51 protein-coding genes, 2 tRNA genes and 1 pseudogene (2 of these 54 running past the window's edge) are annotated in these 57671 nt (G+C 35.3%); 29 read left to right on the forward strand and 25 right to left on the reverse strand.

Going from position 1 to position 57671, the window contains the following annotated elements; all coding sequences use genetic code 11:
- Positions 1 to 453, reverse strand: partial view of a hotdog fold domain-containing protein gene (locus tag ASC84_RS17970; protein ID WP_056517210.1) — the 5' portion only. The gene continues 12 nt to the left of window position 1, outside the view; 453 of the gene's 465 nt are visible here — the first part of the coding sequence; its start codon is at positions 451 to 453; the stop codon falls past the left edge of the window.
- 150 nt (positions 454 to 603) lie between these two features.
- On the opposite strand from ASC84_RS17970, the gene ASC84_RS17975 reads away from it, so the two are divergent.
- The gene (locus tag ASC84_RS17975) at positions 604 to 1227 is read left to right on the forward strand and encodes a TetR/AcrR family transcriptional regulator (protein WP_056517213.1); all 624 of its coding nucleotides are present in this window, start codon (positions 604 to 606) and stop codon (positions 1225 to 1227) included.
- 45 nt (positions 1228 to 1272) lie between these two features.
- On the opposite strand, the gene ASC84_RS17980 is transcribed toward ASC84_RS17975, so the two are convergent.
- Complete coding sequence (locus ASC84_RS17980; RefSeq protein WP_056517215.1) at positions 1273 to 1608, reverse strand: hypothetical protein; 336 nt, start codon at positions 1606 to 1608, stop codon at positions 1273 to 1275.
- Positions 1609 to 1828: 220 nt separating this feature from the next.
- Between ASC84_RS17980 and ahpC the strand changes: the two genes are divergently transcribed.
- Positions 1829 to 2392, forward strand: coding sequence for an alkyl hydroperoxide reductase subunit C (gene ahpC / locus ASC84_RS17985; protein WP_004718560.1), 564 nt, complete (start codon positions 1829 to 1831; stop codon positions 2390 to 2392).
- Between the two features lie 70 nt (positions 2393 to 2462).
- Here ahpC and ASC84_RS17990 read toward each other — a convergent pair whose 3' ends face one another.
- Positions 2463 to 3386 carry a LysR substrate-binding domain-containing protein gene (locus ASC84_RS17990; RefSeq protein ID WP_056517217.1) on the reverse strand — a complete coding sequence of 308 codons (924 nt, stop codon included), beginning with the start codon at positions 3384 to 3386 and terminating at the stop codon, positions 2463 to 2465.
- 131 nt (positions 3387 to 3517) lie between these two features.
- Entirely contained in the window at positions 3518 to 4144 is a 627-nt protein-coding gene (ycaC, locus tag ASC84_RS17995) for an isochorismate family cysteine hydrolase YcaC (RefSeq protein WP_056517221.1), read from the reverse strand.
- A 277-nt stretch (positions 4145 to 4421) separates the two neighbouring features.
- Between ycaC and ASC84_RS18000 the strand changes: the two genes are divergently transcribed.
- The 3 genes from ASC84_RS18000 to ASC84_RS18010 all read left to right on the forward strand — a co-directional run bounded on the left by ASC84_RS18000 (position 4422) and on the right by ASC84_RS18010 (position 8289).
- Positions 4422 to 5297 carry a pirin family protein gene (locus ASC84_RS18000; protein WP_056517224.1) on the forward strand — a complete coding sequence of 292 codons (876 nt, stop codon included), beginning with the start codon at positions 4422 to 4424 and terminating at the stop codon, positions 5295 to 5297.
- An 814-nt stretch (positions 5298 to 6111) separates the two neighbouring features.
- Positions 6112 to 7410 (forward strand): FAD-dependent oxidoreductase, encoded by a 1299-nt coding sequence (locus ASC84_RS18005; RefSeq protein ID WP_056517227.1) that lies wholly within the window; start codon positions 6112 to 6114, stop codon positions 7408 to 7410.
- A 60-nt stretch (positions 7411 to 7470) separates the two neighbouring features.
- Positions 7471 to 8289: a cyclopropane-fatty-acyl-phospholipid synthase family protein gene (locus tag ASC84_RS18010; protein WP_056517230.1), complete on the forward strand. Its 819-nt coding sequence runs from the start codon at positions 7471 to 7473 to the stop codon at positions 8287 to 8289.
- A gap of 102 nt (positions 8290 to 8391) precedes the next feature.
- Here ASC84_RS18010 and ASC84_RS18015 read toward each other — a convergent pair.
- Both ASC84_RS18015 and ASC84_RS18020 read right to left on the reverse strand, forming a co-directional pair.
- Positions 8392 to 8467, reverse strand: a tRNA-Thr gene (locus tag ASC84_RS18015).
- A gap of 346 nt (positions 8468 to 8813) precedes the next feature.
- The gene (locus ASC84_RS18020) at positions 8814 to 9041 is read right to left on the reverse strand and encodes a hypothetical protein (protein ID WP_004718547.1); all 228 of its coding nucleotides are present in this window, start codon (positions 9039 to 9041) and stop codon (positions 8814 to 8816) included.
- Positions 9042 to 9323: 282 nt separating this feature from the next.
- On the opposite strand from ASC84_RS18020, the gene ASC84_RS18025 reads away from it, so the two are divergent.
- Entirely contained in the window at positions 9324 to 9644 is a 321-nt protein-coding gene (locus ASC84_RS18025; RefSeq protein ID WP_056517233.1) for a hypothetical protein, read from the forward strand.
- 179 nt (positions 9645 to 9823) lie between these two features.
- Here the strand turns inward: ASC84_RS18025 and ASC84_RS18030 are convergent, their stop codons facing one another.
- Positions 9824 to 10351: a hypothetical protein gene (locus ASC84_RS18030; RefSeq protein ID WP_056517236.1), complete on the reverse strand. Its 528-nt coding sequence runs from the start codon at positions 10349 to 10351 to the stop codon at positions 9824 to 9826.
- Between the two features lie 1235 nt (positions 10352 to 11586).
- Here ASC84_RS18030 and ASC84_RS18045 point away from each other — a divergent pair.
- Together ASC84_RS18045 and ASC84_RS18050 are read left to right on the forward strand one after the other, a co-directional pair.
- A pseudogene (locus ASC84_RS18045) lies at positions 11587 to 11880 on the forward strand (SAM-dependent methyltransferase); the annotation flags it as partial.
- Positions 11880 to 12887, forward strand: a complete 1008-nt coding sequence (locus tag ASC84_RS18050; protein WP_056517244.1) for an HNH endonuclease — start codon at positions 11880 to 11882, stop codon at positions 12885 to 12887. The pseudogene ASC84_RS18045 and the gene ASC84_RS18050, both read left to right, overlap by 1 nt.
- 11 nt (positions 12888 to 12898) lie before the next feature.
- On the opposite strand, the gene ASC84_RS18055 is transcribed toward ASC84_RS18050, so the two are convergent.
- Positions 12899 to 14809 carry a hypothetical protein gene (locus tag ASC84_RS18055; RefSeq protein ID WP_056517247.1) on the reverse strand — a complete coding sequence of 637 codons (1911 nt, stop codon included), beginning with the start codon at positions 14807 to 14809 and terminating at the stop codon, positions 12899 to 12901.
- A gap of 469 nt (positions 14810 to 15278) precedes the next feature.
- On the opposite strand from ASC84_RS18055, the gene ASC84_RS18060 reads away from it, so the two are divergent.
- The 4 genes from ASC84_RS18060 to ASC84_RS18075 all read left to right on the forward strand — a co-directional run bounded on the left by ASC84_RS18060 (position 15279) and on the right by ASC84_RS18075 (position 23285).
- On the forward strand, positions 15279 to 17165 hold the full coding sequence (locus tag ASC84_RS18060) for a DEAD/DEAH box helicase (protein ID WP_264753254.1): 1887 nt from the start codon (positions 15279 to 15281) through the stop codon (positions 17163 to 17165).
- Positions 17158 to 17580, forward strand: coding sequence for a hypothetical protein (locus tag ASC84_RS18065; protein WP_056517249.1), 423 nt, complete (start codon positions 17158 to 17160; stop codon positions 17578 to 17580). Before ASC84_RS18060 ends, ASC84_RS18065 begins: the two co-directional genes overlap by 8 nt.
- 1919 nt (positions 17581 to 19499) lie before the next feature.
- Positions 19500 to 21941: a hypothetical protein gene (locus ASC84_RS18070; protein ID WP_056517251.1), complete on the forward strand. Its 2442-nt coding sequence runs from the start codon at positions 19500 to 19502 to the stop codon at positions 21939 to 21941.
- A gap of 372 nt (positions 21942 to 22313) precedes the next feature.
- Positions 22314 to 23285: an inovirus-type Gp2 protein gene (locus tag ASC84_RS18075; protein WP_056517254.1), complete on the forward strand. Its 972-nt coding sequence runs from the start codon at positions 22314 to 22316 to the stop codon at positions 23283 to 23285.
- A 395-nt stretch (positions 23286 to 23680) separates the two neighbouring features.
- Here the strand turns inward: ASC84_RS18075 and ASC84_RS18080 are convergent, their stop codons facing one another.
- The 9 genes from ASC84_RS18080 to ASC84_RS22970 all read right to left on the reverse strand — a co-directional run bounded on the left by ASC84_RS18080 (position 23681) and on the right by ASC84_RS22970 (position 28728).
- Positions 23681 to 24817, reverse strand: a complete 1137-nt coding sequence (locus ASC84_RS18080; protein ID WP_056517256.1) for a reverse transcriptase family protein — start codon at positions 24815 to 24817, stop codon at positions 23681 to 23683.
- 220 nt (positions 24818 to 25037) lie between these two features.
- A complete protein-coding gene (locus tag ASC84_RS18085; RefSeq protein ID WP_155860358.1) occupies positions 25038 to 26219 on the reverse strand; it encodes a hypothetical protein in 1182 nt (393 codons plus the stop codon).
- 134 nt (positions 26220 to 26353) lie between these two features.
- Positions 26354 to 26767: a hypothetical protein gene (locus ASC84_RS18090; RefSeq protein ID WP_056517261.1), complete on the reverse strand. Its 414-nt coding sequence runs from the start codon at positions 26765 to 26767 to the stop codon at positions 26354 to 26356.
- Between the two features lie 3 nt (positions 26768 to 26770).
- Positions 26771 to 26902, reverse strand: a complete 132-nt coding sequence (locus tag ASC84_RS23515) for a hypothetical protein (protein WP_264753255.1) — start codon at positions 26900 to 26902, stop codon at positions 26771 to 26773.
- 128 nt (positions 26903 to 27030) lie between these two features.
- On the reverse strand, positions 27031 to 27609 hold the full coding sequence (locus ASC84_RS18095; RefSeq protein WP_056517264.1) for a hypothetical protein: 579 nt from the start codon (positions 27607 to 27609) through the stop codon (positions 27031 to 27033).
- Positions 27610 to 27621: 12 nt separating this feature from the next.
- Positions 27622 to 28038 carry a hypothetical protein gene (locus ASC84_RS18100; protein ID WP_056517267.1) on the reverse strand — a complete coding sequence of 139 codons (417 nt, stop codon included), beginning with the start codon at positions 28036 to 28038 and terminating at the stop codon, positions 27622 to 27624.
- Positions 28039 to 28086: 48 nt separating this feature from the next.
- Positions 28087 to 28236, reverse strand: coding sequence for a hypothetical protein (locus tag ASC84_RS22965; protein WP_171252554.1), 150 nt, complete (start codon positions 28234 to 28236; stop codon positions 28087 to 28089).
- A gap of 10 nt (positions 28237 to 28246) precedes the next feature.
- Entirely contained in the window at positions 28247 to 28525 is a 279-nt protein-coding gene (locus tag ASC84_RS18105; protein ID WP_056517268.1) for a hypothetical protein, read from the reverse strand.
- Positions 28526 to 28587: 62 nt separating this feature from the next.
- Positions 28588 to 28728, reverse strand: coding sequence for a hypothetical protein (locus tag ASC84_RS22970; protein ID WP_171252555.1), 141 nt, complete (start codon positions 28726 to 28728; stop codon positions 28588 to 28590).
- 547 nt (positions 28729 to 29275) lie between these two features.
- On the opposite strand from ASC84_RS22970, the gene ASC84_RS18110 reads away from it, so the two are divergent.
- The 8 genes from ASC84_RS18110 to ASC84_RS18145 all read left to right on the forward strand — a co-directional run bounded on the left by ASC84_RS18110 (position 29276) and on the right by ASC84_RS18145 (position 38754).
- Positions 29276 to 29479 (forward strand): hypothetical protein, encoded by a 204-nt coding sequence (locus tag ASC84_RS18110; protein WP_227515174.1) that lies wholly within the window; start codon positions 29276 to 29278, stop codon positions 29477 to 29479.
- Between the two features lie 89 nt (positions 29480 to 29568).
- Complete coding sequence (locus ASC84_RS18115) at positions 29569 to 30600, forward strand: DUF932 domain-containing protein (RefSeq protein ID WP_056517274.1); 1032 nt, start codon at positions 29569 to 29571, stop codon at positions 30598 to 30600.
- 134 nt (positions 30601 to 30734) lie between these two features.
- The gene (locus tag ASC84_RS18120) at positions 30735 to 31796 is read left to right on the forward strand and encodes a YqaJ viral recombinase family protein (protein WP_056517277.1); all 1062 of its coding nucleotides are present in this window, start codon (positions 30735 to 30737) and stop codon (positions 31794 to 31796) included.
- 170 nt (positions 31797 to 31966) lie between these two features.
- Complete coding sequence (locus tag ASC84_RS18125) at positions 31967 to 32896, forward strand: hypothetical protein (protein WP_056517279.1); 930 nt, start codon at positions 31967 to 31969, stop codon at positions 32894 to 32896.
- Positions 32897 to 32984: 88 nt separating this feature from the next.
- Positions 32985 to 33212, forward strand: a complete 228-nt coding sequence (locus tag ASC84_RS18130) for an AlpA family transcriptional regulator (protein WP_056517283.1) — start codon at positions 32985 to 32987, stop codon at positions 33210 to 33212.
- 461 nt (positions 33213 to 33673) lie between these two features.
- Entirely contained in the window at positions 33674 to 34621 is a 948-nt protein-coding gene (locus tag ASC84_RS18135) for a DUF4007 family protein (RefSeq protein WP_056517284.1), read from the forward strand.
- Positions 34614 to 37910, forward strand: a complete 3297-nt coding sequence (locus ASC84_RS18140) for a hypothetical protein (protein ID WP_155860359.1) — start codon at positions 34614 to 34616, stop codon at positions 37908 to 37910. The genes ASC84_RS18135 and ASC84_RS18140 overlap by 8 nt, the downstream gene beginning before the upstream one ends.
- 1 nt (position 37911) lies before the next feature.
- Positions 37912 to 38754, forward strand: coding sequence for a phosphoadenosine phosphosulfate reductase family protein (locus ASC84_RS18145; RefSeq protein WP_056517291.1), 843 nt, complete (start codon positions 37912 to 37914; stop codon positions 38752 to 38754).
- Here ASC84_RS18145 and ASC84_RS18150 read toward each other — a convergent pair.
- The 4 genes from ASC84_RS18150 to ASC84_RS18165 all read right to left on the reverse strand — a co-directional run bounded on the left by ASC84_RS18150 (position 38745) and on the right by ASC84_RS18165 (position 44661).
- Positions 38745 to 40676, reverse strand: a complete 1932-nt coding sequence (locus ASC84_RS18150; RefSeq protein WP_056517293.1) for a hypothetical protein — start codon at positions 40674 to 40676, stop codon at positions 38745 to 38747. The two genes, ASC84_RS18145 and ASC84_RS18150, sit on opposite strands and share 10 nt — an antisense overlap.
- A 3-nt stretch (positions 40677 to 40679) precedes the next feature.
- Positions 40680 to 43109 carry a sensor histidine kinase gene (locus ASC84_RS18155; RefSeq protein WP_056517295.1) on the reverse strand — a complete coding sequence of 810 codons (2430 nt, stop codon included), beginning with the start codon at positions 43107 to 43109 and terminating at the stop codon, positions 40680 to 40682.
- A gap of 98 nt (positions 43110 to 43207) precedes the next feature.
- Positions 43208 to 44389: an integrase arm-type DNA-binding domain-containing protein gene (locus tag ASC84_RS18160; protein ID WP_056517298.1), complete on the reverse strand. Its 1182-nt coding sequence runs from the start codon at positions 44387 to 44389 to the stop codon at positions 43208 to 43210.
- Between the two features lie 181 nt (positions 44390 to 44570).
- Positions 44571 to 44661: transfer RNA gene (locus ASC84_RS18165), tRNA-Ser, on the reverse strand.
- Positions 44662 to 44782: 121 nt separating this feature from the next.
- Here ASC84_RS18165 and ASC84_RS18170 point away from each other — a divergent pair.
- The 3 genes from ASC84_RS18170 (at position 44783) to ASC84_RS18180 (ending at position 48607) form a co-directional block, all read left to right on the forward strand.
- Complete coding sequence (locus tag ASC84_RS18170; protein WP_004718533.1) at positions 44783 to 46663, forward strand: potassium transporter Kup; 1881 nt, start codon at positions 44783 to 44785, stop codon at positions 46661 to 46663.
- Positions 46664 to 47259: 596 nt separating this feature from the next.
- The gene (locus ASC84_RS18175; protein ID WP_227515175.1) at positions 47260 to 48282 is read left to right on the forward strand and encodes a DNA/RNA non-specific endonuclease; all 1023 of its coding nucleotides are present in this window, start codon (positions 47260 to 47262) and stop codon (positions 48280 to 48282) included.
- 79 nt (positions 48283 to 48361) lie between these two features.
- Positions 48362 to 48607 (forward strand): hypothetical protein, encoded by a 246-nt coding sequence (locus ASC84_RS18180; protein WP_004818484.1) that lies wholly within the window; start codon positions 48362 to 48364, stop codon positions 48605 to 48607.
- A 108-nt stretch (positions 48608 to 48715) separates the two neighbouring features.
- On the opposite strand, the gene aqpZ is transcribed toward ASC84_RS18180, so the two are convergent.
- Complete coding sequence (aqpZ, locus tag ASC84_RS18185; RefSeq protein ID WP_056517304.1) at positions 48716 to 49408, reverse strand: aquaporin Z; 693 nt, start codon at positions 49406 to 49408, stop codon at positions 48716 to 48718.
- Between the two features lie 275 nt (positions 49409 to 49683).
- Complete coding sequence (locus tag ASC84_RS18190; protein WP_056517317.1) at positions 49684 to 50691, reverse strand: AraC family transcriptional regulator; 1008 nt, start codon at positions 50689 to 50691, stop codon at positions 49684 to 49686.
- Between the two features lie 152 nt (positions 50692 to 50843).
- On the opposite strand from ASC84_RS18190, the gene ASC84_RS18195 reads away from it, so the two are divergent.
- Positions 50844 to 51482: a sterol desaturase family protein gene (locus tag ASC84_RS18195; protein WP_034618016.1), complete on the forward strand. Its 639-nt coding sequence runs from the start codon at positions 50844 to 50846 to the stop codon at positions 51480 to 51482.
- Positions 51483 to 51859: 377 nt separating this feature from the next.
- Here the strand turns inward: ASC84_RS18195 and ASC84_RS18200 are convergent, their stop codons facing one another.
- Complete coding sequence (locus ASC84_RS18200; protein ID WP_004818487.1) at positions 51860 to 52129, reverse strand: oxidative damage protection protein; 270 nt, start codon at positions 52127 to 52129, stop codon at positions 51860 to 51862.
- A gap of 11 nt (positions 52130 to 52140) precedes the next feature.
- On the reverse strand, positions 52141 to 53571 hold the full coding sequence (gene argH, locus ASC84_RS18205) for an argininosuccinate lyase (RefSeq protein WP_171252556.1): 1431 nt from the start codon (positions 53569 to 53571) through the stop codon (positions 52141 to 52143).
- A gap of 134 nt (positions 53572 to 53705) precedes the next feature.
- Here argH and ASC84_RS18210 point away from each other — a divergent pair, with 134 nt between their 5' ends.
- The 5 genes from ASC84_RS18210 to ASC84_RS18230 all read left to right on the forward strand — a co-directional run.
- Positions 53706 to 54722, forward strand: coding sequence for a sensor histidine kinase (locus ASC84_RS18210; protein ID WP_004718518.1), 1017 nt, complete (start codon positions 53706 to 53708; stop codon positions 54720 to 54722).
- Positions 54723 to 54771: 49 nt separating this feature from the next.
- Positions 54772 to 55509: a LytTR family DNA-binding domain-containing protein gene (locus tag ASC84_RS18215; protein ID WP_004818489.1), complete on the forward strand. Its 738-nt coding sequence runs from the start codon at positions 54772 to 54774 to the stop codon at positions 55507 to 55509.
- 96 nt (positions 55510 to 55605) lie between these two features.
- Positions 55606 to 56529, forward strand: a complete 924-nt coding sequence (gene hemC, locus ASC84_RS18220; RefSeq protein WP_056517319.1) for a hydroxymethylbilane synthase — start codon at positions 55606 to 55608, stop codon at positions 56527 to 56529.
- A 13-nt stretch (positions 56530 to 56542) separates the two neighbouring features.
- Complete coding sequence (locus tag ASC84_RS18225) at positions 56543 to 57325, forward strand: uroporphyrinogen-III synthase (RefSeq protein WP_056517322.1); 783 nt, start codon at positions 56543 to 56545, stop codon at positions 57323 to 57325.
- A protein-coding gene (locus ASC84_RS18230; protein WP_034617644.1) for a hypothetical protein crosses the window boundary here: on the forward strand, positions 57322 to 57671 show its start. 481 nt of this gene lie beyond the right edge of the window; only the first 350 of its 831 coding nucleotides appear in the window; it begins with the start codon at positions 57322 to 57324; its stop codon lies beyond the right edge, outside the window. Before ASC84_RS18225 ends, ASC84_RS18230 begins: the two co-directional genes overlap by 4 nt.

Genomic DNA, 57671 nt, shown 5'->3' on the forward strand with positions numbered 1-57671 from the left:
TGAAACCCACATGGTAATCACAGCTTTAAATACCAGATCATTGTGCGTGTCTTTGACCTCCACATTGACCAAATAATCACTACCTTGATTCCACTGAAAATTGCTTTCAACAGGTGTGGCAATCGCAATTAAATCAGTTTCAGCCTTCTTTAAATATTCAACCGTCATCCCTTTGGGAATCCAACGATGCGTGGAAGGCACGGTTACGTCGGTCATGGTTCCACCAGCAAGTTCAGCCATATTACACATGGCAATTGCATGGACTGTGCCAATATGATTGAGTACAGCACGGTGTTTTTTGATTTTAATTTCAGCATAATTCGTTTCGAGTCGTTCAAAAACAGGTGAAATACTGCTGAAATAAGGCGCTTTTAAGCATAATAATTTTGAAAATGTCCATTTGCCAGCAGGCTTATTTTTAAATCTATTCCACAGTTTTAGTGTTTGGCTCATTGTTGTATTCCTTATTTAGTTTACAGAATATTATTTATTTTGCAGAATGTTATTCTAATACAGAATTATATTCTGTTATTGGCTCGACAGACGATTTGAATCGCGTAAAATGTCATATAGGAAATGCTTAAATAAAATCAAAGGCTGTACATGAATAATCAAAGTTTGTTGGAACGTCGTTATAGTGGACGTCGTGCAGAATTAAAACGTGTGATTTTAACGGAAGCATTAGCCTGTTTTTTAGAATATGGGATTGAAACAACAACAATAGAAATGATCCGTGAACGTGCGCAAACCAGTGTGGGAGCGATTTATCACCATTTTAAAAATAAAGAAGGTTTAGTGGCAGCCCTGTATATTTTAGCCATAGAAGACCAAGCAGAACGCCGTGATCAAGCATTATTGTCTGCACAAAGTCTACAGCAGGGTATCCAAGTGATGACAGCAAGTTATATAGACTGGGTCATGGATTATCCTGATTTCGCCAGATTTTTATATACTGCCAATTTTAGTATTTCTAAAAGTACTCAACGGGATCAGCTAAAACAGCAGAATCATTTACGTAATCAGCACTTATTGGCTTGGATGAAACAGCAACCCGATTATGGGGTGATCAAGAATATTCCCCATGAATTATTATTGTCATTTATGGTTGGATCGACAGAAAGTTATTGTCGGGCATGGTTGTCAGGTAAAGTGAAAGCCACGCCAAAAGTTTACCAAGCAGCATTGTCACATGCGGCTTGGTGCAGTTTAGAAAGCGTATATCAGTAACAACAAGGCTGAATAACCAAGCTTGTTAAATCAAGGATGCTATGATTAAAAAATTCGTGAGCTTTGCATATAGTGCGCTGTGACTTGATCTAAGTGATTAAGAATTGTTGCGCGATCTTGAGTCTGAATTGCTGTGTCTAGTTGCTGCATATACCCTAGCAATTGGTTTTTTGCTTTTGCTGCAAATTCAGCAGTAATGGCTTGATCTTCATAAAGTAAGACATAGTTTTTGGCAAAACCATAAATCATAAAAATTGCCGTTTTCTCAAAATCAGACTCAGAATGAGCAATTTGAGATTCACAGTTTATTTTCAGTTGTTTAAAAGCGTCTGTACCAAAAGGAAGGTTTTGGAATTGCTCCAAAAGAATTGAGAACGTCATTTTTTAAAGTCCACTCAAAAAGAAAATCTATAGAGTAAACGGTGAAAGGTCAAGCAAAGTTTGAAATAATATTTTCGATCAAACCAAGCCAACAGATTGGAAAAATAAATCTATAAAACCGATTATTTTTATTAAAAACTCCAGTTTTACCGATTTAATAATATTTCGTATAGTGATTTCACAGATAAGCAATCCCTGAAACCTATTGAAGGAAGACCAAATGAGTTTGATCAATACTGAAGTTAAAGCATTTAACGCAACTGCATATAAAAATGGTGAATTTATCGAAGTGTCTGAAAAAGACTTCTTGGGTAAATGGTCTGTGGTATTTTTCTATCCTGCTGATTTTACTTTTGTCTGCCCAACAGAGTTAGGCGATCTAGCAGACAACTATGCTGAATTCCAAAAAATGGGTGTAGAAATTTATTCAGTTTCTACCGATACACACTTTACCCATAAAGCATGGCATGACAACTCAGATGAAATCAAAAAGATCCAATACCCAATGGTGGGTGATCCAACTTGGGCTTTGGCAAAAAACTTTGAAGTGTTGATAGAAGCCGAAGGCCTTGCAGATCGTGGCACTTTCGTGATTGATCCTGAAGGTAAAATTCAAATTATTGAAATCAATGCTGGTGGCATTGGACGTGATGCACAAGAATTACTGCGTAAAGTGAAAGCAGCACAATATGTGCACGCACACCCAGGTGAAGTATGTCCTGCAAAATGGAAAGAAGGAGATGCAACACTTGCACCTTCAATTGATTTGATCGGTAAAATCTAATCATTGCCTAGGATTAGAATTGAAAAACCAGAAGTTAAACTTCTGGTTTTTTATTGTTCGATTGTTGACTTTATAAAATATAACCATCGTGTTTAGGTGCGTAGGCGCGAATACCTTCAACTAAATCTTCAATTAATTTTTCCATGACTAAGCGTTGACCTTTGCGTGATGCGTAAACCAACTGTACAACACCGATATTGGAACACCACTCTGGTAACAGATGGATTAAACGCCCTGAAGCAATGTCTCGTTCTACCGTTAAATAGGGAAGATCAGCAATGCCTAAGCCATCGAGTACCGCATAATACGCACCCATTAAGTCATTACTTTTGACCCGAGGCTGTAACGGAATATCAATTTCTTCACGTTGCTGAATATGATGTAAATGCCAATGATAGTGCTGTTTATCTGTACCTAATACAATGGTTGGAAATTCACAAAGTTCTGTGACATGTTGAATTTCACGATCGCCTAAAAGTTCAGGACTAATCACTAAACAGTGCGTGGTTTTAATCACATCTCTAACGATAATGCTGGAGTCTTCATTGCTTGAAAAGTTAGTACGAATGGCCAAATCAATATCATCATGCAGCACATCGATACGTCGACTGGTGAGTGCCAATTCAACCCGAACTTTGGGATATTTTTTTAAAAACTGATTTAGAATTGGTCGAATTTGATGTTCCATCATCACCGGTGGGCAACTAATTTTAATCAGACCCTGTAATTCAATTTCTTGTTTTAATAAGACATTCTGGGCATTATCCGCCTGTTCAATAATCTTTGCACATTCCCCAAAGAATTCTTGTCCTAGTGGTGTGACTTTAAAATGCCGTGTCGAGCGTTGAATCAGAGTCACATTAAATTTGGCTTCTAAATCCAGAATACGTCGGCTCAGTTTAGACTTGGTGATATTACTGGCTTCACTTGCAGCACTAAATCCACCATGTTTTACCACCAGATAGAAATAATAGTAATCATCAAAAGAGTGCACAGCTTCATCTCAGGTGTAGTGATGATAAAATAGTATCATTAATAGGAAAATATTTTAAAATTTGTACAAATAAAATGCACAAACAAAAGCGAGGAATGCAAAGACTTACATTCCTCGCGACAACGATTGTCTTATTTTTGAGAAGTTTTTTGTGTGTAGCTGTTGATCAGATTACGATAGTCAGGGATATGGTTACCAAATAGCGTACCTAAACCTTCAATATCATTACGCCAATCGCGATGTAGCTCACAAGAGGCACCAAACCAAGTCATTAATTGTGCACCTGCATTGCTCATACGATCCCACGCTGAGTCACGTGTCAGCGGGTTAAATGTTCCTGAAGCATCGGTGATCACAAAGACCTCAAAGTCTTCTTCAAGGGCAGAAAGTGCAGGAAAGGCAACACAAACCTCGGTGACAACACCCGCAATAATCAGTTGTTTTTTACCTGTTGCTTTTACCGCTTTGACAAAGTCTTCATTGTCCCAAGCGTTGATTTGACCAGGGCGAGCGATATAAGGCGCATCTGGAAAAAGCGCTTTTAACTCGGGTACCAGTGGGCCATTGGGACCATCTTCAAAACTGGTGGTGAGAATAGTGGGAAGGTTAAAATATTGAGCCGCCGCAGCCAGTGCCAGAACATTGTTTTTAAACTTATCTGGGTCAATGTCGCGGACTAAAGAAAGTAATCCAGTTTGATGATCGACTAACAATACCGCAGCATCATCTTTGTTTAAACGAACGTAAGGTTTTCCCATTTTTTATATCCTTGAAGTCACTAAAATTTAAATTGTGCTTAAATACAAAACAAATTATTTTGCATGGATTTCATGTTACGTGGCTTAATGATGATAATTAAGCCTATAAACTGAGATTAATAATCTCATAAATAAGATGATTGATTAAAAACTACGCTGTGCCATCGCTATTGAATATCCTATATTTGGGATTCAGCGTATTGGTAGATTGCTGTATTGATCACTTTAAAAAACCTAAAATGGATTCATATTAAAGCCTAGAGATAGGAGTATTGAGATGAAAAGAATTATTGGTGTATACCGCAATCAAAATATGCATTGGGTCGGTGATGGTTTTCCTGTAAAAAACTTGTTTTCTTATGATCGTTTAGGTCAAGCGATTAGTCCTTTTTTATTATTGGATTATGCAGCGCCTTATACCTTTGCACCTAGCCATGAACAGCACGGTGTAGGTTCACATCCACATCGTGGTTTTGAAACAGTGACACTCGCCTATCAAGGTGAAGTTACCCATAAAGACTCCCATGGTGGCGGTGGAACCATTAAAACAGGTGATGTGCAATGGATGACTGCGGGCGCAGGCTTGGTTCATGAAGAATTCCATTCACATGAATTCACTGAAAAAGGTGGAATCTTTGAAATGGTTCAGCTTTGGGTGAATTTACCTGCGGCAGATAAAATGACCCAACCTAAGTATCAAGCAATTTCTGCGCAAGATATTCCTGTGATTTATTTTGATGATGATGCAGGCCACTTACGTGTGGTTGCTGGGAAATATGCTGAACAACAAGGTGCTGCTTCAACCTTTAGTCCGGTCAATGTTTGGGATGGTCAGCTTAAAGCGGGTCATGAGCAAATTATTCATGTGCCAGTTGACCACAATACTTTGGTGGTTGTACTCGAAGGTGAAATGCTACTCAATGGTACACAAAAGGTACTTGATAGCTCGATTGTCATGTTTGAAAAAGATGGCGATGCAGCAATTCAACTTGAAGCGGTGCAAGATGCTAAGTTTTTGGTCCTTACAGGTAAACCACTGAATGAGCCAATCCAAGGCTATGGTCCATTTGTAATGAATAGCAAAGAAGAAATCGTGCAAGCGTTTAACGATTTCAACAATGGCAAATTTGGTGAAATTGTAGCGGAAGCTTAGTTGATGTTGATGAAAGGTATTTGTGTATAACGGATACCTTGCATGTCTTTAGCCTATAAGTTCAGCCATGTATGAGATATCGAGAAGTCAAAAAGCGGATTGTAAAATCCGCTTTTTTTATATTTAAAATTTTTAGCACCAAAAGGTCAGAAATTTAAAAAAAGAAAAGAGCTTTGCTCTTATTGAACAGAAGCTCTCTTACGCTGTAGTTTTTTTCTTTAGATGATTATGTCTTGTTTTGATTGGGTTGTTTTGTTATTCGCGCATCATAATTAATTAAAAATGTGAAGTAAAGCACAATATATTTCATTTGGTTAATTTATATCCGTTGTTTCAGTATTTTTTGTATGCCGTCATTTTACAAGTGGTGTAATTGATCTGCTTAAAAAGCAAATTCAAAGTAAAAAAAAGGATCTCTATTCCACACTATAGAGATCCTTTTTATGCTGTAGTTTCTTTTATTGTGTGTGTTGTCATAATTATTTGTTTTTATTGTAAATGTGAATTATTTATCGTTTTTATGCTGTAAATAATAATTAATAAATTGGCATTTGTAAATGTTTTTTTAATAAATAGTTAAATTATCTGTATGTTTTTAACAGTATTTTTTTATATATATAAATATCAATCAAGTATATACAGGGTGTCGCACAAGAGCTTGGCCTAAAACCGTTAAAATTAAATATAGACCGAGGAATGGAGATTTTTCCTAAAAAATTTCCAACAAAAAAAGTTAAAACTGGAACTTTTTAATACCGCGATTTAATCGGCTATAGCTCATAATAAAAAAAATGGTTACGCACGGATAATAACTTTGGATATTGCAGTGATTGGTAGTGGTATGGCTGGCCTGGCCACCGCAAGAATTTTTAAAGATGCAGGTCATAACATTACCATCTTCGAAGCATTACCTGGTCGCGGTATGGATAGTCACAGCATTGAGTTTGAAGGTGGTCTAATTGATGCACCTTTGCGCGTGATGAATCAGCATTTATGGAAAAATACACTGAGCCTTGCAACACACCTTGGCATAAAAACCTTTCCAGTGCGTACCTTTATGGCATGCAGTTGGTTATTTGAAGACAAAACAGAAACTTGGTTGACCACATCACGTACCCGTATTGGTAATTTCCCCATTATCAATAACCGTAAAGGGATTAAGCAGTATGGTTGGCGTTTAGTCAAAGGGATGTTGCAGCTTAAAACCGCCATTTCTCAATTTTTTAAATCTAAAAATCAAGACATTACCCTTGCTGATTTTATCAATCACAATGACATTGAAGAAGTATTTTGGCACGGTGCAGTAATGCCTGTGCTTTATACCATTTGCACCTGTGACCCTAAAACTATTGGTGAATGGCCTGCAAAACCGCTCTTAATCTTTTTAAAGCAATTAACCGATGGTGATGCTTTACTGCGTTTACATGGTGGAACGCCTGCTTTTGTCGATAAATTGATTGAAGGTATTGATATTCATAGCGGTTCTGAAATTATCAAAGTTGAGGAGCAGGGTAATGCTGTTCTGGTTGAAAATGCACAAGGTGAGCAATTTCAATTTGACCGTGTGGTGGTTGCAACACCGACCAATAAATTAGAAAACTTTTTAAATAAACAACAATTTGCTGATGATATCGCTTTATTGCAAAAATTTAAGTTTGAGCAAGGCGAATTGGTTATGCATACCGATGCATCTGTGATGCCGCCAAATCGTAAAGATTGGGCTGTATTGAGCTATATGATGGATCGCAAATTTACCAAACAACAATTTACGGTTTGGCTGAACTCGATTGAACCAAGTTTGGTGGGTAAATCTCCAGTGTTCCAAACATGGCGCCCTGTGACCAGTATCGATCCGAAGAAAGTCATTTCTACAGTGACCTTAACTCGTGCTGTGGTGGATTCTGAAACAGTGGCTTTAAACATCGAGTTACAAGCGCGTCATAAAGTCGCCAACCGCAAAGTATTCTATTGCGGTTCATGGTCATGTGACGGTCTACCAATTCTTGAATCTGCGGTAACTTCTGCAATGCATATCGCAGAAATTTTTGGTGCACCATTGCCATTTGTAGGATTAAAACCTAAAGTTGAGGTGGCTCCCCAACTTGGCTATTAAAGCCCAGTGAATTCATATAAAGTTTAATGAATTCATAACTGAATAAGTGAATGATTTAAAATGAAATGGCTTCAAGCGATTCAGCAAAAACTTCCAAAACATAAATATGCAATCGATGCAAAAATGTTAGGAGATAATGCTGAGTGTGCTTGGACCAATCTAGGCTATTGGGATGAGACTACATCCTCTTACCCTCAAGCCTGTCAGCAACTTGCTGAACGACTTGCACAAGCGGTACAGCTTACGCCACATGATCGACTACTAGATTTAGGCTGTGGTCAAGGTGCCAGTTTAAAATACTGGTTAGAACACTACCAAATTCAAGATTTAGAAGCGGTTGAGTTACAACAACAGTGTGTCGATAAAATTCAAAAACAACTCCCGCAGATTAAGGCGATTCACTGCCAATCTTTTTTAAATTTAAATGCGCTTTTATTGACGCAACCTTTTGATGTGGTGTTGTGTATTGATGCGGCATACCACAGCGATTTAAATTTATTTTTAAATTCAGTCGTCCCAATTTTAAATTCAAAAGGTCGTTTGGGTTTTCATACGTTGATGCTTTCAGACACAGTTTTAAATTCAAAACAAAAAATGAAATACAAATGGCTACTTAAAGCCGCTGATGTCGATTTAAAATCACTGATGACCACGACCCAAATCAATCATGCCCTGCAACAGCATGGTCTTGAGCAAATCGTGATTGAAGATCTATCCACAGCAGTATTGGCTGGTTTTAGTCAATATATTGCGACACGAGCGAAAACGGAGCGTGGAGGGCTAGATCAAATCAAAATACAAATGACCGCAAAACTTTGTCAAAGGTTATTTGAAGAGGAAATCGTTCGATATATACAGCTCAGCGCGGTCAAAACATAATTTTTATTATTTGTGATGAGATCAAGCAGATCAAAAAATTATAAGTAAATGCCTCAGCCAAAAACAACAAAGCCTCACTAAAAAAGCGAGGCTAAGTAAAAATGGTGCCGGCACACGGATTCGAACTGTGGACCTACTGATTACAAGTCAGTTGCTCTACCAACTGAGCTATGCCGGCAACGTGGCGAGAATTTTACAGAATATTTATAAGATTGCAAGCCAAAAAATAAACAATTGAATAATCTTTAATATTTATAATCTTAGCGATCGGGTCTTGGCCTGAAGCTGATAATGCCGTGTGCTATGAATGCTTAGATTTTTAGAGAGAAACGGATTTTATCGCTTTTAACTTGCAGGTAGATAAAATAGCAAAGATAGCTAGAGTAACGGCAATTAGCGTAAGGACAACTAGAGCAACGATTAGTAATCGCTTTAATCTTCCGACTAAAAAGGCTTACGGAGGGGTAAGCCTTGAGTATTTGGGGGTTAAATCAATAAATCTTTATCAGTTTTGAAATATAGACTTATTTTCTCCTTAAAATATGATCCAGATCTTGTGCGCATTCTTCTAGGGTGATTGCCATATCTATTTGCATTTGGGGTTTCAATTCGTTTGCGAGTTTTCTCCATTGCTCAATCAATTGGATAGCTTTCTGAATTTTATGCTTATTTACATCTTTGGCAATAGTTGGGGTGTATCCACCACGTTTAGCATTTTTGACTTGTCTTACATAATTGGCGCTGTTATTCATTGTCACTCCCGAATAGCAGTTTTATGCTTTTAACTTGTTTGAATCGCTAATAAGTACCGCATCATGATTATCTTAAGAGAACGTTACATCTATATGATTTTTATTTTGTATTTCACCTCCTTTGAATCGTGCTAGAAGTTCTTTTCACTTGATACTAATTCAAGAAAGTTTGAATTGAAATAGTCAATTGTCTTTTTAGTTGAGTGGATATGTATCTATTTGCTTCAAAAAATAGTTCAAATATCGTATAACTAAGTTAAGCAAAAACTAGAACAATTGAGAATGAAACGATTCAGTATTTTATTATTATTGGTTTCTGTCGCACATGCTGAAGCTCCTAAAGAATGTCAGTTACTTAAACAGACCTCCGAAATGTTAATGCAGTTACGTCAAAACGGTTTGTCGCTGGATGATGTTGATTTTAATCCTGAAGCATTGTCTGCAAAAGAACAGCTATTATTAAAAGGTATGATTGACGATGCAAAGGGCGTACCGATTTATCAAATACCTTTAACCCGACAAAAAGCCATTAATGATTTTAAGCTCAAGTGGCAAGAGGTGTGTCAGTCTGCGGATGTTGTGATGCCAACTGAGACGAGATAAAGGATTGTTTTTTATTTCAACTATAGGGTTATGGTTAAATAGAGGGTCTGGTCGCGCTATAGAAATATGACTAGATGCAATTCTAAGCGATCATGTTACCGCTCAAGCTAGCGTACAAGTAAGCGATCAAGTTCAGATAAGCTGAAAAGTATTAAACAACGATATAGAGTGAAGTAAAATTACCTTTTTTTGAAAAGGAGGTAACTAAATAAACCTAAAAACATGAAGATAATTGCTCCTAGAAGCCCTTGTATTTCAGATAGATAAAAGCTAATTTTTGACATTCTTATGTTTATATTTTTATCTGAAATAAGAATCTTCGATTGATTCTGATTATTTTTATTAAGCCATAATTCAACTTTATTGTTTTGGTAGTATTCATTCCAAATTTTTAAATTCTGATTTTTTAAATCTTGGCAGCTTTCAAATATATATAATTTATAAATAACAATTACATCATTTTGTTGAAAAATTTTAGACTTTCTATTATAGAAATATTCATAAGTTATATTTAATTTTGATAAATTATCAACGCCTGGCCCTATTCTTGAGCATACAGTATTGGATTCTAGTATTCTAAAATTTTTGACTTGAATCCAATTTGGATGGGTTATTTGAAAGATTTTAAACTTTAAAGATGGAGAAATATTGACTAATAAAAAGACAATTAGGGTTATTATACTCAAATATAGGAAGAGCCTTTTCATATATAGACCTGTTATCACTTTGCTGTACTTACGCTCAGCGGATTTTTATTGAATACTGTTTAGCGATGAGCCATCAGGCTTTATAGTGAAAGAAACCGATTAGCTTATCCGTAGCGCCAATCGGTTTGACAAGTTCTATACTTTCAACATAGTCATGGTTTTTAGGCTAACGGCTATCATATTAAGTAGGGAATATCTTACTTTTAAAACAATAAAAACCACTTAGAATCAAGAAAATGGATTGGAAAATAGTCCATCCGAGTACAGAATAATTCGAGCACTTTGTGATGGAATCATAAATAATTTCTTTATAAGATACGGTCTCCACCATATTTAATAATGCTAATTCAAAAATTAATAATATAAATGTGGTGACAGAGTAAATGTATTTATTTTTTATAAAAATTAAAATTATTGAAAAGATGATGGATAGCACACCACACATCCCTAACATTGATGAATCATTAGCTGAAACACCATTTAATTCTTTAAAATAGGTAATAGACCCAATTTCAAGATACTCATGAATACATAAATCTTGACCAAACTTATCAATTGTATATCCCGCTAATCCAGATAAGAATAAAAATATTACAGCTATATACCTAATCATAATTTATAAACTCAATTGTAATGAAGGATCAAACTTCCAAGTTTCGACTTGTCTGTCCTCTCACAATCATCTGGAATTGCAATGACATCACTATTTAGAGCTAATTTTATTGCTTCTTACCATTTCCATGATCGTGCATAAACTGCTTTCTCTAATCTAGCTTTTGGGATTTTTCCATTTATCCAACTATCTAATGCTTTTTCCCCTGCATTATAAAAGACGGTAGATTCTTGTCGTGTCAGTCTTCGGCGGATTATCCTCGATCCTCGGACAACATTTTCTCTTTAAAGACGATAGAGGCAATGATTTGGGGATATGGTTACTTCCAAAATAAGAATTTTTGCAAAAAGCTCTTTTTATGTATCTTTGACGTATCAGTATTGTCAGTAATTATTCCATGCCCTAATCTAATTCTATTTTCAACCTCATAAAATTCATGGATAAAATCAAAGCCTAAATATTCATTTGATAAATAGCTTAACAATAGTCTAGATAAATGGTTAGTAGAGTTTTCGATTGAATCAATATAATAAAATTTAAAATAATCCTCCCATTCTTCAACCTCATCCATGGAAAAATTAGGATCGGTTATAATCTCTTCTTTCCATTCATCACCATCCGCATTTGGGCATGTGCTTCATTACTGCATTGCGAAAGAAAACGATTACCTGAAGTAATAGGTAAAATTTTGGCAGCGTTAAAGATGAATGGTATTTGCTATATGTCATTTAAATATGGTGAAAAAGATCGCCATAAAGATGGCAGGGATTTTACAGATTTAAATGAATTACAAATACGAAACTTATTAAGAGAGTTTGATAATATTTTACTGTTACAACAATGGATTACCATTGATAAACGTCCTGATCATAATGAAGATTGGCTTAATATCGTATTTCAAAAAATGAATAAATAATGTCAATATTTATACCTACACAACAGCAACAGCTCAAGTTTTTGAAACAGATTCAACAAATACTACATTCAGGAAGTTTTTCTTCAACGTATAAACTCGCCTTATTGATGAGTCTTTGTCGTTTGGCAATTGAACAAGGAAAAGACACTGGAGAAAGTTTACCTATAGACTATTTAGATATTTCTGAGAAATTTATAGATTTATATTGGAAACAAACGCTTCCATTCCATTTTAATGAGAATGAACCATTTTTACTGCAACAGAATAATGGTAAGCAAGCTGGAATCATTAGTTTAATTCACAGTACACAGCAAAATTATAAGTCTCTTGCTTTAGCTAGACGAGACCATATGCACTGGTTGAAATTGAAAAAGCAAGTATCAGATATTGTAAAGAAAATGCCTGTTACCTATTTGCAAAATTTAAAAGGTCAGAATGTGGAGTTTTTATACCGGTTAGATGATTCTCGAAAACAGCTCATACTTCTACCAAATGTGATGTATTGCTTGCGTCAATTTAGTGAAATTATTGAAGAATTATGCCAAAAGAAATGGGTTGATTTTGTCAGATTAAATAAAGGGAATTTATTGGTTTTAGATGGTTTGCCTGATCTAGCAACATTCATGTTTGAACCAAGTCGAAATCAACTCCGCCAAGTAGGAGAGTTCTTAGTTGACCTACAAATGTGTAAGTGTTTCTACTGCCAAAAGCCAATTAAACAAAATAAGTGGGCTGTAGATCATTTTATACCTTGGGCAATGTACCCAGCAGATACAGGTCATAATTTTGTACTTGCAGATGAAAAATGCAATTTAGCTAAAAGTGATTTCTTAGCATCAGAAGAATTTTTATTGCAATGGCAAGAGAGAAACAAAAACTTTGATAGTCTCATTACGGACGAGTTATCAAAGCTTGGTTTTCTAACTAATATTGAACGGTCACATAGTGTTGCAAGTTGGGCATACAGACAGGCAAAGGAGAATGAGTATTTGTTATGGGGTAAATAAGCCATAAGCATCTACATAAATCTAGAGTATCTATCTATAAGTAGTTGATGGTCATGGAATTCTATAAAAGGTTTAAGAGCTAAATAAATTTCCTCTTTTAATTTGATATCTATCCATGAATCATCACGATAGATACATTCACCCATGGCTCTGAAAATAAGTTCAATTTCATAATTATTCATTAAAAAGATTTCTTCTTCTACTCTACCTCTGAGTGCATTAAGAAGTTCCTCAAAATTTGCGAATTCTTCATTATAAAAATCAAGTTTAGAAGATATATAAGAAAAATAGCCTTTTGCATTTTCGACTAAAGAAATGAGACAAAGATATAGTTGTGAAATCTCATTCATAGTGAAATAGGCACGGCTACTTTTGGGGGAAATATAGAAAGCTTGCAAGATCTCGATTGTTTTTAATACACCTAAACTTCGATAGTAATGATCCTTGAGTAACGCAAATTTACGAATATCCCTCATGTAACCAAAGTTCTTTAGATCTTTTAAATTTTTGATTTTTTTTGAGTAACTAAAGTAGGAAAAAAAATTCTTCTTTTTATTCCAATTAATAGCTTCAGGAATAAGTTTCTCTGTTATCCATTCAAAAGAAGTTTGACAAGGCCACCATTGTTTTTCGGATACAGGAATTTTGCTAAGGGGCGGTTCCCATAACAAGGTGAGTTCATCTTTATCATTGATATCTTCAATATTTTCTGCCCAAAACATACCGTGATAAACATCTTCTACAGGTTTATATTTTTCTCCTGTATATAGTTGTATGAAATTCCGAGATGCTGAAAACATATGCCATTCAGTATTTCCATTGTCTACATCATGAACATTTGTAAAATTAATCATCAAATCCCAAATTTCCTTGGGTAATGTACATAACGCGATATATGTTCGTCCATTCCGTGAAATAAATGGAAAGTTATAAGCTTTCCATTTATCTTCAATTTTTTGTATCGCTTCAAGATAGGCAATAGTAAGATTGTCCGCAACTTCTGTAATTTGTTGAATAACTTCAATTGGGAGATTAAAACGACAGTTTTGTAAGTCTATAATTTCAGATTGATTTGATGGATTAGCAATATAAAATGGTCTATAGCGAGAGTGAAGGGGTTGTCCTGAGTTTCCTAAGAAATTTTCTAACATCCATTTATTTTCTAAAATTACACTTACTCCATGAGCATCATGAGTTTTTACTGTAATAGTGGCAGAACCAACATGGTTTTGTGTAGGTAATAGAGCCGAAATTTCTATCCATTTCCTTTTAATTTTCCAGTTACCATCTTTATAAAAGGTTTCATCAAAATCTGAATAATTTAATGAAGAAAAATTCAGAAATTCTTTAGCAGCTTCTCTATTGTTTTCAATAGGATCAATTAACGCTTTATGTAAAGTTTCAATAAAGTGCGTTCTATGCATCCACTCATTATAAAACTGGCTTTCTGGAGCCATTGGAAAGTACTTACTAACAATGTCTGGATAGGGTTGTGACTTTGCGGTTAAGGTTACTGCTGTCCATAACTCGGATTCAATTCCTAAAGCATGAAGTTCTTGATGTATCTCATCCCATTTTTTTCGTATATTTCTTGGTAATTGGTCTTGAGCAAGGATAATTACATATTTTTTTATCTTTGAAATTAAATCATTTTGTTTGAACTTTTTTACAGTGTTTTCTAACTCTTGAATCGATAAGCTTCTCCAACACTTACATTCATAAGCAGCAAGTTTTTGAGGGGATTTGGCAAGATTGGCACATATATCAAGCCCACCCTGATAGTGCCCATTCCCTTGTATTCGATGAACATTTGTTAAATCTTTATCTTTATAAAGTAACCATTCACAATATTGTTCAAATTGCTCGCTGGTAAGTTGTAAAAAAGGTAAGGTGGTGGCATCGAATGGAATGTAAGTTTGCATAAAATAATATTTTAGATAAATTATATATTTAAGGTTGTTTTAGCTTAATAAGACTACATCTTATTATAATAATTGGTAGGTTTTATTGATAAATTATCATAAAGTTTAGTTCCTATTTTATATAGATTTGACCTGAACATCTGTATGCAATTAAATTGCTTTAGATCAAACTAGACAAAAAGCGTAAATCACTACAGTTTAGTTTTTAAGCTTCTACTGAGATGAAGTCGGGATAACTTTTGCGGTGAAAGAGTCAGACTAGTCTAATATATAAATTATTTAAGCATAAAAACAAGACTATAAATGTGCCACCAAAAATTAATAGTATCCAACTTGGGTATTGATTATGTTTTATCTAAAAGATATAAAATTCCATTTTCTGAGGCTGTTTTGTTGTTTATATGTTATTAAACATCTTGTTTATTATTTGTTTATCAATGAAACTAGCTAAAAAAGCTGTTATGGATTTTTGAACAACGCAGAGGGTGAAAAGTTGTCATATTTTAAAAGTACACCAGTAAATATTTTAGGAAACAATAAGTTAAGAAATCCTCAATTAGAGGCTTACATCAAAATACAAGACTATTTTACAAAAAATCCTCAAGGAGAAGCTCTTGTTGTATTACCAACTGGAACAGGAAAATCAGGATTAATATCTATTGCTCCATTTGATGTTTCTAATGGTCGAGTTTTAATCATAACTCCAGGGTTAGTGACTAAAGACAGCATTAATAAGACACAAAGTCAATTGGATGATAATTTTTGGATAAATTACGAGATTATTTTTAATATAGATCATCAACCAATTATTAATGAATATGAAACTGATATTTCTCAGGAGCACTTGGATCGCTCAAATATTGTTATCTCTAATATTCAAAAAGTTGTAAATAATTTTGGATCTTCCCTTGTTGACAGGGTTCCCAAAAATTATTTTGATATGATTATCATTGATGAATCACATCATTCAACAGCAGAGAGCTGGCAAAAAGTTTTAGATTATTTTACAGGTGCAAAAAAACTACATGTAACTGGTACCCCATATCGAGGAGATAATCAACCTATACCTGGTGATAAAATACATGAGACTTCTTTGTCGGAAGTTATGCGCTCTAAATATGTAAAATTTTTAAAAAAAGAGACAGTTAATTCTGCAGAGCTTTACTTTACAATAAATGACAGGCCTGGTGAAAAACTTACTTTAGAAGAAGTTTTAGAATTAAAAGATAGAACTTGGATTGAAAAATCTGTTGCTCTCTCTACTGAATGCTCATTAGAAGTTGTTAAGTATTCTGTTAGTAAACTAAATGAATTGAAGCAGTTATCGCCTCAAGTCCCTCATAAAATTCTCGCTGCTGCTTGTAGCATTGATCACGCTGAAAGTTTAGTAAATTTGTATAAAAGTACAGGTTTAAGAACTGAAATCATTCATAGTGAGATGGATAAGGATAGTAAAGATAGGATATTTAAGAAGATCGAAAATCATCAATGTGATGTGGTCATTTCAGTAAATATGCTAATGGAAGGCTATGATCATAAATATTTAACTTTATTATCTTTATTTAGGCCATATAGAAGTCTTAATGCTTTTGCACAAATTGTAGGGCGTGTTCTGCGTGTAATATCGGATGAAGAAATTACGGATTTCGATATTGATAACAATGCAACAGTTATTTTTCATGAAGAAATTGGCTTAAATCATATGTGGAGCGAATTTCAGAAAGAAATTGATCGTTCTAAAGTTGCTAAAATTAAAGAATATACTCTTTCTGATTTTGTTTCAGATACTGAAAGATCCGTTAATCAATTGGCAGAAATTCAGGTTGATGGAACTTATATATCATCTCAAGAGTCTTTTTTAACAGAATATGATTTCAATGCCCTTTTTGAAGCGAGAAAAGCGCAAATTTTAAGTGAGACTACAAATAAGAAAAAAGATTTAGAACAGCTTGGATGGGATCCAGAGCAAATTAAATTATTAGAAAAAGCCTTGTATGATGCTGAACTTAAAAAATTTTCTAAAGAGATAGATCCTGAGCTTCTTGAGAAAAGACCACATCAAGCAAGAAAAACTTTAAGAAAGTTAATTAAGGAGAAGATTGATAATTTGACCGCAGATTTATTATCTGATTTAAATATAGATCCTAAGGGGACTGAGCTTGCTCCAAGATTTAGTACGCTCGTCTATAACTTAGCTCAAAATACACCTAATGATGGTACAATTGTCCGTTATATCCAAACTAAATTACATAAACGGTTTGGGGCAATTGATAAACGAGACAATGAAACGTTAAAGGTCTCTTTGGATATTATTTCAGAATATATTCATGAAGTCAGGAGATTAATTAATGGCTAATAGCTTAGAGTTGGAAAGTTTAGTAAATAAGCTTATATCAACATATTTACTAAAAGGTATACAGCCTGATGATTTAGCTACCGCCTTATTCGAGGAAGAGTATGAAGAATTTATTATTACTAAAAATCGTACAACTGATGTTCTAGTAGTTAAACTCTCTTTCTTTGAGATTAATGATGAAGATATCTCAACTTTACATAAATTTCGATATACTTATGAAATGAGTACGAAAACACTTATAAAGATTGAACAATCTATAGGGGCTGGGAAATTTAAAATACAATGGGATAGATCCATTGTTATACAGGAATTAATGAGTTCTATAGGGAACTTAATTTCACCTGAGGATTTTAAAAAAATGTATCTTGATAACTTACCAAAAGATGTTAGTTCAAAACTTTATCTTGTTGCTTAATGAAAGGGGGAAAGCCCCCCTTTTTAACATTAAATTTTTAGTAAATTAAAGGCTTAATATTTAAACTAGTATATTTTACAGTCAAAAAATAATTTTATTTTGATTTAGTTTCTAGGGCTATTTCTTGGTTAAACAAGAGTTAAGTAATTGTTAACTTTAAAAGTAAAATAACTCAGTTTTGTAGAACATTTTTATGAATGCTCTCCATATTGTAATGGTTAAAATTTCTATGACTCTGCTCAACTATGCATTTTGAAGTTAACTCTATTCACATTCAGTATATTAGATATTGAATTACTTAACCAATAGATAGTGGTGTATAGGTATTAGTTTGATTTTACTTGTAAAGTTGAATGAAATCATATGCATGAAAGGCTTTAATCGACTTTAAAATTAGGTTTTCGAGAAAAATTTTACGAATTTAAAATAGCCAGCATGGACATGAATTGAAAAGTGATTTTGAAACAAAAGTATTTAATTACGAATAGGTTTCATTCCATTTTCCATATTTCGTGTGTTCTTGATTTTGCTCATCATATTTTCTACATTTCAAAAGCGGCAGATATTGCTATGGTAGTCAACTTTCAGGGATTGCTAGCATTTTCATTCATCTTAGTGAAAGTTAAATATTTAAATCCAAGTTTAATTAAATTTGGTAGGCTAGAGAAATGGTGATAAGTATTAGATAGATAGCTTTGATTTAATGTTATTTCTCTCGTAACCGATGTACATCTTTTTGTAATTGCTGAATATTGCTATCAGTGGTCTTTACATCTAAACACCTATCGTTGTTAAAAACATTCAAGTAGAGTCGATAGTGATTCTGGAATAGGGGAAATTTGCTCTGTGTATCATTTTTCACATATTTCTAAATACGAAAATTTTCATAGGTTTTACTGTACTGTATAGACTTGTGTAATGCGCTCAGAAAGGTGCGGTTTGGTGCGTTGTAAAAATCTAATGCGATCTCAATACTCAAATTTTCATCTGTTCGTACTTTGTGCTGTTAGTAAATCTGTAATTGTATGCAAATCTTGTTTATTACGAATAGTAAGCAGACGAACAATAAAAGCGGAACAATTTTGATTAACTTCACTTTCATTATGTTTTGTTCCAGTCTTAGATGTAAGAAAACTTTTGATACAGTTTCGAGCTTTTGGTTTATATGCAAACTTACAGATATTTGAATTTACTTCAAAAACAGGTCTAACCGATCAATAACTGCTTTAATTTTGATGGCGATAAATTTAATAGTGTAGCCTTATTTGATTATATAAATTTCCGGAAAAATCTGACGCATCCTTTATTATAATCATGTGCGAACAGATATTGTACAAAAGTAGTGACAAATATGTCGGAATATAACCTAGATGGTCTTGTAGTGTATAGACACAAAAAAGCCTAAACCATTACAGTTTAGGCGTTTAAGCTTCCAATGGATGAGGTTGGAATAAATATGGCGAAAGAGGGAGTCATATTTTTTAATTAAGCTTATAATATTAATATAAATTAAATAATATTTTTTATATTTTACCCCCAGTTATACCCCCAACTACACAACGCTAATTACTTAGCTAATCAGCTTTCGTTCTTACTATAACATGTATGCTTTGCAGTAAAGTGTTAGATCTTAGATCTTAGATCTAAGAAATTAGCAGAACCTATTATTGAACTCTTAATCATCTTTTTAATTTTTAAATCACTAAATTGAGGACTTTCATAAAGCCAAAATTGTATTTTGATGTACAATTTTTTTTGTGTTTTTTTTAAATATTATTAGTGATAAACTAAATTTAAATGGATGATTTTTGATTTTATAAAAGCTATTTTTATATAAAATAAATGTGATTAATGTGATTTTTTTGTTTTTTAATTCTAAACCTATGTATTGGTATATATAGCATTTAGTCGAGACTGGCATGAATTTATCTATAAAAATTTCAAATGAAGATTTTTTTAAGTTGTTAAAACATAAAATTTCACTCTCATATTCAACACGCTATTCAGGTGGGTTGAGTGAGAAAGTAATTTTTAAAGAAACAATTGATGCTTTGAAGCGGATAAATCATTTTGCTCATGATGTCAGTGATGGTATTTGGGATGCTGATTTACTTACTTCCAGATTCAGACATCAAGAAGATCAACTGCAACTTGCGGAGTTTTGTGATTCGTTTAATGGAATACGCTTGCAAAAAGAATTATTTCCAACCCCTGAAATGTTTAATCATCTTTTTTTTAAGAGTGTATATGAAAAATATGTGCAACTTGATAAAAATGCTGAACATGAGATAAGAAGGAAATATGGTATCTGGGACTATCTACCATTACTTGAAAAGCAACAGGAGGAATACGCTCAAGTTGCATTTATTTATGATACTCATCTTCAAATACCCCCTTGGGTGATTAGAAATATCCCTTATGAACGCATAGCTCAACTAATATCCGAGGTTCGAAATCAAATCGATATTGGTATGGATGAACATCGTAGACATGAAAAGAATGCATTAGATAAATTTAATAGCTATGCTGAAGCCTTTGATCTTTTATTGCGAACTCATTCCTCAACCTATGTGTTCACAATTGATATTAAGATACAAGGCTTTTTAACATCTAGGTCAGACTTAATGACTCAAGTGGGACATGTGCAAGATAGCCCTATTCATGATATTAAGCTTATTTTGGCTAGGTTTCCTGATCTTCTCAATGGGTTAACCAAAATTGAAACACATGGTGCTAAAGAGGATTTAAACTTACATTGTATTTTGATATTAAAACCCTCTAAAAATTTTTCTGAAAAAAAGTCAATAGATGTATTACAACAACAAATCCAGAACTTTTTGGGGAATTCCTATTATGTTTCGATTCGCAATTGGAATGAGGTCATTAGGAGAAATTATTCTAAAATTGCTGTAGGTCTTATCAAAAAATCACAACCTAAAAATGCGGAAGCATTTAAATATTGGGTACTTAGCTTTTTCTTTATACTTGATTTGCATATTCAGCCTTGTTTATCTAGCCAATTAAAATATTTGGCTATTAATGAAACCTTAGATAGTTACCTTAATAATTTACAAGCACAAAGTGAAAGTCAGAGTCTTAAAAATGAAAATATTATAGAAAGCTTTTTGACTGAGGTTGAAAAAGCGAACAAAGGTTTGTCAAAAAATTTTCAGCCATTTTTGTCTGAAAAAGAACGTAAATCTGTTTGGAGTATGCGTAGCCTCCCAAAAACCAGCCAAGCTTATATTGAGGCTGTCATGCATTATTATCGTGAGATTGAACCAGCCCCTGAAAAGCTTCAGTCCATGATGAATATCGAGATATTTATTGAGACACTATTATCTATAGAACTACAAGCTTTTGAGCTTAGTGTATCAGATGATCAAGAAGTGCTGACACGACAAATTTTAAATAAGGCAATTACACGCCTTGGTCGGCAATTTATTTTACTAGGAGAAAATGAAGTTGATGATCTGCTCCATCCACGATATGCATTTTTAATACAGCCTTTTTTTGAAAAAAGTAGAGATGCTTTGCAACAGTTAACCGGCTCAGCAGTTCCTAGACATGCTATCGAAGAGGTTAATCAACTTATTTTAGTTTTACGAAGATTATATACATCCTCGTTGAAGGGGATAGGTAATCAATCAATACAAAAGATTAGTAATCATTCTTATAAAAAATATATAAGGCGTATAGATGATATTACAGAGTTGCTTAAGCATTTGTTTCTACAAGGCTGTTTGGTTCTTAGAGTAACTGTCGAGTTAATTCCTGAAACTAAATACATATCACATCCCGATTTAGTCATTTTATGGACTGCATTTTTACATCATGCACAACGCTCAAAACCTTTATCACGGAAAACGGGTTTCTTTGGGTTATGGCGTGTAGATGAAGATCAGCATTTTTATGCTGATGTATTTATTGTATTTGATGAACGTGCAGTAGTTGATCGAGATTCTATTATCCAGCAGTTAAATGATAAATGGGTTAAATTTATTAATAACAAAGGCAAGTCGAAGTTAAAGCTGAATGAAAAAACAAAGTTTAAACATTGTAGAATACAAGGCAAACCACTGATGATTGCTGAAGGCGAGTATGCGTCAGATCATTTATTCATTGAGTCAACCAATAAGGCAAGAAAATCTGATTTTTTACAGAAAATCATTCCAGCTTTTTTAAGTCATAGTCTTTTTGGGGAAGCTTATCATGAAACCTATAAACAAACAGGCTCGGGACTTTTAATTAAAAGTAGTATAGCTGTTGCTAGTAGAAAGAATACACCTTCTACAAAGTCTATTAGACAGAAAGCTTTAAAGGAGTCTGTGGAACGTTCTGAAGTTGATGATGATCAATAGCGTAACTTTAGCTTGTAGTGTCATATCAGATTTATGCTGTTATAAGGAAATATAGGTTTTCCATATTCTCGTGTATTAGGCTGTTCTGGTAACATGGCTCTAGTGGGTTATTAATATAATGAATATAATGAATATATACTTATTACTATATGTTTTTAAAGGTATAACGATTATCTGAATGAATACATATGAGTAGTATCTATGAGCTTAATATCATAGGTATTGAGTATGACTAGCTTGAATCTACTGGTTTGATATGAATGCTCATCTCTATATGAACTGAACAGCATCTTCATTACATACTATTCAACCTACTGTAAAAGATAACTAAATCCCTAGTGATATGAGTTAAATCATTCACTAGGTAATTCTATGTCTAATGCAGTAGTTAATATTAATGAATCTGAAGTATTGATTGCTATACAAAACTTGATGATTTCAATGTGCTTTGAGGGGAATAGTGAGCAAGGGTTTAAAGAGGGTTTAGTTCTACTCATTCCTCAATTTAAAGCAATCTATCTACCCCACTTAAAATATGCTCAAAGTATTGAAACCTTTCACTCTTTAACGAAAGTAGTTGATCATATGTTGAATGGTCAAGCTATCTCTACTGTAAAGCATCTTAATCCCATGCAAATGACCCAATTATTAGGGCTTTTAAGGCAAGGACGCTTGCTTATTGCACAAGAGATCATATATTTAAAGGCTCAAGAAAAACGTAATCAACGTAGTCTTCGAGAGTATCTAGAGCAGTTAACTCAACACTACGCAAAACTACTATTCATTCGTATCGACTTGAGTATTGAGCAGAAGTACCAACATAAGGTCGGTATTGAGCAATTTTATGCATATCTACGCACCTTTATTAATCGAATGCAGAATCAAGATACTTGTTTCAAAGACCTACATGGTTATGCATGGGCTTTAGAGCAAGGGGCAACTAAGGGCTATCATTGTCATGTCTTACTGATCTACGATGGGCATAAACATCAAAAAGACTTTGGTATGGCTATACAGGTAGGACAATGTTGGAGTGAGATCACGGCGAACAAAGGCTACTACTTTACCTCTAACTCCCCTGAGTACAAGGCGCAATTTTTACAGAAAGGTAAATTGGGTATTGGGATGATTCATCGATCCAATTCTCAACAAGTTGAAAATGCCATCAAAGCAGCTATGTATTTGGTCAATCCTGAAAAGGAGAATCAATACATGAGAGTAGGGGTTCCTAAGATGCGGAGCTTTGGTAAGGCGCAATACAAGACTGATCGTCGCAGAGGGTGTATTGTCTCTACTTTACCAGTAGTGCAAGGCTTTAGGCTATGTACAGATTACTACGATTGAGGTAGTTAGAGATGTGTAATGTATTACAGCATTACACATCCTACATGGAGTGAATTAAAGCATTTTTCTGCCTATTGAATTAGTAAAATGGCGTAAAAACTCTACTTTAGAGCAAAAGACGAAACCGAGGAACATGCTTGTATTTTTAGCGGAATAAATTGAGTTATCCTTCACCTAAATAATGTCGATGGTGTAGAGCAGATTTAACGATTTTGATATGTATCCTTAGACACTTCCTCTATCAAATGTTTTGACTTGGCCCTAAATTTTAATTGCTCATTTTAATTCGAAAATAATCCAAGCTTAAAGTTAGGGCTAACGTTCGAAGTTTTAAAGTATATTTCAGAGTAAAGTTAGTGCCATGGCATTTCTTAATTTTTAAAAAAGTCTTGAAGTTAAAAATTATCAAATTCGAAAATTGGAAATTTAGAGGAAAAATAATGATATTTATTAATGTCAATATGCTTTACAAACGATATTAAGCCATTTACATGGTTAAAAAACCCAATAGGGGATTCAAAACCTTCATGTTCTGCGGCTTCAATAATTCCAAATTTATGTGCAGCATATACTAATCGATCAATTCTTTTAAGCATTGCTTTTGATAGTCTTGGCTCACTAGTGTCCACTAAAAGACCTAATACAATTTTTCTAGAGCCTGGGCCTAAAATTACAGTTTTTTTCTTATTTTCTTTAAATCCATGTCTTCTAATTTCGTAAAATATTTCTCGCTGTAATTTACCGATAGAGAGGTTTTGTGGTAGATTGATCGGAGTAGAAAAAGTCAAATCATCTGCATATCTTGTATAAGTAAGATTATAATTAGATGCCAATCCTATTAAAGCATTATCTAAGTTTTGAGCAACCAAATTACTTAACATGGGGCTTGTTGGCGAACCTTGTGGCAACACACCTAAACAATAGTTATTTTGATAAAATCTATAACTATTAAAATCACTATTGTTTTTTACTTTTAATAGGTTGCTAAGGTTGGTGGGTAGTCTTGTTGTTGTACAAATTTTTGCTATTTCAAAAGATAATAAACTTGTATAACCTAAATCTTTAAAGATTTTGTAAACTTGATGCTCATTAATACTATAAAAAAAATTTTCAAGATCGAACTTGAATATCCATTTAGCTTCACAATGAGCTTGAGCACATTCTTTTATTCCACTATTTTTCTTAAAGGCGTAAGATGAACTAGATACTGGTATATTTTGCAATATTTCTTCATTAATAAAAGTTTGAACTTTCAATAATTTTCCATTTACAGAATGAATATGTCTACGCCCACCACTTCTCTTTCGAATAGCGTACATTTTATAATTAGCAATTTCTCGATTACGTAAAACGGTAGAGCGTAAAAAATGATAGTCAACGCCAGTAATTTTAGCTAAATGATTTAATGTAAAAATTGTCGGCAAATTTTTACGTTTTAAATTTTCCGAGTATCGTTTGAGCTTTGTAGCTTTGTCTGCGCCTAGTTTTTCTGCTGAACAAGTATAAAGTCGGTGTAGTGACCAAGTTTCCATTCACCTAATCCTTTGGACCTTGTGTCCATTATATGTATGCGTCTACAAGGCTTCGAAGGTCTATTGAAGTTCACTTCAAAGGCGCATACATATAAAGGTCGATTTTATCGACCTATCGTGAGTTCTTTCCAAAAATATCTATCCGATATTCCCATCTACAATTGTAGAATCAGTTAAAGTCTCTATTAGGTAGAGAGCAGTAACGGCTGAATAGTGAAACTTAATCACTACACCAAGAGTTTGGAATATACAGGTCTTGGTTCCATTTTGGAATAGGTTTTGGATGATTATGAAGAAAATTTCTTCCTATAGCTGTAATCCTTAAAGTATTACCATTTAGTAAATTTAAATTAATACATTTTTCTAAATAATAGTTTAATAAACTCATGTCTATATCAAGTGCACTCGCTAAACTTGATTTGCTAACATATCCTTTATTAATTAACTTTAAAATATCAACTATTTGAAAAGGAATGATTTGTTGATTTTCCTCAGTACTATTTTCTAATAAAAAAGTCATCCAATTAGGTATGGTTCTACCTGGGAAAAGAGGACTCCAATTATCTCCTCCATCAAACCAGAATATACCTGGTATATTATTTGGTACGCTATGATAAAAGACTAAATTAGACATAACTTTTCCAAATCCTTTATTAGCCCAATTTGGAATTTTTTTATTCTGCGTACATAGTGTTAGAATTTCTTGTACATTTTCTCCCCATCTTTTATGCAAATTATCAGAATAGGTGTATTTGCCATAAAAAATAATTTTAGATGATTTTTTGTAAGTTCTAGAAGAATGATCTGATCCAACAATGTTTTTTATAATATTTTTAGGCGCATTACTATTTCGCATAAAACTATAAATATGAAAATTGATGAGCCCTAAACTCCACCAACTTTTAAATGTTTTATTAATCAACATACTATTAATAAATGAGTAAACTCTTTTTCCGCTTCCAATAGCATCATCAATTAATATTAAATTTTTAATGCGATTTTCTTTTAAAGTACTCAATGGTGGATGATCATATAAGTAATCTCTTTCTCTTGTAATACTTGAGATTAATGAATACACGAAGTCCTCGCTTCCTAAAGATTGTCCTGATCTATCGATTACGCATCCAGTCGCATCGTTCCAATATGGAATGAAAGTATTTGTTTCGTCTTCATCTAATTTACGAATGGAATAGAAAGCATATTTAGTATCATTTAAGGTATTTCTAGAAACTTCTTCTTGTAACCATTGAGCGTACGTATCTCTTGATACAAATCTCAATTTACTTAACATTATTAATGCCAAATTCTTATCACTTTCATTAAATTGATTAAGCCATATATTGATATCACTAGATCCATGAATTTTTTCAAAAGTTAATTTTTTAAAGTCTTGATAATGCATCTTGGCACATTTAGCTTGATAATTATTTAAGATCATATCAAGCTGAATCAGATATAGTAATATTTATTGCAACATTTTTTGTTCTATGGCTATTAAAAAAAATGTTTTTTCATAAAGCTAAACTAGCTTAAGAATTAACTCATCCGATAAGCATAAGTCCTATTCTCAGTACTGATACTCACCTCACGAATATATTCCGCTTTACATCGTGGATAAGCTAAAGCGACTGAACCATAACGCATATTTTTATAATCATACATATTGGTAATGCCACAGTTGCCACGATTGATTTGTATACCCGTAATCGTAGTGGGTTGGTCATTGAGTGAAATGATGTCAACTTTGTCAATATAGCCTGTCATCGAACCTTGGGATTCAGCTCGATAGACTCGAATATCAAACTGTTCTTCGATCTGTGCTGGTGTTTCAGCTTCAGCTTGTTCAGTACTGAGAGACTTATTGTCTTGAATGGCTTGATTGGAATCTATTTCAGAATTTACTGAAACGTCATCATCAAGTGTTTTTTGTTCACTCAGATCTATTTGCATGAATTACTTGGTTTTTACATCAAGCTCTGTTTTTGGTGTTTGGTGTGGTGGTTGAGCCTTATCCTTGGATGGACTACAGGCATTTAGCAAGGATATTGATAACAGCAAAGGCAGCATGAGTTGAGTTTTAGACATGATTATTCTCGTAATATAAAACTCTGTTTCAACCCAGCTTAGTCATGAATATTTGCGCTGATTCAATGTGAGGTGTTGAGCTGAAACAGAAAAAAAGTGAAGATTAATTTATGTTATTTTTAAAGCACTCATTGCTCAACAATAGCACGATAGGTGATTTTTCCATGCGTGGTATAAAGATAAATCTCTTTAATTTCCTCAGTAGAACAGCCCTTTAAAACAATGTTAAATACTGCTCCGTAATAGGACACACTCGGAAATTTAGTGGTAAATGGTTCTACACCAATGACCTTGCAACTAGGATTGTCTATTTCTACTTTATCAATCACATCGTTCACTTCAGAAACCACTTTTAAACGAGTGGTGTCATACACAGTACTTGTGATGACTTTAAAGTTTGGATAAGCATCAACAGGACGAAACTTCACGTCGACTGATTCACTTTCTAACAATTCACGTTTAAGTTGAGGCTGTGGAATATCAATATTTTCAGCACCTGTATAGATACTGTCAGGATCATAACGGTCATGAGCAATTGCGGTTGCTTCAGCTTCTTGCTCTTTTGATTGTGGACTAGAATCAGGTAAATCTAGGGTACTGGTTGGTGGGCTACCTGCATCTGATGAAGAGGATGAAGAAGGCTCAGGTTTCTTCTGACAGGCAGTGAGTGTTGTTATTATGACAATTGTGAGGAGTAATTTATTCATCATGGAATCCTATTACTGTGATGCAAACTGAGTACATTGCACATACTTCAGCACAGCTAAACCTTTGACGTATAGCCATCGGTCATTTCCATTCTCGGCCTGATTATCAAAAACTTGATAAGCAAAGTCATCAATCTCAATTAACTTTGGCTCCTTTAAATCTTTGCCTTCTCGAATCATGGCATTGAGATCAGCACTATAAATAAAGTAACGGAGTCGATCTCCTTTGGGGATGATTTGCCATTCTTTACTAATGGCAACAAAGGCATTGCAATTAATATTGCCTTCACAGCGTTTAACAGCAGGTGCACTGGCAGGTGAGTTGATAAGTGTCATCACTTTATTCATATCAGCATGACTAAATGAAGCTACAGATAAACAGGCAAAAACAGCTCCTGACTGTAAAAAGTATTTGGTTCGCTTATTCATAAAAAAATCCTAATTATTGTTGTTGCATATACTTCTAATAGAATGTAATTAGTTAAACATCGAGATTGGCCAAACAATTGCTTTGCCTAAGTTATAAGCATAGCTTTGGTCGGCTGTGGCACTGCATCCCTTTAAATAAAAAGAAAATAACAGCGCAATCACTACATAAATTCCAATCAGATAATGTTTGATTTGCATGGTTGTTCTCCTAACGTGATTGACAAGCTTGAGCAGCGCGATACATTTGTTCACCAAAATCTGCTGGTAGATCGAGGCGACTGACATTTTGATCAGCCATTTTTTCCATCACAGCAGGGGAATAATGCGCTTCGAGCTTGTCATAGACACAGGAGCAGGCAGAGTGATCAGAACCGCCAGATTGACAACCTGCATTAAAGTCACGCTTGGCTTTGCTTTCACAGCCTGTGAGTAAAACAGTCGTAAACAGTGTGAGCCCTAGAATGGGCAAATGATAAAAAACAGACATGATAATTCTCGTCATAAAAAACAACATGATCGATATCTGATTTCAAAGGGTATGGTCTCGATTTATGGTGGAGGAGGTTTATTCCAACCAGCCAACTCAACCAAAAGCCAAAACAGCAACATCATCAGGACAAATCCAATGACAGCAGGTCCCAGCCAGATCAATACACCAATGATTAAAATCAGACGTGCAATAATCTTCATTACCGAAGCAATGTAGAGCTAGGATTCGTTTTAGATAGACGAGATAAAATCGGAATAAAATGCGGTGTAACAGCGTAAGAAACAGTCATGATTGACTCCTTGGAATTATAAGAAGTTCTACCAAATTACTGTCAAATAATGGTGGCAGAACGAAAAGGGGTTGACAGACTGGGATCCAAGGAACCAGCACGCACGAGGCGTCCCCCTCCCGTTCTACCGCAAAGGGGGAACACGAGGGTTCCACGACATACAAGAATCATTCCATATATCGTGCTGGATCTGCGGTCTGTCAAAACCGACTGGCAATGTAGGCCAGCAAGCTCATGATAATGCCAAGCCTGATTGGGGTCAATTTCATTTGCAGACAAAGATATGATAACGAGCTAAAAACAATCAAAAATAGAATGTAAATAATTTCAGATACATAACACCTGAGTGAAGAAATTGTTGATGTTTCCTGAACAACTTGGGAAATCAGCAGCAATTCTATTATTCACTATCAGGAGTTTTTATGCCGTATCGAGATTTTGATCAAGAAGAAGAGGGGATGTTTCCTCAACGAGAACCCATCAAGCCAATGATACAAGGCTTAGGACTCAGCAACTCACCCACCACTTTAGCCATATTGGGCATGTCACTGGCACGTTCCTTGGGCTATTCGCCATTTATAGGCGGAATTGCAGGCGCCATGTTGGGTGGTGTGATTCTGGTGATTGCTGAACAGACACCACGACCACCATTTACCAAATAAGTTGGCGATTCAGATTTATCGCAATACCTCCTCAGAATACTCATTTTTAAATCCAAACAATTCATTATTTAATATCAGGAATATATCCTATGGCACATCTCATCGAACAAATGGCTTATGTGGGGCAAACCCCTTGGCATGGCTTGGGCAACCAACTTTCTCAAAATCAACCCATTGAAGTTTGGGCACAACAAGCAGGCATGGACTGGCGTATAGAATCATCTGATGTCAGCTACATGGCACAAAACCACAGAGGGCAAAGTATTATTATGCCCTTTAAAGAACAACGAGTTTTATATCGTTCCGATACCCATGCCCCTTTATCTGTGGTCAGTCAGCGCTATCAAGAAGTGCAACCTAAACAGATTCTTGAATTCTATCGTGACCTCACTGAACAATCAGGCTTTGAACTGGAAACAGCAGGAATACTCAAAGGTGGTAAGAAATTCTGGGCTTTGGCAAAAACAGGACAAAGTACTGCACTCAAAGGCAAAGATGTCAGCAATGGCTATATTCTGTTAGCCACGGCGTGTGATGGTACGCTTGCCACCACAGCACAATTCACATCCATTCGTGTGGTGTGTAATAACACCTTAGCGATTGCACTGAAAGGACAGGATGCAAGTCGAGGTGTGGTCAAAGTACCGCACAGTACCAAGTTTGATGCAGACAAGATAAAACAGCAATTGGGCATTTCAATTCGTGCATGGGATGAACACATGTATGAGATGAAACAACTCAGTCAGCGAAAAGTCAGCCAAGAAGAAGCGGCTGCCTATTTTGATGCAGTGTTTAATAATACAAGTCTGAGTATCGCAGAACAAGATGAACGTTTGATTCAGTACTACCGTAATGTTGCCAGCCCATCAGAACCGAATAAAACCGAACCCAATGGACGAGCCATGTCGAAAGTCATGACGATGTTTAATGGTCATGGACGAGGCGCAGAGCTATCCTCAGCCAAGGAAACCGCCTACGGCTTACTCTGTTCTATTACTGAATTTTGCGACCATGAGCGTCGCGCTATGAGTCAAGATCATCGACTCGATTCAGCATGGTTTGGTGCAGGAGCTGGCTTAAAACAACGCGGTTTAGAACAGGCTTTAAGGATGATCACATAAATTATCCCATCAATTAGCCTAAGCAATACCACTTCAACAAAAGACCTAAGTTCAATCAATGCAATCCTACTAAGACCACATCTACGGATGTGGTTTTTTTATGCCCAAAATTTAACAATAACAGGAATGAAATTATGAATCACCACATCCATATCAACCCCCAACCCACTCGATCAATCACGTCAACTACTACTCAAACATTTATTGCCCCAAAACTTTTTAGTGCCAAACGCTTGGTCAATACTAAACAAATGAGCCAAGCGGAGTGGCAAGAAATTCGAAAACAAGGCATTGGCAGTAGTGATTGTGCAGCAGCCTGTGGACTAAATCCCTATATGTCGATGCTGGAACTGTGGATGATTAAAACAGGACGCATCCAACAAAACATTGAGGATGAAAGTGAAGGGCATGCACCGCTCTATTGGGGTAAACGTCTAGAACCTTTGGTGGCTGAATACTACAGTATGCATACCAACTACAAAGTACGGCGAGTCAATGCTGTACTACAACACCCTGAACCAGATAAACACTTTATGTTAGCCAATTTGGATTACTCAGTAGTGGGTGATGCTGATGTACAAATCTTGGAATGCAAAACAGCAGGGGAACACGGTGCTAAGCTATGGCGAGATGGTGTGCCTCTATATGTACTCTGCCAAGTGCAACATCAATTGGCAGTGACAGGTAAGAAAGCAGCACATATCTGTGTACTGATTTGTGGGCATGAAACCCGAATTTTTAAAGTGACCCGTTCAGAATCGGTGATCCAACACATCATCAAGGCTGAACGACACTTTTGGGAGTGCGTGGAAAAAGACATACCACCTGATGCCGATGCATCTGAATCAGCAGCCAAAGCCTTACAACAGCTTTATCCAGAACATGTACCACTCAGTACCACTGACCTATCTGAAGATGAGCAAGCCAATCAACAATTTGAGCAATTAATTCAAGCACGACATCAAATTGAAACTAGTCAAGAGATATTCGATCTGCTGAAACATCAACTACAAGTCAAGATGCAACAGGCTGAACGAGCGACCTTTAAAACAGGCTCAGTGACGTGGAAAAAGTCAAAAGACTCAATCAGCCTAAACACTAAGGCTTTACTCAAACAGCATCCTGAATATCTCAATCAATTTCCACAAAACAAACAAGGCTCACGACGTTTCAACATCTATACCGATGATGAGTAAAGCCACTCTCAATTTAGGGCATATCTGCGAAAAATCGCAAAAACACCCCCGTTCTCTGTAAGCACCGAAGTACTTACAGAGAACCAATATAGGTGAATTTGCGCTGAAAAATGATTGATTTCTACATATCAACCGAACATTGGTAAAAAATAACTGAAGAGGACAGCAGCATGATTAAAGGTTTAGCGATTACACCGCCTATACTCGGCAGAATCAGCATTGGTAAAATTGTTGAAAAGAATGGAAAACGACTGCCTGAAAAGGATGACCAATTCACCATCACCAGCCAAATCCAAGACAAAGAAGGCTGGATTAAACACCCACTTGATGAACAACTCCGAGCCAAAGCACCCAATCAAAAACTTCGCACCATTCCAGTACGGATGATCTTTAACGATCCTGAGCTTAATCTCAGAGCAGAGTACACTTTATTTGATCGCCAAACAGGACGACCTGTATGTATTGGCAATGGTGAAACCTGTCAAAGGCAAACCAATCAAGGCTTAGAACAACACATATGTCCATCACCAGATTTATGCCCATTGGCACAAGGACGCAACTGTAAACCATATGGAAGATTACATGTCAATTTAGGCGAATCGGATGAACTTGGAACATTTATTTTTAGGACAACAGGTTTTAACAGTATTCGAACTTTGGCAGTACGACTGAGTTATTACCATGCTGCATCGAATGGCTTGCTGTCATGTTTGCCTTTGCAATTGACCCTCAGAGGAAAGTCTACTACACAAAGTTATCGTACACCTGTGTATTACGTGGATTTAACTTTACGTGATGGTGTCAATCTTCAACACGCCATTCAAACGGCAAAGGATATAGATCAACAAAGCAAAGCTTCTGGATTTAATCAACATGCTTTAGATCAGATGGCACGGCAGTGTTTTAGTAATGCAAGATTTGAGGTGAATTCTGAAGAAGGATTGGATTTGGTGGAGGAGTTTTATACAGATGAAGTTACTGAGTCTGAACAAGCACAACCTAAGTTGAAATCCAAAGTTAAAGCTAAGCCCAATCAAGGTGAAGGGTTTGTGCAAGATATTCAGCAGGGGTTGCAGAAATCAGTTCATTCAGTGATTTGAATGATTGACAAAGCGAAAGTTAATTTTTACGAGTCGCTCAATCATTTGAGCGATTTACCGCTCGCATTACAGATTAGGAGTAAACGTCATGAATGCGATCACGGGGCAAACTTTTCAAATGAACCAAATTATTAACATTAAAGAAGTGATTCTGTTCACAAGCATTAGTCGGGCAAAGATTTATGAAATGATCAATGCCGATTCAAAGTACTACGATTCGACTTTTCCAAAGCCTGTGCGGTTGAGTGAATCACGTATTGGATGGGTAGCTTGGGAGGTTAATCAATGGATTGAAGGTAAGATACAAAGCCGATAAGTGTGGGAGCGAAAGCTCCCTTATTTTTTATTAAAAAATAGGTGGTTATCTTTTGTTAATATAAAATTTAGATTTTGATATCTAATGATGGTGAAATTTTGTGAGCTATAAAACCCTCAGAAATTAAAAATCAAAAAATATTAGATGGGGTTAGACTTGGAGAACAACTGTGTACCGTATAAAACTTTGATTTTTGTCTATGGTAACTTCTGTTGAATATATAGCTTCCTAGGTTAAAGTGTATGGTTAGTGGTAATGTTGAAAATTTAAAATTAGAGCGTCTTAAATTGTCGTATGGATAGAGGGAAAGTAAGTTTTTTTTTACTATTTATGTCTAACTGTTTGTTTTAATTTCCCTTATTTTAAAGAGGCAAATCTCTTGATATATGACATTTAAATTTTATTGCTGGTATAATTCACCAGTCTATTTTTATAACTGGTAACTTCCACCAGCGAGTAATATGATTCAATTACCTTCAGATATAAAGCTCATATTTTCTGGTCACGAAACTTTTGCGTTAAGACAATTATGGTTAAAAAAAGCTTATTCACAAGTAGAATTGCATCAAGATGCTTCAGAACAGGTGTGTTCAAAATCTGTATTTTCATCAGGTGATGCTGTTGAGCGTTTTGGTGTGGGTAAAAATATGGTAGCTTCAATTAAGCATTGGGCATTGGCTACTGATATAATAAGAGAAAGTGATGAAACCAATGGCTTCAAACTTGGTGAAATTGGAATCTTTCTTTTTGATAAAAATGATGGGGTAGATACTTTTCTAGAACATGAATCGTCTTTTTGGTTAATTCATTGGTATCTGGCGGGGAAAAGTATTCGTTCAACAACTTGGTATATTTTATTCAATTATTTAAATAGTAATAATTTTTCTCAAGATGATGTGATCGATTTAATTATAGAACTTGTATCAGAGTCAGAAAATGTTAGATCAAGAAAAACGTTAGAAAATGATATTGATACGTGCTTAAAAAGTTATGTTTCAGATAATGAGACCGAAGATGGAATTGAATCTCTTTTATCTAAGTTAGGTTTAATCAAAAAAATAAATAAGAATTTATATCAGTTTAACTATGGATATCACGAGTCATTATCTGACTTTCTATTTTGCTTTGCAATTTTGGATTTTTGGGAAAGTCTAGAGAAGAGATATGAGTCTTCACAATCAACACTGTCTTTTAAAAATATAACCTATGATTATGGTTCACCTGGACGTGTATTTAAATTAACAGAATATTCGATTAATGAGCGACTTTCTAGGATTGAGGAGATTTCAAATGGTTATTTGGGATGGACCGATAGTTCTGGTTTGAAACAAATAACAAAGCTTAAAAGTGAAGTAGCTATTGGTGAAGTTAAAATGAATTTGTTGAGATCAGCATATGCTAGTGAATAAAAATCTAAGTGATGTGGTTTCTATCAATAGAAACTTTATAAAATCTATAAATATAGAATTGGATTTTGGTCATTTTGATTCGATCAAGGAGTATATAATTCAACCTTCTGCTCTTAATGTTCTAGACATTATGGCAAATCAAATTTCAAATACTCAACAACGTACTTTTACGTGGACTGGTCCGTACGGTAGTGGTAAATCATCGTTAGCTTTGGTTTTAGCAAGTTTAGCTAGTGGAAATGATGAGGTTAGAAAGCAATTATATAAAAAAATAAATTTAGATTCAGTGACTTCTGTTTTTTATTCGGATAAACCTTGGTTAGTAACCCCTATTACAGGGAAAAGAGCTTCAATCGAAGAAATATTTTTGCCAGTTTTAAAGAAGTTAACTAATGAAACAAATTTAAAAATAAAAAATCGATCAAATTTGATTGATTTATATATAGATTTTATTGAGAAGCAAAATGACATTGAGGGTAGTATTCTCATTATTGATGAGTTAGGAAAACTCTTAGAATATGATGCTTATCACACTCAAGATATTGGTTTTTATCAAGAATTAGCAGAAAAAACAGCAAGGTCAAAAAAGAAAATAATTATTGTTGGTATTCTACATCAAGCATTTGGTGAGTATGCAAGACATCTTGGTTTAGTAAAACAGCAAGAGTGGGCTAAAGTTCAAGGTAGATATAGCGATTTGCCATTGGTTAGTAGTGTTGATGAAAATATAAACTTAATTAGTCAGGCTATTTTAATTACTGATAAACCTAAAAATACACTTAAAGTATCAGAGAATTATATTGCTGCTTATAATGCTGATCATATTTCCAAGCTAGAAAATAAAACTAAAATTTTTGATGAATGTTGGCCGTTACATCCAGTGACTGTCAGTTTGTTAAGTTCACTTTCAAGAAAACAGTTTGGGCAAAATGAACGAAGTATATTTAGTTTTCTATCATCGTATGAAATGTTAGGGTTTCGTGATGTTTTACAAACTCTACCTGTAAGTGAAGAAAGTTATTATTATCCAGATATGCTTTGGGACTATTTACATGCAAATTTAGAGCCGATGATCCTATCATCATCAGATGGTCATAAATGGGCACTGAATATCAATGCAATAGAAAGAACACAGTCGCAATTTTCATTGGACTATGTGAGAGTTGTAAAAGTAATATCTGTCATAGGGCTGTTAAAAGATGGTGTTAATATACTATCCACTCAGTCAATTATAAAAACTTGTTTTCCTAAGCATTCAGACAGTTCAATTTTAGAAATATTAAAAAAACTTGAAGCTGCGTCTATATTAATTTTCAGACGCCATTTAAATACTTGGGGAATTTATGCAGGTAGTGACTTTAATATTGATGAAGAAATAAATAAAGTATTAGCTCTTCAAGGGGATATAAGTTCTCATGAATTAGATGCTCTCTTGGATACTGTACCTGTCATCGCATCACGTCACTATTGGGAAACTGGAGCAATGCGATGGATGAGTAAAAATATTATATTAGAAGATAATTTAAAAGAGTTTAGGAGAGAGGTTTATAAAAATAAGAAAGATGGTAGCTTTATCTTAGTCTTACCTAATAAATACTATACACCTGAGCAATCATTAAAGTTGGCAATAAAGTTTTCAAAAGAAGAAAGAGAAGGTAACTTAATTGCTATCGCAAAATTTGAAAATCAAGTTATTGATTTGCTTAGAGAATTGAAAGCTCTAGAGTGGTTGAGGAAAAATAAAGTTGAACTTCAATCGGATAGTATTGCTTTGAGAGAAGTAGATGCTAGATTAAGTTCATTAAGAAATATATTGTCAAATAAATTTAAGAATGAGTTTAATAAAAGTATTTGGTTTGATAGTAATTCTAACAAGTATGAAGGGAATTTATCAAAGCTAGCTTCTGATGTTGCTGATAGGGTTTACACATATGTGCCTGTAGTTCATAGTGAAGTAGTGAATCGTGATGCCTACTCTGTGCCAGCGAGTAAAGCAATTAAAGATTTAATGAAAGCAATGTTATTCGCAAATGATGCTGAGAATTTTCACTTGGAGGGTACATCGGCTTCAGCAAGTTTGTACAAAACTGTTATTAAGACTCAGAAAATTCATGTTGATGAAGGTGGTGTTTGGAAATTTGTAATACCTTCCATACAAGATAACCCATCTATTTTTTTCTTATGGGATAAAACAATAGGATTATTAAAAAATTCAAATCAAGCAATATCAATTGAAGAAATTTATAATTTTTGGAAAGTACCACCTTTCGGTATAAAGAAAGGACTTCTATCAATTTTTAGTTTAGCTTTTTTCTTGACGTATAAGGATAAACTGGCCTTATACCATGAAGGGATGTTTGTAACGGAACTTGATGAAGTATTGGTAGAAGAGTGGTTAAGACAACCAAAATTATTCGCATTTAGGTTTGTTGAGTTAAATATAGAACAGAGAGAGCTTCTTAAATCAATTTCAAAAGATTTTTCTGAAAGTGATAATTCTCAGCAGCAAGAGTTAAGTCCACTTGATTGTGCTAAAGAGTTAGTAACTAAAGTTTTCTCTTTACACCCTTTTGTAAGGAAGACAAATGATTTAGATATATTAACTAAAAAGTTGAGAATCATATTGCTTGCGGCTAAAGATCCCTATGATTTACTGTTTATTGATATTCCTAAATCTTTTGAAGTTAAAAATATTTCAGCAGTAGCATCATTATTAAAAGATGGGCTAAAAGAGCTAGAACTTTTTTGGCCAAATAAGCTTCATGAAATTGAGGTTGATCTTTTAAAAAGCTTGGATCATTTTGGTGAGTTAAGTAACCTCAGAGCAAGGGCACAGCCTCTTTTGAAGATTAAAGCTGATCCTAAATTGAATATCTTTATTAAACGTCTTTCTGAGTATTATGGTACACAAAGGGAGATTGAGAATTTAATTAGCTTAACAAGTAAGAAGCAAAGTAAGGATTGGATCGATCAAGATATAGACTTAGCTATTTTACAGCTAAAGTCTTGGAGTGAAGCATTTAGACGTTATGAAACTATTACTTTAGAAGATAATCAAAATAATGGTCGATATGCAATTTCAATTTCATTTGCTTCTCAAGATGGGCAAGCTGTATCAGGTATAGTTGATTTTTCAAAAGAAGATATAAACCAAATTGATACAATTGTTGAAAAAATGAATAAACAATTTTCTGAAAGCAGCTTGAAAAAAGAAATATTGCTTGCTGCAATTAGTAGGGTTGGTAGTGAATTGCTTAATGATGTAAAGCAAAATGAAAGGGTAGTTTAAAATGGCAGAGTATCATGTGTTGGGATTGTCTGGAGGTAAAGATAGTGCAGCTCTAGCTGTGTATATGAGCCAATTTCATCCTGAAATAAATCTTCGTTATTTTTTTACAGATACAGGTAAAGAGCTGCCAGAGGTATACGCTTTTTTAGATCGGCTTGAAGGTGTTTTGGGGCAGGAAATTGAATTCATTAATGGTGATAGAGATTTTGATTTTTGGTTAAAACAATACAATCACTATTTACCAAGTGCACAAACTCGATGGTGTACGCGTCAATTAAAACTAACTCCCTTTAAGAAATGGATTAAACCATGGTTAGATAATGGAGATGAAGTTTATAGTTATGTCGCCATTAGGGCTGATGAAGAGCATCGTACGGGGCTAATTTCTGACCATAAAAATTTAAAGGTTATTTTGCCATTTAGAGAAGATGGAATCGATAAACCCAGTGTAATAGAAATTCTTGAAAACGTAGGATTAGGATTACCAGAATATTATTCTTGGCGATCAAGAAGTGGATGTACATTTTGCTTTTTTCAACAAAAAATTGAATGGGTACGCTTAAGAGAAATTCATCCAGAAGCTTTTGAAGAAGCAAAAGCATATGAAAAATTGGCTATTGACTCAGGGTCTCCATTTACTTGGACTCAGGGCGAATCATTAGTTGATTTAGAGAGACCTGAACGTATAGCTGCAATAAAAGCTGAATTTGAGAAAAGACAGATAAGAATGAAAACTAAAAAGAAAGTAAACCCTTTACGTCCTCAGCTCATCGATATGGTAGATATCGATGAGCTATATCTTGAGGATGAAGGGGGGGGTGCTTGTTTAGTCTGTCATAAGTGATAAGCTTGGTGTAGGATACAAAGGCACTCACTATTTTTGTTAATATTTAGTTCTTGGATTATCTGTTTTGGCGTTTTATCTTGCTGAATTTTAATAAATTTTATGCTTAATTTTCCTATTTTTTGATCAAGTACTTTATCTTTAACTTCATTTCTTTTAGAGAGAAGATCTATTAAATCACTTTTATGCACATTTTGATTTATTAGATTCGTGATAATCCATTCAGTGAGTTCAAAATGATCCGAACTAACAAGTTGAATGAATTTCTTTCGAGTGTTTTGGTCTTCAGTACCACTTATATTGGTTGGTATATTATATTCAATAAAAGTATTAGCAAATAATGGATTTCCTTCAGCATTAAAACCTCCAGTAGGAAGATTTTTGATTAAAAATATTTGGGCGGAACTGATACTAGGCCTTTGGGTTCGCTGTTGACTTGGCCGAATTAAATAAGAAACAGCCTTTTGTTGAAGTCCTACAGCAACATCATTACGAACTTCCCCAATAACATTCAGCGTATGTGAACATGAAAACGCATAAAAATCCTCAAAGCTGAGGCTAATAATTGACATAGGCAATGGCTTTAAATCATAGTAATCATTATTAATAAAGAAATCGGTAATTGTATAATTAGACGTATCAAAAATTGATGATTGATTTAAAGATTTCTTTTCAGGTGACATTTTTATTAGTTGTATAGAGCGAATGCTTTTTTTGGGAGAGCGAACAATATCACTTAAATCGCATGGTTGCGTTATATTTATATATACCTCATCTAATGGCGTATTAACCGGACCCGATTTTAAAACAGCTCCAAAAGGTATATCATGAAGAATACTATTTTTTAATTCCTCTTTTTTCTTAGATTGAATTGATAAATCATGATTATAACCTTTAAATGATTGATGATTTAGCATATTTCGATGAAGTAAGAAAGAGCTTGAATCAATACTATGAGTTAAAATGTTGCAATAGTCTATTTTTTCTAATTTACTTCCTAGACCCTCAATACTATTAGTAATATCCAATTCTTTTTCAATATGCCAAGAATTTTCCTTTTGTATGAAATTGTGGAAATGATCGTGATAAGGTTGTCCATCTATTGTTGCATCTTCTTGAATACTTTTAAAAATATAAGTATCTAATTGCCAAAGAGTATCTAATGTTCTTTTTTTAGCATTTTCTAAAGCTTTTTCCCAATCATTAATATACATTCTAATTTCATTTGAAATGGACCTTTGTTTCATTAAGATTGAGGAGATTGTAGATAAACCAAATGAGTCAAAATTCTCTGATATTAATTTGTTTTTAGTAAGAGTTACTAGCCCTGCACCACTGATTTTAGTGGTATTGTAAAATCTTGATCTTTCTTCGGGTGTATTAATCTTGGTGTAAGATGTTAATAGAATAATTGGAGGTAAATCTTTAATTATTGATAAATTTTCTTTTATATAACTTTCATTAGTTGTTCTTTCATCTAGATACCAGTCAAGAATTATTAAACTAAAACTTGATATATCTAGAGAAAAAGACTCATTGGAATGCTCGAGAAAAGTTATCTCATATTCAGGAGATGGGAAAGATTTTTTAATAATTTCTTTGAATTGGAAGAAGAGAGAATTTTTTTGCTTTAAAGGGGTTAAGAGTGATTGTAGTTCATCAGATGCCTTTTCAAAAAAATTAGAATTTAATAAAATATTTCTTAAGAAATTAGTTGAGGTGTGTGGATTTTCTTCAAGATTAAAATGACTGAAATCTTTTTCAATAATATTATTAATTTCTTCTAAAATTAAACTAGTTGGATCATTTAGTTCTGCGAACAGATCATTAAAAAGCTGTGAAGCTGCTTCGGAAGAAAGTCCATTAATTTCATCATCGATTACTAAAATTTTCTTCTTAATTGGATTGGAGGATGAAATCATTTGTTATTTCCCTAATGGTAGTTCAAAAATAAATGTTCTTAATCTATTATCTGATTCTAACTCATTTAATAAATATAATTTGGCTTTGTGATAGGAGGCTATTTCTGAGGCAATATAAAGCCCTAACCCTTTTCCTAGTGGTCTATTAGTGAAGTAAGCTTTAAATATCTCATGAATATGCTCTGGCGCAATTCCCGGCCCATTATCTCTTACAGAAATTGTTTTTGCTTTGCTATCAATATCGATTTCTATTTTTTTCTCACGTTCCCCATCTTTAATTCCTTGATCTAACCAATGAACAGAATTGGTGATCAAATTTTCAATGATTTGAGCCACTAATCCACGTACCATTTTTACGTTTAATTCATCTTTAGGTTCAGCATCATCAACTGTGAAATATACCTTAATATTGTGTCTTTTAAATTTTGACTCGTACAACTCTATGATAGTCTTAAATTGATTTACGATATTGTATTTCTCTGGACTTTGTCGGGTTGAGGGACTATGAACATTAATACTATCAATTCTTTTTTGTGTTGCAGTAATTTGTTTTCTTAATTCATCTATAATAAGATTTACTTTTTCTTCACTATAATGAGTATATTTAAGCTCATCAAGCAATGAAGAGGTATTTCCAGTTAATCTTTTTAACTCATGACCAATAAAATCAACCATTTGACCAAGGCCTGCTAATTCTAGAATATCTGTATTTTTCTCCATAATTTCATCAATTTCTATTCTAAGTGTATTAATAAGTTCATTTTGATTTTTCATAACTAATTCGACTTCATTTAATATGCTTTGTTTTTCTAATGATAAGTTGTTTTTAATACTGCTTAGAGCTTTGTTGGCATTTATATAGGACATGTCTGCTTTATCAATAGATGCTATTAAATCAGACTTATTGATTTTCTCTTGGAGAGATTTATGTTCATTTATTCTATATTTTATATCGTCTATAATGATGTCTATCATTATGTTCTTTAATAAATTTAATTCATTATTTTCAATTAAGGTTTGTCTATTTGCTGCATCTTTTAAGTAAGGGTTAGTTAATTTAGAGATTTCTACAACACCAATAGTTTGATAACGGTTAAATGTATATCCAGTACTTTTTAAAGCTTTGCTATCCATAGCTAACCAGTCATCATTTAGACCACCTGTAAAACCTACTCTAAACCCATCACGATAAATACCAAATCCTCCAACCCAATAATCCAATTCTTTTTTCCAGTTTGGCTTATATCCAATAGTTTTCCTAAAATCATTTCGATTATACCAGTAGGCTTTAATATTTAAAGGTCCTAATTTTTTTAGTTGTTCTTTGAGCCTTTCATAGCTCTCAGATGTAGTTATGATTTTTTCTTTTTTCTCTATTTTTTGATTTGGTGAGTCAATAATCTGCTCAGCTATCTCCTGTTTTTGCTTTGTATGATCTAGTCTATGGATTACTTCTTTCAGTGTCCAGCTTCTTTGCTCTTTTGACTGAGATGATTCTTGCCATGTAATGTATCCTTTCAAGGAAAATCCATCATCTTTTACAGTTGGTGAGAACTCATAATCTGCTTCAAAATTTGCAGCACTTGTTAACCAACTTGGAATTACTTCGATTGGTATTCTTTTTCCATTTTGTAATATATCTATTGGGAAGTCTTTTGGATTACTATTAAATGGATTTTTTAAACGTTGAATATACTCTTTTACAAATTTTTTGGTTTTTAATAATGTCCATTTGCTTGTTAAATCATAAATAATAATTTGTGTGCCATTTGTGGCTTCTAACTCCGTTTCTTCTGATAAAAGTTCAATTTCGTCAAGATATAAATTAGGATCATCAAATAGATTCCAGTCAAAAAATATCTGATGGGCTGTTTTTTCTGTAATATTTTTTGATTTAACTACGGCTTTGTTCCCTAACTTCATCATTGAAAGTCGCCCTATTCCTTTTTCTCCTAAAAGTACTCTATTACCATTTTTTTCGATATTGAGTTTCGAACCAACGCCAATAGTCATAAATACATTCTCTAAATTTTTTTGAGACATACCGTGACCAGTATCAATAACCTTTATATTGAATTCTTTTTTTAATCTTAAGAGAGCCTTTCCTATATTTGATGTATTAATTTGTTCAAGCAATCGTTCAAGTCTATTCAAAAAATCTTTACAAGGCTTAGATTCATGATGATAATTTTTACTATCCTCATTTAGTGTAATCATTAACTCAGATTTTGTTATTTCATTATTGATGAATTGATTTAATGAGGTTTCGAGTAAGTCAATATCAACAGGATAATTTATTTCAATTTTTACACGTGGTGAACCTGCATCGAAAGAGTTTTTCATTAATTCATTAAGAGCCATTTCTTCTGATGTAATAAGCTCAGCTCCAAGATGTCTTAGAGTTCTTGCTGCTATCTTAAAAGTAATAGCCATAAATAATTTCCTATTATTTTATATGTGTTTAAATTTAAGCATCATATCAAATATTTTATTAGAATGTTTAATAGTCAGCCATATCACAAGTACATTTGCTAAAATAAGTACTTGTGATTTTGTCTCAACCCATCAATAAAATCAGACCACTCCTGCATCATCTTTATTCGATATTCTAAGTGTTGTGCATGATTGTAAGCCTGCGAAACAGAATTGCCAACGGTGTGGGCTAATTGAATTTCAATCGCATCATGCATATAGCCTTTCTCATGTAGGGTAGTGGAAGCAAGTCCACGAAAACCATGTCCAGTCATTTTTCCGTTATAACCCATTGTTCGAATTACACAGAGTAAGGCATTGCTACTCATCGGCTTAGCAGTACTGTGATTATAAAAAACGTACTGTTTATTCCCTGTCAGTGGACGTAATCCTTCAATCAGTTCAATTGCCTGTTGTGATAATGGAACAATATGCGGTTGAGCCATTTTCATTTTATCAGCAGGAATTCTCCATAAATGATTATCAAAATCAATCTCATTCCACTCCATCATTCTCAGTTCAGCAGTACGCACAAATGTTAAGGTCATTAACTGAATGGCAGTCTTGATCATTGGATTGCCATGATAACGATCCATACGCTCAAGAAAAGGTGGGAACTCAGAAATATCCAGCCGAGCCATATGCTTCACTTTACGAGGCTTTAGAGCTTCTTGAAGATGTGGCGTTGGATCATTCTCAATCAGCCCTTTACGGATTGCAAAACGGAAAATACGTCCAGCTAAAGGGATTGAACGCTTAGCCATTTCCTGAGCACCACGAGCCTCAATTTTTTTAGCACATGCAAGTACATCTTTACCTTTAATTTGATCAATTGGCATATGACCTAAAGCAGGGAAGAGATCTTTTTCAAATACAGACAGATCTCGTAAGTAAGTTGTTTCTTTTATGACGGCTTTACGGTCTTCCATCCATTCCATAGCAAGTGTTTTAAAAAGCGTATTTTCATCTGCTTGTAATTTTTTTTGTTTCTTCGCTTCGTTGGGACTAATTCCATCTTTCAATTTCAATCGAGCTTCATCTCTGGCACGGCGAGCTTGGGCGAGCGTTGTTTCTGGGTATGTACCAATACTGAAGATATTCTCTTTTCCATTTAAACGAAATTTCATACGCCAATGCATTCCTCCAGAAGGGGTCACCTCTAGATACATGCCTTTTTCATCAGCGTATTTAGTTTTCTTTTCTAATGGCTTTATTTTTCTGATTTGAGCATCTGTAAGCATTGTAATGTTTCCATAGAATATGGGGGTATAATTTTGGGGGTAATTTAGTATACCCCCAGTTATACCCCCAATCACATCAAGCTTGCAACAGATAAAGTAGATCGTATCAGATATAAAAAAAGCCTAAACCCTTTGGATTTAAGCTTTTAAAGACATCATAAGATATTGTAAGAATTGAAAATGGCGGTGAAAGAGGGATTCGAACCCTCGATACGCTATAAACGTATACACACTTTCCAGGCGTGCTCCTTAAGCCACTCGGACACTTCACCAAGGCGTGGGATAATAACCAAAAAAAAGATTTCTGCCAAGCAACAATTGATTTAGAGCAAAAAAAATTTCACAGTGATATGATTGCGCAAAAATAGTGTCTAAATTTTTGAAGACGAATCTATGCAAAGTACTGCAAAAAAAGCCGCGTTACCTGCGATCACACTCGCAGCATTAGGGGTGGTATTTGGAGACATCGGAACCAGTCCCTTGTACGCCCTACGCCAATGTTTTCTGACTGCACACATTGCCATCACTGAAGCGACCGTGCTTGGGATCTTGTCACTGATTTTCTGGTGCATGATGCTCACCATCAGCTTTAAATACGTCACCATTATCATGCGAGCAGATAACAATGGTGAGGGTGGTATCATGTCCTTGCTGGCGTTGAACTTACGATCTAATCGTATCGCAGATAATCGCAAAATCTATTTAATTGCCTTGGGATTTATTGGTGCATCGCTGTTTTTTGGTGATGGTATTATTACCCCAGCAATTTCAGTGCTTTCAGCCATTGAAGGGCTGAGTATTGCCACACCCATGTTTAATAAATGGCTGATGCCTTTGGCAATTGGCATTCTTACCGCACTGTTTCTGGTACAAAGACATGGTACGGGAACCATGGGCAAGTTTTTTGGTCCAATCACCTTAACTTGGTTTGCCTCTATCGGTTTAATCGGTATTCATAGTATTAGCCAAACCCCCTATGTCTTAAGCATGCTCAGTCCACATTGGGCGCTGAACTTTATTTTTCATCAACCCTTTGTGGCGTTTTTAACCATGGGTGCGGTGATTTTGACGGTTACGGGTGGTGAAGCACTCTATGCAGATATGGGGCATTTTGGACGACTGCCGATTCGTTTAGGCTGGTTTATCATTGTGCTACCTTGTTTGTTATTAAATTATGCAGGGCAAGGTGCATTATTACTACGTAATCCAAGCGCGATTGAAAACCCATTCTATTTGCTTGTACCTGAATGGGGCTTATACCCCATGATTGCCCTAGCCACTGCGGCAGCGGTAATTGCTTCACAAGCGGTGATTACAGGTGTGTTTTCAATGGCAAACCAAGCCATTCAGCTGCGCTATTTGCCAAGATTAACCGTGCATCACACTTCTGATGTGGAACAAGGTCAGATTTATTTGCCTTTTATCAACTGGATACTCTACGTCTCGATTCTTTTGTTGATTGTGATTTTCCAAAACAGTGCCAATCTTGCCAATGCTTATGGTGTAGCGGTCACCATGACCATGCTATGCGATACGATTTTGATTTCAATCTTGGCATATGGTTTTTGGCGTTGGCCAAAGTGGAAAGTGGCATTGTTCGCCATCCCATTTTTAGTGATTGATAGTATTTTTATTGGGTCAACCTCATTAAAAATCATTTCAGGCGGATGGGTTCCGATCCTGATCGGTGCAATCGTATTTACTATTCTGATGACGTGGAAAACTGGGCGAGAAATTGTCTTTAACCGTTTGGAAAAAGATGCCTTGCCGTTGGATCTGTTTATTAAAAGTGTCAGTTTGAGTGATGAAACACAGTTTGTACCTGGTCAAGCGGTATTCTTAACCGGTAATCCAAATATTGTTCCACATGCGATGTTGCACAATATCAAGCACAATAAAGTCCTGCATGAACGCAATATTATGGTGACGGTGATTACTCGTGATGTTCCGTATGTACCAGACCAAGAAAGAATTCGTGTTGAAGTGTTAGATAAGCGCTTCCAACGTGTTTTTGTTTACTATGGCTTTAAGGATCAACCTGATATTCCAAATGCACTAGAATTGGCTTATAAGCAACTCGAAGTTGAATTTGACATGATGCATATCAGTTTCTTCATCTCACGTGATCGTTTGATTCATACCGTGGGTGATGGAATGGCACCATGGCGTGAAAAACTGTTTATTTCGATGCAACGTAATACCAGTCCAGTGAGTGATTTCTATCAAATCCCGCCAAACCGTGTGGTGGAAATGGGTAGCCAGATCGAAATCTAAATTCATATCAATCAAAGGCCAGAAGTCATTCTGGCTTTTTTTTGCTCATGGGTTTTATGTCTGATGTATTACATTGATTCACTTCATCTTTAGTAAAGATTTTTTCTCTAAATCCTGAAAATACGAATTCTTATCTTCGGTATTCTTGATCCCGTAAAAGTAGATAGGCTGATACTGCACTGAGACAGTATCAAACCCTTTAGAATGCTGAGTTTGAATCGTTTTATTATTCAATTCTCCCTAGCTAATCGTGATACATCAGTATAAAACGATTTCATACGACAAACTGTGTCGCAAGGCTGTCGAACAACACTGCGCAACATGACATAATCATGAGCACAAGTGCGATAAAGCATCTGTAAGATATTTGATTTTCTAGCATTTTTTGTGAAATAAACAATAAATTGTTACATGGAATGTTGTTTAGTTAAGCACAAATCGTAGAAGCTTTACTCGGTTGAAGATCGACACAATATCTTTCAGTTTATTGACTTGTTAAGCTATTTAAATTCAAAAACTTAATTTGTATCGGTTTTGAGTGGATTGTTTATTTAACCTTGTTTAGGAAGCCTTTGTTGAAAAATTCAGTAGTTAAAATGGTGTTGGGTGTTGTTGCTACTGGAAGTTTTGCGATTGCGTTTGGCCAAGAGAAAATTTTTCAGTTACTGCCGTTTACCCAAAGTAGTACCAATAACTCTACGTGTTTAAAGCAGTTCTATCGAGAGCAACCACCTGTTTTAATCAAAGAAAGTTTAAAGAAAAACAGTTATCCCTTATGTTTTAACGGGTTTAATGTAATGTATTCGGGTGTTTCTAAAACACCGTTATGGACAGCAGAATATTTATCTCCACAGCGCTTAAGTCAAAAGATTAAACGTGAAGATAATTTCCACGAAGAGCCACGTGTAAACGCTACACATCGTGCATTATTATCGGATTATCGTGGTTCAGGCTATGACCGTGGTCATATGTCACCCAATGCCGATATGCCCAATAAGGAATCACAGTTCGACAGCTTTTCTTTGGCCAATATGGTGCCGCAAGCTGCTAAAAATAACCAACAAGTTTGGCGTGAGTTAGAAGAAGCAACTCGTGCAATTGTCACCAAGCAAAAGAAAGATGTGTATGTGGTCACTGGCCCAGTGTTTTCTGGCAAAAAACTAAAAACCATTGGAAAGGGTGTGATTGTTCCAACCGCGATCTATAAAGCGATTTACTTGCCTAAACACGGGATCATTGGTGCGTACTATGCGCCAAATAATGATTCACTTCAGGTTAAAGTGGTCAGCGTATGCTATTTAGAAGAGCAGTTGGGGATGAATTTATTTCCACAACTGACTGAAGAACAAAAGCGTAATACCTATAAATTGCCTTTGAACGCAAAGCAGGTCAAGGTCAATAAAGAAATTGAGTACTCACATTGGGATGCGGAAAGCCAATGTGCAGAAGAGGTCAGTCAGGATAAAATCACTGCACTGCAAAAGCAGTTCCAACCAAAAAGTGGTTCAACAACTACATCGGATGTGCAATTGCCAAAAGTAGACCCAGAAACCAAAGATGTCTTGGTGAAACAATTGGTTGAAGCGTTGTTGCAATATATTTTACAAATTTTGAAATAATTCAGCGCTGATGGTGCAGTATCTTTTGAGAATCTATTTATACTGTGAATAAGATCGAAAAAAATTGAGAAAATTAAAAATGTTTAAACCGTTTGAGAATGGCACCGAATCACATTCAATTCATGATTTAACCTTAGAAAATCAAACTGACTGTGTCAGTATTTATGGCAATTTACAGATCACCAAAGATCAAGCTGGCTTAAAAGCGGCTAAGCTTTTACAAAGCTATCTCAATGAAGTTGTAGCAAGTTTAGAGAAGCAAAGTGATCTACCAGAACAGCTTGCGCGTCAAAGCGAAGGCGAAATAGAGAATCCATTTCTTTAAAGACCATATTTATTTTTAAGCCATTTTTGAATTAGTTATGTTCTAATTCATTAGTTTATATGTATAAAAAAACCTGCCGCGGCAGGTTTTTTTACATTGAAAATCTATTTAGGATTGAGACTCATTACCCACAACCTTATAAATCAATGCCCCAATGATTGCACCGACAATTGGTGCCACCCAGAATAACCATAATTGACTCAATGCTGCTGTTTCAGCAAATAAAGCCACAGCAGTACTTCGAGCTGGATTGACTGAAGTATTGGTGACGGGGATACTAATTAAGTGAATCAAAGTAAGTGCTAAACCGATGGCAATCGGGGCAAAGCCAGCAGGTGCACGTTTATCTGTTGAACCGAGAATAATAATTAAGAAAAAGGCAGTTAATACGATTTCAATTAACAAGGCTGAGACTAAAGAATATTTGCCAGGGGATAAATCACCAAAGCCATTGCTGGCGAATCCGCCAGTTCCTGTGAATCCCGCCTGACCTTGTACGATTAAATACAAAACAAATGCGGCCAAAATACCACCGATGACTTGAGCAATAATATAAGGGGCTAAGTCTTTGGCATTAAAACGACCACCTACCCATAAACCCACACTGACCGCAGGGTTAAAATGCCCGCCTGAGATATGCCCTAAAGCAAAAGCGCCTGTGAGTACGGTTAAACCGAATGCTAGTGCAACACCAGCAAAACCGATGCCCAGTTCTGGAAAAGCAGCGGCAAATATTGCGCTACCACATCCTCCAAACACCAGCCAAAAGGTTCCGATAAATTCTGCGAGATATTTATTCATATTGATTCCTAAATTATTTTTTTGAACGGAATGGGGTTATATGACTATTTTTAGATAGTTGATAACCGTGGGGTGGATACAACTTTTATTTTCTGTATAAAGATAATAGTCTAAAAATATGAAAATAAAATCACAAATAAAAAATATTCATATCAATATCGGCTAATGTTCTGATTTTATTTTAAAAAATTATATTTTACAGCTATTTAATGCTAAACAAATGAGTGGTGAGAATGGTGAAACATGCTGTTTTTATCTATAAATTTAATACACAATTACTTAAATTCTCGATGCTGAAGACGCCATTGTTGCGGTGTTAAGCCGGTCCATTGTTTAAACGCACGTTGGAAAGCACTTTGTTCTGAGTAACTGAGAAGCAGGGCAATTTCATGCAAGCCTAAATGAGGATCTTGCAGATATTGAAAGGCCAATAATTGGCGGACATCCTGAACACGTTGTTGATAAGTGGTGTTCTGACTTTGTAGATGACGTTGTAACTGGCGTATCGACATGTTCAGTTGTTTGGCAATCGCTTCGATTTGATAATTGTTTTTTTGTAATCCCAATAAAATACTTTGTTGTAAGCGTTCATCTAACTGGGTGGCATTGGGTAAGCTTTCAAGTAAGGCCTGCGCTTGTTGCATCAGTAGTTTTTGTAGGGTTTGATCACTGCGTTTAAAGGAAATCGCAAGTGCGCTGATGGGGAAGATCAGCTCGACTTTTTCTTGCTGAAAGAGCACAGGACATTTAAAGAATGCTTGATACAGCATGCTGTTTTTAGGTTGAGGATGAATAAAATTAACCTGATACAGCGTTATATCATCGGATATAAATTGTCTTAAAAACTGAATCACCACGGCCATCGCAATTTCATCAGTAATTTGAGTGGTTAAATGGGTGGGTAGATTTTCCCAACGTACCGAGATGTGCTGTTCATCATAATATTCAACTTTCAGCGGGCTTCCATCATAAATCAATCGATGAAAATCATGGTAGCGGGTGAGAGCCTCTCCAAGCGTGTCACAAGATTGTGCAATATAGGCAATGATACCAATATGTTTGGGTTGTACATATTTAGAGATGTCTAGACCCAAAGCTGGGCTTTGTACTTGTGATTGAATGTCATCCAAGATTTCACGCCAAACGGTATAGTCAAAGCGTTCAACATTTTGAATCTGTTGTAGTTTGGATGAGATGTTTAGACCTTTAGCTTCACTAAAAGTATAGAGTAATTGCCCAAGCCCGCCATATATCGAGCCCGCATAGTCCTTTAATTGCATCATTTACACATCTTGTTATTGTGTGATCTACGTCAGCTGTAGTTTAAACATTATACTATTTTAATTTGTCGTAATTTGTCAATGAAAATACTTTTTGATGTCAATACCTATTTCCCAGCATGTTTTATATTCACAATAAGCAAGAGGGATTGATTATGTTAAAAGGTTTTTTAGTCGGATTGGTCGTGGCAAATGGCTTTGAATGGGTTGCGCATAACTATATTTTACATGGTCAACATCGCCCAGGGAAACCACGTTTCAGTCCAGTGCCACGCAGTATGAAATCGCATTGGGAACACCATCGTGAAGTGCGTAAACAAGATTTTCATGATGATGGCTATGTAGAAGGAATTTCAAATTGGCGAACCAAAAATGAAATCGTTTCTTTGGCGGTGGTTGCTGGTGCGGCAAGTTTGATTTTCTACCCGATTTCGAAAGGAATGGTTGCGGCATCGCTTTATAGTGCGTGTAATTATTATTATATCCATCGCCGTGCACATTTAGAGCCAGATTGGGCGATGAAGAAAATTCCTTGGCATTATGATCACCACATGAACTCGAACCAAGATGCCAATTGGTGTGTCACTAAGCCTTGGTTTGATTATCTGATGGGAACACGGGTGATTTCTTCTGCGGATCTGCAAGAGCAGAATCCTTTAGGTGTGAAATTGCCTCAGCCAATCGCAAACTGGTTATCATCCAGCATAGAAAAATATTTTCCAGCCAAATGGGTAGAGAAAAAACCGCTATTGGTTGAGGACAATACGCAAAAGCTCAATGATTCTGTGGCTTAATTTGGCTTTTTGAACGTTGTTGCTTGTTCTGATCTGTTTAAAACTGCTGTGAAATGAACTGGTTGCGTAGTGTAAAATCTATAATTTGTCGTGATTGGTCAGCATTTTCGGTATCTTTGGTCAATATTAAGCCATGTAATCAATGTATATTGATTGCACAGCATGTACCCACTGCCGTGTTTTAAGTTTTATAGGAGTCTCCAAGACTCCTTTTTTTATGCGTGGGAAAAGTAAATATATAAGATTAAATTTATAAACTCATGTGATCGCGATCATCTTGTACGATGAAGCAATAAAAAAATCCCCTGACGGGGATTGTTTAGATGGGCATAAGATGCACATCATTTTTGGATTTTTGCCTTAGGAGGCTTCGGTCATTACTCAGGCTTTAAGCCTTCCGCCATTTCCAATGATTGATCATTATCCAAAAATTTTTCACGCTGTTCTTCTAAAAACTTCTTTGCATCTGGTTCAAACACGTTTAAACGTTTTTCATTGATTAACGTGGTTTGGTGTTTTAACCATTCTTGCCAAGCTTGTTTAGACACTGTGTCAAATAACACTTGACCCTTTGGACCTGGAAAGGGTGCAAAGTCTAAACCTTCTAACTCTTTTTGATATTTACGGCAAAATACTTGTCGAGTCATATCAAAACTCCTTATGCATAAAGTTTTTCTAAACGGATATAAGCGCGTTCAATTGCAGCAGCAACCTGTGCAGGCGCAGTACCACCAATATGATTACGCGCATTGACAGATGCTTCAAGGGTTAATGCTTTTTCAAACACATCTGCTTGAATTAAATCTGAGAATTGTTGTAATTGCTCAAGGCTTAATTCAGAAAGATCTTTTGATTCTTGCACACCTAAAGCCACGGCTTTACCTACGATTTCATGTGCATCGCGGAAAGCAACGCCATTTTTTACAAGGTAATCAGCCAAGTCTGTTGCAGTAGAGAAACCACGTAAAGCCGCTTCACGCATGATTTCAATATTTGGCACAAGTGCAGGAATCATATCTGCAAAAGCCATCAATGAACCACGCACTGTATCAATCGCATCAAACAAAGGTTCTTTGTCTTCTTGGTTGTCTTTGTTATAGGCCAAAGGTTGACCCTTCATGAGGGTGAGCAGACTCATTAAGTCGCCATAGACACGGCCAGTTTTACCACGAATTAGTTCAGGAACATCTGGGTTTTTCTTTTGTGGCATGATCGATGAGCCAGTACAGAAACGGTCAGGAATATTCACAAACTTAAATTGTGCAGAAGTCCAAAGAATCATTTCTTCTGACATACGTGATAAATGCATCATGATTAAAGATGAAGCAGCATTGAACTCAATTGCAAAGTCACGGTCAGATACTGCATCTAAAGAATTTTCAGCAACGGCTTCAAAGTTTAACAATTCTGCAGTATACGCACGATCAATAGGATAGGTTGTTCCAGCAAGCGCAGCAGAACCTAAAGGCATACGGTTGACACGTTTACGGCAGTCGATTAAACGCTCAGAGTCACGCACCAACATTTCAAACCACGCCATCAAATGATGACCAAAAGTCACAGGTTGCGCAGTCTGTAAATGGGTAAAGCCTGGCATGATGGTGTCAGTATTGTTCGCTGCTAAGCCCAAGATGCCTTTTTGTAATTTTTCCAGTAAAGTCAAAATCGCATCAATTTCGTCACGTACATATAAACGGATGTCTGTGGCAACTTGGTCATTACGGCTACGACCGGTATGCAATTTTTTACCTGCAATCCCGATACGCTGAGTTAAACGAGATTCGATATTCATGTGCACATCTTCTAAATCAATGCGCCATTCAAATTGACCTGCTTCAATTTCAGCTTTAATTGTATTTAAACCATTGATAATGTCATCACGTTCTTGTTCTGTAAGGACACCAACTTTTGCTAACATAGTCGCATGTGCGATTGAGCCAGCAATATCTTGTTTATAAAAGCGTTGGTCAAATTGAACTGATGCAGTAAATTCAGCAACAAAGGCATCAGTAGCTTCAGAGAAACGACCGCCCCACATGCCTGAAGTTTGGGCTTGTGACGGATTAGAGGAATTAGAAGATGTGGTCATATCGGCTCAGTAGGAAAAAAAGCAGTAGAACTAAACGCAGTATAACAAATTCAGCCTCACTTGCCGAAGTAAAGCGCAATCATTCATCAATAAAATCTGGGCGCGGTTTTTATCAGTCTTATTTTTTTAGCAAAATGGGGCATCGCAAGTATTTATTCGAATTATTTATCTCTAGTAATGTATTGGCTTTTTTATTGGCACTTGCCGAAGCACAATCATGGGGCAATTTAAATCTTTGGCATGTTTTAGAATATATTTTATATATTAATTGGATATTATTGGCCTTTGCCGCTTTTCAGGATGTATTTGAAAAGAGGCTATCGCAATATACCTATTTATCTATTTCAATATTCAGTTTTATCCTTTTACAGGCGATTGTGCTGTGTACAACACTGGTTTTAAATATTATTCATTATTGGGGGACGCATTTTTCTTTACAAAATATTTCCATGCAAGACATTTCGCATAATCTTATTTTGCATGTCAGCTATGGGGTATTACTGGGCGCATTTTGTTTACGCTACTTGTATATCCGTGAACAAGCAGTATTGCAGCAAAACAGTGAATTGAATGCGCGTATTCAGGCCATGCAAGCACGTATTCATCCACATTTTTTATTTAATAGTTTAAATAGCGTGGTGAGTTTAATTGCGATTGATCCCGATAAAGCTGAACAAATGCTGATAGATTTATCCAAATTGTTTAGAGCCAGTTTTCAAGAATTAAAGCTCGTGACCTTAAAAGAAGAAATACAGTTATCTCAACAATATATTGCAATAGAGCAAATTCGTTTGGGAGATCGTTTAAATGTGGAATGGAATATTCAACAACCGCTGTTATTAGATCAGGTCAAAATTCCCTTATTAACCTTACAACCTTTAATTGAAAACAGTATTTTTCATGGGGTTGAGCAAAAGATTATCGATGCCAAGATCGGCATACTGGTTGAAATATTGCAAAATCAAGTCAACATAGTCATTACCAACCCATTTTTACAAGATAGAATAAAAGTACGAGAAGGGCATGGAATTGCTTTAGAAAATGTAAAACAGCGTCTAAAAGCACATTTTGGCGATTCTGTTTATTTTCGGAATTATGCAGGGAATGGATTATTTACAATGGTAATCCAATATCAGTATAAAAATAGATGATTGGGAAATTCATTAAAATAAAGACGATATATTTGGGTAAGGAGGAGCAATGGACATCCTGATTTGTGATGATGAACCGCTTGCAGTGGAACGCTTATCACGATTGGTGTCGCAACTTGGGCATCAGGTTATTGCAACAGCGCAACATGGTCAACAGGCATTGGAAATGGTTCAGCAGTTCGAGCCAGATGTGGTGTTGCTTGATATTCAAATGCCAGAAATGGATGGTTTAAGCTGTGCGCAGCATTTAGCACATTTTAATCCGACGCCAGCCATCGTATTTTGTACGGCATTTGATGAACATGCTTTGCAAGCCATTCAATCTCAAGCAAAAGGATATTTATTAAAACCAATTGCCAAGGATGATTTAGAAACGGTTTTGGAGAGTGTCACTAAACTGACTCAAGCTCAATTAACTCACCTAGAAAAAAAAGAACTCATGGAAGAAAAAGTGCAAAGACAGCAAATTGCTGCAAAAACCTATCGAGGTTTGGAGCTAATTCCTGTTGAAAATATTTACTATTTTTTAGCAGATCAAAAATATGTCACCGTGCGCCATAAAAATGGCAGCGTGCTTATTGATGAAACGCTCAAAGATTTAGAAACAGAGTTCGCAGATCGATTTATTCGTATTCATCGTAATGCTTTAATTTCTCTAGATTATTTGGATGGGTTGGAAATGGTGTCCTCCGGTCAGTATCAGGTACGATGCCGCGAGTTAGACGAGCGTTTGGCAGTCAGTCGTCGTCACTTACCGTTACTGCGCGAACGGATGCAGAATTTATAGTTTGATGGGAAGCTTAAATCATTTTGATAATTTACTTGCATTTTTACGATTGCAGAGTAAGTTTAGAGTGTTTAAAAGTTTGGCAAAGCTGAAATGATGAAAACCTTGAAAATAGCAACTCGCCAGAGCCCGCTCGCAATGTGGCAGGCTGAGCATATTCGTGATCGTTTAGAGCAATTACACGCGCATGTAAAAGTAGAATTGGTTACCTTTGTAACCCAAGGTGACAAAATTTTAGATACACCTTTGGCCAAAATTGGTGGTAAAGGTTTATTTGTCAAAGAATTAGAGGCTGCTTTAATGGATGGTCGTGCAGATCTAGCCGTTCATTCCATGAAAGATGTGCCGATGCAATTACCAGAAGGTTTGGAGCTTGCAGTCATTTGTGAGCGTGAAGACCCTTTTGATGCTTTTGTTTCTAACCATTACGCAAAGTTTGATGATTTACCACAAGGCGCAACACTTGGAACATCGAGCTTACGCCGTAAATGTCAGATTTTAAAACAGCGCCCTGATTTAAATGTGATTGATTTACGTGGTAATGTTGGAACACGCTTATCCAAGCTAGATGCAGGTCAATATGATGCCATCATCCTTGCCAGTGCAGGCTTAAAACGCTTAGAACTCTCAGATCGTATTCGTCATACGCTGCCAGCAGAAATTAGCTTACCTGCGGTAGGTCAAGGCGCATTGGGTTTAGAGTGCCGCTCAGCTGATCAAGAGATTTTGGATTTAATCATGCCGTTAATGCATGTTGAAACCAATGCCTGTGTTCGTGCTGAACGTGCTTTTAATGCTTATCTAGAAGGTGGCTGCCAAGTGCCTATCGCAGGCTTTGCTACCTTGAACGATCAAACACTGTCTTTGGAAGGACGTGTGGGGAGTGCGGACGGCCAAACGCTATTATGTAGCCAAGTCAGTGGTACGCCAGATCAAGCAGAGCAGTTAGGTGTGCAACTTGCACAAAAGCTACTTCAACAAGGTGCTGGAGAAATACTCAAAGCACTTTATCAAGCTTAGTTTTTAGGCTTCAATGCTATTTATTAATACGCGTCCCATCGAACGGGCTCAGCCATTAACCCAATGTCTGCGCCAGTCAGGTTTTGACGTGGTTGATCTGCCATTATTGGCATTAACACCACGTCCATATAACAACACATTACAACAACTTTATTTACAGCTGTTATTGACTCAAATTATTGTTGTGGTCAGTCCTACAGCTGTACAGATTGGTATGCAATATCTTCAGCAATCGGGTTTGTCGCTTGCACAGATCCAGCATATTCAGTGGATTGCTGTAGGTAAAAAAACTGCGCAACGACTCTTAGATTATGGGATAGAAAGCCATGTTCCTGCGGTGGAAACATCCGAAGGCATGCTAAGCTTAGCGCTGTTTAATCAGGTAAAAGAGCTCAAGAGAATTGCGTTTTGGCGTGGTGAAGGTGGGCGTCAATTTATGATGCAACAATGCCAAGCGCGTCATATTGATGTTTTAAACTTTGTTTTATATGACCGCGTATTTCCTCAACAAACTCAGGCACAATTTTTAGATTTTGTGACCAAAATTGAGCAATTTGAAAAGCCCTATTGGAGTTGTATCAGCAGTGAAGCCAGTTGGCACAATTGGCTGGCTTTGACCCGAGATCATCAAGAGATCGTGAGTGCTTGTCATTATTTAGTTTTGGGTGAGCGTTTGTATCAATTATTAAGACATGGTAAAAATGCAGCTCAGACCTGTTTGAATAGCACTCAAATTTCAAATTTAGCGCCAGAAACCATTCTACAAACCATAGTGCAGTTGCAAAGGAAGTTATGAAGAAGTTTATTTATGTCTTATTGTTGATCGCTTTAGGATGGCTCATTAAGTTGAGTTATAACTTCTATCATGTTTCACAACAGCTCAATGATATTCAACAAACACTGCATAAAAGTGAACAAAAGAATGCCAGTTTGAATGATCAATTGGTGGCAGTAAAACGACAAACAGATGAACCGACTCAAGAGGTGGCAAAGAAAACCGCTTCGATTCAAACGCCTATTGCTGGTATTCATCCTAGTGTAGTGGTTAAACAGCAACTAGAGTTGGTGCAATTTGCTATGCAACAACAACAGTTTGTGTATGCACTTGAGCATCTTACTCAGTTAAATCAATCTTTAGATCA

This window comes from Acinetobacter sp. Root1280 (assembly GCF_001425285.1).
Classification (GTDB): Bacteria; Pseudomonadota; Gammaproteobacteria; order Pseudomonadales; family Moraxellaceae; genus Acinetobacter; species Acinetobacter guillouiae.

What these genes read in the sequence shown, in the direction of transcription:
- ASC84_RS17975 (WP_056517213.1), top strand. Translation starts at nt 604, where the DNA reads ATGAATAATCAAAGTTTGTTGGAACGTCGTTATAGTGGACGTCGTGCA.
- ASC84_RS17980 (WP_056517215.1), bottom strand. Translation starts at nt 1,608, where the DNA reads ATGACGTTCTCAATTCTTTTGGAGCAATTCCAAAACCTTCCTTTTGGT.
- ahpC (WP_004718560.1), top strand. Translation starts at nt 1,829, where the DNA reads ATGAGTTTGATCAATACTGAAGTTAAAGCATTTAACGCAACTGCATAT.
- ycaC (WP_056517221.1), bottom strand. Translation starts at nt 4,144, where the DNA reads ATGGGAAAACCTTACGTTCGTTTAAACAAAGATGATGCTGCGGTATTG.
- ASC84_RS18000 (WP_056517224.1), top strand. Translation starts at nt 4,422, where the DNA reads ATGAAAAGAATTATTGGTGTATACCGCAATCAAAATATGCATTGGGTC.
- ASC84_RS18010 (WP_056517230.1), top strand. Translation starts at nt 7,471, where the DNA reads ATGAAATGGCTTCAAGCGATTCAGCAAAAACTTCCAAAACATAAATAT.
- ASC84_RS18020 (WP_004718547.1), bottom strand. Translation starts at nt 9,041, where the DNA reads ATGAATAACAGCGCCAATTATGTAAGACAAGTCAAAAATGCTAAACGT.
- ASC84_RS18025 (WP_056517233.1), top strand. Translation starts at nt 9,324, where the DNA reads ATGAAACGATTCAGTATTTTATTATTATTGGTTTCTGTCGCACATGCT.
- ASC84_RS18030 (WP_056517236.1), bottom strand. Translation starts at nt 10,351, where the DNA reads ATGAAAAGGCTCTTCCTATATTTGAGTATAATAACCCTAATTGTCTTT.
- ASC84_RS18050 (WP_056517244.1), top strand. Translation starts at nt 11,880, where the DNA reads ATGTCAATATTTATACCTACACAACAGCAACAGCTCAAGTTTTTGAAA.
- ASC84_RS18055 (WP_056517247.1), bottom strand. Translation starts at nt 14,809, where the DNA reads ATGCAAACTTACATTCCATTCGATGCCACCACCTTACCTTTTTTACAA.
- ASC84_RS18065 (WP_056517249.1), top strand. Translation starts at nt 17,158, where the DNA reads ATGGCTAATAGCTTAGAGTTGGAAAGTTTAGTAAATAAGCTTATATCA.
- ASC84_RS18070 (WP_056517251.1), top strand. Translation starts at nt 19,500, where the DNA reads ATGAATTTATCTATAAAAATTTCAAATGAAGATTTTTTTAAGTTGTTA.
- ASC84_RS18075 (WP_056517254.1), top strand. Translation starts at nt 22,314, where the DNA reads ATGTCTAATGCAGTAGTTAATATTAATGAATCTGAAGTATTGATTGCT.
- ASC84_RS18080 (WP_056517256.1), bottom strand. Translation starts at nt 24,817, where the DNA reads ATGGAAACTTGGTCACTACACCGACTTTATACTTGTTCAGCAGAAAAA.
- ASC84_RS18085 (WP_155860358.1), bottom strand. Translation starts at nt 26,219, where the DNA reads ATGCATTATCAAGACTTTAAAAAATTAACTTTTGAAAAAATTCATGGA.
- ASC84_RS18090 (WP_056517261.1), bottom strand. Translation starts at nt 26,767, where the DNA reads ATGCAAATAGATCTGAGTGAACAAAAAACACTTGATGATGACGTTTCA.
- ASC84_RS23515 (WP_264753255.1), bottom strand. Translation starts at nt 26,902, where the DNA reads ATGTCTAAAACTCAACTCATGCTGCCTTTGCTGTTATCAATATCCTTG.
- ASC84_RS18095 (WP_056517264.1), bottom strand. Translation starts at nt 27,609, where the DNA reads ATGAATAAATTACTCCTCACAATTGTCATAATAACAACACTCACTGCC.
- ASC84_RS18100 (WP_056517267.1), bottom strand. Translation starts at nt 28,038, where the DNA reads ATGAATAAGCGAACCAAATACTTTTTACAGTCAGGAGCTGTTTTTGCC.
- ASC84_RS22965 (WP_171252554.1), bottom strand. Translation starts at nt 28,236, where the DNA reads ATGCAAATCAAACATTATCTGATTGGAATTTATGTAGTGATTGCGCTG.
- ASC84_RS18105 (WP_056517268.1), bottom strand. Translation starts at nt 28,525, where the DNA reads ATGTCTGTTTTTTATCATTTGCCCATTCTAGGGCTCACACTGTTTACG.
- ASC84_RS22970 (WP_171252555.1), bottom strand. Translation starts at nt 28,728, where the DNA reads ATGAAGATTATTGCACGTCTGATTTTAATCATTGGTGTATTGATCTGG.
- ASC84_RS18110 (WP_227515174.1), top strand. Translation starts at nt 29,276, where the DNA reads ATGTTTCCTCAACGAGAACCCATCAAGCCAATGATACAAGGCTTAGGA.
- ASC84_RS18115 (WP_056517274.1), top strand. Translation starts at nt 29,569, where the DNA reads ATGGCACATCTCATCGAACAAATGGCTTATGTGGGGCAAACCCCTTGG.
- ASC84_RS18120 (WP_056517277.1), top strand. Translation starts at nt 30,735, where the DNA reads ATGAATCACCACATCCATATCAACCCCCAACCCACTCGATCAATCACG.
- ASC84_RS18125 (WP_056517279.1), top strand. Translation starts at nt 31,967, where the DNA reads ATGATTAAAGGTTTAGCGATTACACCGCCTATACTCGGCAGAATCAGC.
- ASC84_RS18130 (WP_056517283.1), top strand. Translation starts at nt 32,985, where the DNA reads ATGAATGCGATCACGGGGCAAACTTTTCAAATGAACCAAATTATTAAC.
- ASC84_RS18135 (WP_056517284.1), top strand. Translation starts at nt 33,674, where the DNA reads ATGATTCAATTACCTTCAGATATAAAGCTCATATTTTCTGGTCACGAA.
- ASC84_RS18145 (WP_056517291.1), top strand. Translation starts at nt 37,912, where the DNA reads ATGGCAGAGTATCATGTGTTGGGATTGTCTGGAGGTAAAGATAGTGCA.
- ASC84_RS18150 (WP_056517293.1), bottom strand. Translation starts at nt 40,676, where the DNA reads ATGATTTCATCCTCCAATCCAATTAAGAAGAAAATTTTAGTAATCGAT.
- ASC84_RS18155 (WP_056517295.1), bottom strand. Translation starts at nt 43,109, where the DNA reads ATGGCTATTACTTTTAAGATAGCAGCAAGAACTCTAAGACATCTTGGA.
- ASC84_RS18160 (WP_056517298.1), bottom strand. Translation starts at nt 44,389, where the DNA reads ATGCTTACAGATGCTCAAATCAGAAAAATAAAGCCATTAGAAAAGAAA.
- ASC84_RS18170 (WP_004718533.1), top strand. Translation starts at nt 44,783, where the DNA reads ATGCAAAGTACTGCAAAAAAAGCCGCGTTACCTGCGATCACACTCGCA.
- ASC84_RS18175 (WP_227515175.1), top strand. Translation starts at nt 47,260, where the DNA reads ATGGTGTTGGGTGTTGTTGCTACTGGAAGTTTTGCGATTGCGTTTGGC.
- ASC84_RS18180 (WP_004818484.1), top strand. Translation starts at nt 48,362, where the DNA reads ATGTTTAAACCGTTTGAGAATGGCACCGAATCACATTCAATTCATGAT.
- aqpZ (WP_056517304.1), bottom strand. Translation starts at nt 49,408, where the DNA reads ATGAATAAATATCTCGCAGAATTTATCGGAACCTTTTGGCTGGTGTTT.
- ASC84_RS18190 (WP_056517317.1), bottom strand. Translation starts at nt 50,691, where the DNA reads ATGATGCAATTAAAGGACTATGCGGGCTCGATATATGGCGGGCTTGGG.
- ASC84_RS18195 (WP_034618016.1), top strand. Translation starts at nt 50,844, where the DNA reads ATGTTAAAAGGTTTTTTAGTCGGATTGGTCGTGGCAAATGGCTTTGAA.
- ASC84_RS18200 (WP_004818487.1), bottom strand. Translation starts at nt 52,129, where the DNA reads ATGACTCGACAAGTATTTTGCCGTAAATATCAAAAAGAGTTAGAAGGT.
- argH (WP_171252556.1), bottom strand. Translation starts at nt 53,571, where the DNA reads ATGACCACATCTTCTAATTCCTCTAATCCGTCACAAGCCCAAACTTCA.
- ASC84_RS18210 (WP_004718518.1), top strand. Translation starts at nt 53,706, where the DNA reads ATGGGGCATCGCAAGTATTTATTCGAATTATTTATCTCTAGTAATGTA.
- ASC84_RS18215 (WP_004818489.1), top strand. Translation starts at nt 54,772, where the DNA reads ATGGACATCCTGATTTGTGATGATGAACCGCTTGCAGTGGAACGCTTA.
- hemC (WP_056517319.1), top strand. Translation starts at nt 55,606, where the DNA reads ATGAAAACCTTGAAAATAGCAACTCGCCAGAGCCCGCTCGCAATGTGG.
- ASC84_RS18225 (WP_056517322.1), top strand. Translation starts at nt 56,543, where the DNA reads ATGCTATTTATTAATACGCGTCCCATCGAACGGGCTCAGCCATTAACC.